Origin of the sequence: uncultured Azonexus sp., assembly GCF_937982035.1 — a bacterium.
Classification (GTDB): domain Bacteria; phylum Pseudomonadota; class Gammaproteobacteria; order Burkholderiales; family Rhodocyclaceae; genus Azonexus.
The window spans coordinates 1-54904 of the sequence record NZ_CALJNI010000014.1 but is presented as its reverse complement, the minus strand read 5'-3'; the positions used below and the strand labels follow the sequence as shown (position 1 = coordinate 54904).

General features: G+C 61.0%; 56 protein-coding genes and 2 tRNA genes (1 of these 58 cut by a window edge). 18 read left to right on the top strand and 40 right to left on the bottom strand.

The annotated features are described in order from the left end of the window. The 12 genes from flgB to Q0799_RS10300 form a co-directional block, all read left to right on the top strand. Positions 1 to 77 carry the 3' portion of a flagellar basal body rod protein FlgB gene (gene flgB / locus Q0799_RS10355; RefSeq protein ID WP_245580509.1) on the top strand. The gene continues 286 nt to the left of window position 1, outside the view, so the window shows 77 of its 363 coding nt (coding positions 287–363); its start codon lies beyond the left edge, outside the window; its stop codon occupies positions 75 to 77. A gap of 11 nt (positions 78 to 88) precedes the next feature. Further along, positions 89 to 502 (top strand): flagellar basal body rod protein FlgC, encoded by a 414-nt coding sequence (gene flgC / locus Q0799_RS10350; RefSeq protein ID WP_298398029.1) that lies wholly within the window; start codon positions 89 to 91, stop codon positions 500 to 502. 23 nt (positions 503 to 525) lie between these two features. Next, positions 526 to 1206, top strand: a complete 681-nt coding sequence (locus Q0799_RS10345) for a flagellar hook assembly protein FlgD (protein ID WP_298398027.1) — start codon at positions 526 to 528, stop codon at positions 1204 to 1206. Positions 1207 to 1217: 11 nt separating this feature from the next. Beyond that, complete coding sequence (locus Q0799_RS10340; RefSeq protein WP_298398025.1) at positions 1218 to 2714, top strand: flagellar hook protein FlgE; 1497 nt, start codon at positions 1218 to 1220, stop codon at positions 2712 to 2714. Positions 2715 to 2733: 19 nt separating this feature from the next. After that, a complete protein-coding gene (locus tag Q0799_RS10335; protein ID WP_298398023.1) occupies positions 2734 to 3477 on the top strand; it encodes a flagellar basal body rod protein FlgF in 744 nt (247 codons plus the stop codon). 12 nt (positions 3478 to 3489) lie between these two features. Further along, positions 3490 to 4272 (top strand): flagellar basal-body rod protein FlgG, encoded by a 783-nt coding sequence (gene flgG, locus Q0799_RS10330; protein WP_298398021.1) that lies wholly within the window; start codon positions 3490 to 3492, stop codon positions 4270 to 4272. Positions 4273 to 4282: 10 nt separating this feature from the next. Beyond that, on the top strand, positions 4283 to 4939 hold the full coding sequence (locus tag Q0799_RS10325; RefSeq protein ID WP_298398020.1) for a flagellar basal body L-ring protein FlgH: 657 nt from the start codon (positions 4283 to 4285) through the stop codon (positions 4937 to 4939). 107 nt (positions 4940 to 5046) lie between these two features. Beyond that, a complete protein-coding gene (locus Q0799_RS10320) occupies positions 5047 to 6054 on the top strand; it encodes a flagellar basal body P-ring protein FlgI (protein WP_298398181.1) in 1008 nt (335 codons plus the stop codon). A 3-nt stretch (positions 6055 to 6057) separates the two neighbouring features. Then, the gene (gene flgJ, locus Q0799_RS10315) at positions 6058 to 7032 is read left to right on the top strand and encodes a flagellar assembly peptidoglycan hydrolase FlgJ (protein ID WP_298398019.1); all 975 of its coding nucleotides are present in this window, start codon (positions 6058 to 6060) and stop codon (positions 7030 to 7032) included. A gap of 52 nt (positions 7033 to 7084) precedes the next feature. Further along, positions 7085 to 9088: a flagellar hook-associated protein FlgK gene (gene flgK, locus Q0799_RS10310; RefSeq protein WP_298398017.1), complete on the top strand. Its 2004-nt coding sequence runs from the start codon at positions 7085 to 7087 to the stop codon at positions 9086 to 9088. A gap of 11 nt (positions 9089 to 9099) precedes the next feature. Then, positions 9100 to 10080 (top strand): flagellar hook-associated protein FlgL, encoded by a 981-nt coding sequence (gene flgL, locus Q0799_RS10305; protein ID WP_298398015.1) that lies wholly within the window; start codon positions 9100 to 9102, stop codon positions 10078 to 10080. Positions 10081 to 10109: 29 nt separating this feature from the next. Next, the gene (locus Q0799_RS10300; protein WP_298398013.1) at positions 10110 to 10523 is read left to right on the top strand and encodes a hypothetical protein; all 414 of its coding nucleotides are present in this window, start codon (positions 10110 to 10112) and stop codon (positions 10521 to 10523) included. Here the strand turns inward: Q0799_RS10300 and fliR are convergent. The 13 genes from fliR to fliF form a co-directional block, all read right to left on the bottom strand. Continuing rightward, complete coding sequence (fliR, locus tag Q0799_RS10295; RefSeq protein ID WP_298398011.1) at positions 10517 to 11302, bottom strand: flagellar biosynthetic protein FliR; 786 nt, start codon at positions 11300 to 11302, stop codon at positions 10517 to 10519. The genes Q0799_RS10300 and fliR overlap by 7 nt on opposite strands. Before the next feature lie 3 nt (positions 11303 to 11305). Next, on the bottom strand, positions 11306 to 11575 hold the full coding sequence (gene fliQ, locus Q0799_RS10290) for a flagellar biosynthesis protein FliQ (RefSeq protein ID WP_298398009.1): 270 nt from the start codon (positions 11573 to 11575) through the stop codon (positions 11306 to 11308). Continuing rightward, on the bottom strand, positions 11572 to 12321 hold the full coding sequence (fliP, locus tag Q0799_RS10285) for a flagellar type III secretion system pore protein FliP (protein ID WP_298398007.1): 750 nt from the start codon (positions 12319 to 12321) through the stop codon (positions 11572 to 11574). The genes fliQ and fliP overlap by 4 nt, the downstream gene beginning before the upstream one ends. Next, entirely contained in the window at positions 12308 to 12715 is a 408-nt protein-coding gene (fliO, locus tag Q0799_RS10280; protein WP_298398005.1) for a flagellar biosynthetic protein FliO, read from the bottom strand. The genes fliP and fliO overlap by 14 nt, the downstream gene beginning before the upstream one ends. 71 nt (positions 12716 to 12786) lie before the next feature. Then, positions 12787 to 13224, bottom strand: coding sequence for a flagellar motor switch protein FliN (gene fliN / locus Q0799_RS10275; protein ID WP_366940777.1), 438 nt, complete (start codon positions 13222 to 13224; stop codon positions 12787 to 12789). Then, a complete protein-coding gene (gene fliM, locus Q0799_RS10270; protein WP_298398004.1) occupies positions 13217 to 14233 on the bottom strand; it encodes a flagellar motor switch protein FliM in 1017 nt (338 codons plus the stop codon). The genes fliN and fliM overlap by 8 nt, the downstream gene beginning before the upstream one ends. 6 nt (positions 14234 to 14239) lie before the next feature. Then, positions 14240 to 14806 (bottom strand): flagellar basal body-associated FliL family protein, encoded by a 567-nt coding sequence (locus Q0799_RS10265; protein ID WP_298398003.1) that lies wholly within the window; start codon positions 14804 to 14806, stop codon positions 14240 to 14242. A 25-nt stretch (positions 14807 to 14831) separates the two neighbouring features. After that, entirely contained in the window at positions 14832 to 15851 is a 1020-nt protein-coding gene (locus tag Q0799_RS10260; RefSeq protein ID WP_298398002.1) for a flagellar hook-length control protein FliK, read from the bottom strand. Between the two features lie 52 nt (positions 15852 to 15903). Then, complete coding sequence (gene fliJ, locus Q0799_RS10255; protein WP_298398000.1) at positions 15904 to 16359, bottom strand: flagellar export protein FliJ; 456 nt, start codon at positions 16357 to 16359, stop codon at positions 15904 to 15906. Positions 16360 to 16370: 11 nt separating this feature from the next. Then, a complete protein-coding gene (fliI, locus tag Q0799_RS10250) occupies positions 16371 to 17783 on the bottom strand; it encodes a flagellar protein export ATPase FliI (RefSeq protein WP_298397998.1) in 1413 nt (470 codons plus the stop codon). Then, entirely contained in the window at positions 17768 to 18475 is a 708-nt protein-coding gene (locus Q0799_RS10245; RefSeq protein ID WP_298397997.1) for a flagellar assembly protein FliH, read from the bottom strand. Before Q0799_RS10245 ends, fliI begins: the two co-directional genes overlap by 16 nt. A 3-nt stretch (positions 18476 to 18478) precedes the next feature. Then, a complete protein-coding gene (gene fliG / locus Q0799_RS10240) occupies positions 18479 to 19477 on the bottom strand; it encodes a flagellar motor switch protein FliG (protein ID WP_298397995.1) in 999 nt (332 codons plus the stop codon). Beyond that, positions 19467 to 21215: a flagellar basal-body MS-ring/collar protein FliF gene (fliF, locus tag Q0799_RS10235; RefSeq protein ID WP_298397993.1), complete on the bottom strand. Its 1749-nt coding sequence runs from the start codon at positions 21213 to 21215 to the stop codon at positions 19467 to 19469. The genes fliG and fliF overlap by 11 nt, the downstream gene beginning before the upstream one ends. A 182-nt stretch (positions 21216 to 21397) precedes the next feature. Between fliF and Q0799_RS10230 the strand changes: the two genes are divergently transcribed. The 3 genes from Q0799_RS10230 to fliE are packed head-to-tail and all read left to right on the top strand — an operon-like array spanning position 21398 to position 24222. After that, positions 21398 to 22513 (top strand): ATP-binding protein, encoded by a 1116-nt coding sequence (locus Q0799_RS10230; RefSeq protein ID WP_298397991.1) that lies wholly within the window; start codon positions 21398 to 21400, stop codon positions 22511 to 22513. Then, positions 22510 to 23850, top strand: a complete 1341-nt coding sequence (locus Q0799_RS10225) for a sigma-54 dependent transcriptional regulator (RefSeq protein ID WP_298397990.1) — start codon at positions 22510 to 22512, stop codon at positions 23848 to 23850. Before Q0799_RS10230 ends, Q0799_RS10225 begins: the two co-directional genes overlap by 4 nt. Before the next feature lie 48 nt (positions 23851 to 23898). Further along, positions 23899 to 24222, top strand: coding sequence for a flagellar hook-basal body complex protein FliE (fliE, locus tag Q0799_RS10220; RefSeq protein WP_028994526.1), 324 nt, complete (start codon positions 23899 to 23901; stop codon positions 24220 to 24222). Between the two features lie 20 nt (positions 24223 to 24242). On the opposite strand, the gene fliB is transcribed toward fliE, so the two are convergent. The 26 genes from fliB to Q0799_RS10090 form a co-directional block, all read right to left on the bottom strand. Next, complete coding sequence (gene fliB, locus Q0799_RS10215; RefSeq protein ID WP_298397987.1) at positions 24243 to 25502, bottom strand: flagellin lysine-N-methylase; 1260 nt, start codon at positions 25500 to 25502, stop codon at positions 24243 to 24245. A gap of 69 nt (positions 25503 to 25571) precedes the next feature. Then, on the bottom strand, positions 25572 to 25868 hold the full coding sequence (locus tag Q0799_RS10210) for a hypothetical protein (RefSeq protein WP_298397985.1): 297 nt from the start codon (positions 25866 to 25868) through the stop codon (positions 25572 to 25574). Between the two features lie 66 nt (positions 25869 to 25934). Beyond that, complete coding sequence (locus Q0799_RS10205; protein ID WP_298397983.1) at positions 25935 to 26726, bottom strand: flagellar brake protein; 792 nt, start codon at positions 26724 to 26726, stop codon at positions 25935 to 25937. 22 nt (positions 26727 to 26748) lie between these two features. After that, positions 26749 to 27045, bottom strand: coding sequence for an EscU/YscU/HrcU family type III secretion system export apparatus switch protein (locus tag Q0799_RS10200; protein WP_298397981.1), 297 nt, complete (start codon positions 27043 to 27045; stop codon positions 26749 to 26751). Next, on the bottom strand, positions 27011 to 28120 hold the full coding sequence (locus tag Q0799_RS10195) for a flagellar hook-length control protein FliK (RefSeq protein ID WP_298397979.1): 1110 nt from the start codon (positions 28118 to 28120) through the stop codon (positions 27011 to 27013). The genes Q0799_RS10200 and Q0799_RS10195 overlap by 35 nt, the downstream gene beginning before the upstream one ends. After that, positions 28117 to 28344: a hypothetical protein gene (locus Q0799_RS10190; RefSeq protein WP_028994529.1), complete on the bottom strand. Its 228-nt coding sequence runs from the start codon at positions 28342 to 28344 to the stop codon at positions 28117 to 28119. The genes Q0799_RS10195 and Q0799_RS10190 overlap by 4 nt, the downstream gene beginning before the upstream one ends. 68 nt (positions 28345 to 28412) lie before the next feature. Then, complete coding sequence (fliS, locus tag Q0799_RS10185; protein ID WP_298397973.1) at positions 28413 to 28814, bottom strand: flagellar export chaperone FliS; 402 nt, start codon at positions 28812 to 28814, stop codon at positions 28413 to 28415. Positions 28815 to 28861: 47 nt separating this feature from the next. Next, entirely contained in the window at positions 28862 to 30229 is a 1368-nt protein-coding gene (fliD, locus tag Q0799_RS10180) for a flagellar filament capping protein FliD (RefSeq protein ID WP_298397971.1), read from the bottom strand. 21 nt (positions 30230 to 30250) lie between these two features. Next, positions 30251 to 30655: a flagellar protein FlaG gene (locus Q0799_RS10175; RefSeq protein ID WP_298397969.1), complete on the bottom strand. Its 405-nt coding sequence runs from the start codon at positions 30653 to 30655 to the stop codon at positions 30251 to 30253. Between the two features lie 75 nt (positions 30656 to 30730). Next, positions 30731 to 31387 (bottom strand): flagellin, encoded by a 657-nt coding sequence (locus Q0799_RS10170; protein WP_298397967.1) that lies wholly within the window; start codon positions 31385 to 31387, stop codon positions 30731 to 30733. A 153-nt stretch (positions 31388 to 31540) separates the two neighbouring features. After that, positions 31541 to 35329: a hypothetical protein gene (locus Q0799_RS10165; protein WP_298397964.1), complete on the bottom strand. Its 3789-nt coding sequence runs from the start codon at positions 35327 to 35329 to the stop codon at positions 31541 to 31543. Between the two features lie 55 nt (positions 35330 to 35384). Then, positions 35385 to 36320 (bottom strand): FkbM family methyltransferase, encoded by a 936-nt coding sequence (locus tag Q0799_RS10160; RefSeq protein ID WP_298397962.1) that lies wholly within the window; start codon positions 36318 to 36320, stop codon positions 35385 to 35387. Further along, a complete protein-coding gene (locus Q0799_RS10155) occupies positions 36317 to 37372 on the bottom strand; it encodes an NAD(P)-dependent oxidoreductase (RefSeq protein WP_298397960.1) in 1056 nt (351 codons plus the stop codon). Before Q0799_RS10155 ends, Q0799_RS10160 begins: the two co-directional genes overlap by 4 nt. Further along, the gene (locus Q0799_RS10150; RefSeq protein ID WP_298397958.1) at positions 37369 to 38286 is read right to left on the bottom strand and encodes an NAD(P)-dependent oxidoreductase; all 918 of its coding nucleotides are present in this window, start codon (positions 38284 to 38286) and stop codon (positions 37369 to 37371) included. Before Q0799_RS10150 ends, Q0799_RS10155 begins: the two co-directional genes overlap by 4 nt. Before the next feature lies 1 nt (position 38287). Continuing rightward, the gene (locus tag Q0799_RS10145; protein WP_298397956.1) at positions 38288 to 39997 is read right to left on the bottom strand and encodes a radical SAM protein; all 1710 of its coding nucleotides are present in this window, start codon (positions 39995 to 39997) and stop codon (positions 38288 to 38290) included. A gap of 70 nt (positions 39998 to 40067) precedes the next feature. Continuing rightward, the gene (locus Q0799_RS10140; RefSeq protein ID WP_298397954.1) at positions 40068 to 41186 is read right to left on the bottom strand and encodes a class I SAM-dependent methyltransferase; all 1119 of its coding nucleotides are present in this window, start codon (positions 41184 to 41186) and stop codon (positions 40068 to 40070) included. After that, positions 41183 to 42493 carry a hypothetical protein gene (locus tag Q0799_RS10135; protein WP_298397952.1) on the bottom strand — a complete coding sequence of 437 codons (1311 nt, stop codon included), beginning with the start codon at positions 42491 to 42493 and terminating at the stop codon, positions 41183 to 41185. Before Q0799_RS10135 ends, Q0799_RS10140 begins: the two co-directional genes overlap by 4 nt. After that, positions 42490 to 43329, bottom strand: a complete 840-nt coding sequence (locus Q0799_RS10130; protein WP_298397950.1) for an NAD(P)-dependent oxidoreductase — start codon at positions 43327 to 43329, stop codon at positions 42490 to 42492. Before Q0799_RS10130 ends, Q0799_RS10135 begins: the two co-directional genes overlap by 4 nt. Further along, positions 43329 to 44408 (bottom strand): radical SAM/SPASM domain-containing protein, encoded by a 1080-nt coding sequence (locus tag Q0799_RS10125; RefSeq protein ID WP_298397948.1) that lies wholly within the window; start codon positions 44406 to 44408, stop codon positions 43329 to 43331. Before Q0799_RS10125 ends, Q0799_RS10130 begins: the two co-directional genes overlap by 1 nt. Positions 44409 to 44432: 24 nt before the next feature. Continuing rightward, positions 44433 to 45242 carry an aldolase/citrate lyase family protein gene (locus Q0799_RS10120; RefSeq protein ID WP_298397945.1) on the bottom strand — a complete coding sequence of 270 codons (810 nt, stop codon included), beginning with the start codon at positions 45240 to 45242 and terminating at the stop codon, positions 44433 to 44435. Beyond that, a complete protein-coding gene (locus Q0799_RS10115; RefSeq protein WP_298397943.1) occupies positions 45235 to 45897 on the bottom strand; it encodes an HAD-IA family hydrolase in 663 nt (220 codons plus the stop codon). Before Q0799_RS10115 ends, Q0799_RS10120 begins: the two co-directional genes overlap by 8 nt. A gap of 9 nt (positions 45898 to 45906) precedes the next feature. Continuing rightward, positions 45907 to 47766 carry a thiamine pyrophosphate-binding protein gene (locus tag Q0799_RS10110; RefSeq protein ID WP_298397941.1) on the bottom strand — a complete coding sequence of 620 codons (1860 nt, stop codon included), beginning with the start codon at positions 47764 to 47766 and terminating at the stop codon, positions 45907 to 45909. After that, positions 47763 to 49079 (bottom strand): lipopolysaccharide biosynthesis protein RfbH, encoded by a 1317-nt coding sequence (rfbH, locus tag Q0799_RS10105; protein WP_298397939.1) that lies wholly within the window; start codon positions 49077 to 49079, stop codon positions 47763 to 47765. The genes Q0799_RS10110 and rfbH overlap by 4 nt, the downstream gene beginning before the upstream one ends. Then, positions 49076 to 50143, bottom strand: coding sequence for a CDP-glucose 4,6-dehydratase (gene rfbG, locus Q0799_RS10100; protein ID WP_298397937.1), 1068 nt, complete (start codon positions 50141 to 50143; stop codon positions 49076 to 49078). Before rfbG ends, rfbH begins: the two co-directional genes overlap by 4 nt. Next, complete coding sequence (rfbF, locus tag Q0799_RS10095) at positions 50128 to 50898, bottom strand: glucose-1-phosphate cytidylyltransferase (RefSeq protein WP_298397935.1); 771 nt, start codon at positions 50896 to 50898, stop codon at positions 50128 to 50130. Before rfbF ends, rfbG begins: the two co-directional genes overlap by 16 nt. Continuing rightward, positions 50895 to 52661, bottom strand: coding sequence for a diguanylate cyclase (locus Q0799_RS10090; protein WP_298397933.1), 1767 nt, complete (start codon positions 52659 to 52661; stop codon positions 50895 to 50897). The genes rfbF and Q0799_RS10090 overlap by 4 nt, the downstream gene beginning before the upstream one ends. Positions 52662 to 52703: 42 nt before the next feature. Between Q0799_RS10090 and Q0799_RS10085 the strand changes: the two genes are divergently transcribed. Next, positions 52704 to 52777: transfer RNA gene (locus Q0799_RS10085), tRNA-Thr, on the top strand. A gap of 255 nt (positions 52778 to 53032) precedes the next feature. On the opposite strand, the gene Q0799_RS10080 is transcribed toward Q0799_RS10085, so the two are convergent. After that, positions 53033 to 53833: an IclR family transcriptional regulator gene (locus tag Q0799_RS10080; RefSeq protein WP_298397931.1), complete on the bottom strand. Its 801-nt coding sequence runs from the start codon at positions 53831 to 53833 to the stop codon at positions 53033 to 53035. A 94-nt stretch (positions 53834 to 53927) separates the two neighbouring features. Between Q0799_RS10080 and Q0799_RS10075 the strand changes: the two genes are divergently transcribed. Then, positions 53928 to 54545: an AAA family ATPase gene (locus Q0799_RS10075; protein ID WP_298397929.1), complete on the top strand. Its 618-nt coding sequence runs from the start codon at positions 53928 to 53930 to the stop codon at positions 54543 to 54545. A gap of 70 nt (positions 54546 to 54615) precedes the next feature. Then, positions 54616 to 54692: transfer RNA gene (locus Q0799_RS10070), tRNA-Met, on the top strand. The last annotated feature ends 212 nt before the right edge of the window (positions 54693 to 54904 follow it).

Below are 54904 nucleotides of genomic sequence, written 5' to 3'. Positions count from 1 at the left end.
AGTACCAGATTCTCACCCAGCTGATCGGCGACAAGTTCAAGGGCTTGCGTTCGGCGATGGCCGGCACGCAGGGCTAAGGAGCGCATTCATGAGTCTGTTCAATGTCTTCAAGGTGTCGTCCAGCGCAATGACTGCCCAGTCGATGCGACTCAATACCGTCGCTTCCAATCTGGCGAACGCCGACAGCATCGTTTCTTCAAACGGTCAGCCTTACCGGGCCAAGCAGGTGGTGTTCGAGGCCACACCCATGGGGGGCGGCGAGATTTCCAAAGGCGTGCGCGTGCGTCAGGTTGTGGAAAGTGCTGCCCCGGCGCGGATGGTGTACGACCCGAAGAATCCGGCAGCCGATGAAAAGGGCTACGTCGCTTTTTCGAATGTCAATGTAGTCGAGGAAATGACCAACATGATTTCCGCGTCTCGTGCATACCAGACCAATGTCGAAGTCATGAATACCGCCAAGAGCCTGATGCTGCGTACCTTGCAGATCGGCCAGCAGGCCTGATGAAAATTCTGGAGGAATAGACCATGTCTACCGTTAGCAATGCAACGACCAAGACGCCTGCCGAAATATTCGAGTCGATTGCCGGCAAGGCAAAGGGTAAGGAAACCACCACGGCCCAGGATCTGGAAAGCCGTTTCCTGACTCTGTTGATGACGCAGATCAAGAACCAGGATCCGCTGAATCCCCTCGACAACGCCCAGGTGACCAGCCAGTTGGCCCAGTTGAACATGGTTAACGGGATCGAGAAACTGAACCTGACGATGAACCAGCTGCTCGGCGGTTATGCCGAGGCGCAGGCGATGCAGGCGGCAGGAATGATCGGCAAAAATGTCATGATTGCCGGCAATGCCTTGCCGCTTTCCGGAAGCAAGGCATTTGCCGGTATCGCCTTGACGGGGAATGCAGACTCGGTCGTGGTGACGATCAAGGATGCGAGCGGCAAGGTCGTACAGACCAACGAACTCGGTGAGCAGCAGGCCGGCATGTTCTATTTCGCCTGGGACGGCAAGAACGAGAACGGCGATGTCCTGCCGGACGGCAAATACACCTTCTCGGTCAAGGCGCTTGCCGACGGCAAGGAGGTCGAAGCGACGACCGGACAGATTGGCACGGTTTCTGCTGTTACTCGTACGAACAACGGTTTCCTCCTTGATCTGGGCGACATGGGCAATGTGGCCTTCAAGGACATCCAGCAGATACTTTGACGAGGTAGATCATGGCATTCCAACAAGCGCTCAGCGGCCTGAATGTGGCCGGCAAGGCAATCGATGTCACCAGCCACAATATCGCCAACGCGAGCACCGTCGGCTTCAAGGCCGGGTCGGCACACTTTGCCGACGTTTATGCCGCCTCGTTGAACGGCGCTGGTGCCAGCCAGATCGGTATCGGTGTGAACCTGGCGGCGGTGCAGCAGCAATTCACCCAGGGCAACATCACGGCGACCAACAACCCGCTGGATATCTCGATCAACGGTTCCGGCTTCTTCCGCATGGATACCAACGGCGCGGTGACCTTTACCCGTTCCGGCCAGTTTCACCTGGATAAAAGCGGTTACATCATCAACGATCAGAACATGCGGCTGACCGGCTATCCGGCCCAGGCCGGCATCGTCGTTCCCTCGACGCCGCAGCCCTTGCAGATCTCGGCGTCCGACCTGGCGCCGGTGGCCACCGGGACCAATGTCTCCAGCCCCTTCCGCGGGGTCAAGGCCAATCTGCAACTCGATTCGCGGGCCACGGAGCCCGAGGTGCCTTGGTCCAACGCCGCAACGCCAACCGGGGCAACGGTAGCTACCAACGTGACGGCCAACGGCGGCTCGGCGGCAGAAGCTGCCGCAGCGCTCGCCGCCTACGATGCTGCAATCGCCGGTGCCCAGACCCAAGCGCAGGCCGCCCAGGCTGCCTACGACGCTGTGATCGGTGCCGGCGGTACCGTTCTTGAAGCTACGGCTGCACGTACGGCCGGTTTGGCTGGAGCCAATTATTCGCCGGATCCCCAGTCCTACAGCTACTCGACCGCATTGTCCATTTTCGACACGCTGGGCAACGCCCATACGCTGACGATGTTCTTCGAGAAAACGGCTGCGTCGGGCGAATGGAATGTCCATTTCACGCTCGACGGAACGAGCAACAACTACATCACGGTCACCCCCGGGAATGCACTGACTTTCAATACCCTGGGGCAGATTGCCAGCGGTAATCCAATGAGCCTGCAGATTGACCTGAACAACGTCATGGGCGCGCTGGGGACGACCAACGGTGCCGATCCGGTGATGAACTTCGATATCGATTTCACCGGGACCACCCAGTTCGGAAGCTCCTTCGGAACCAATCGCCTGGAACAGGATGGCTATACCGCCGGCAACCTGATCGGCCTCTCGGTGGGGAAGGATGGGGTCATCCTCGGTCGTTACAGTAACGGTCAGACCTTTGCCCAGGGGCAGGTCGTGTTGGCCAACTTCACCAATCCGAACGGCTTGCAGTCGCTGGGCAACAACCAGTGGAACGAGACCTCGGCTTCGGGGCCGGCGCTGGTGGGCGCACCCAACACCTCGAGCCTGGGCGTGCTGTCCTCGTCGACGGTCGAGGAATCGAACGTCGATCTGACGTCCGAACTGGTCAGCCTGATCACCAATCAGCGCAACTACCAGGCCAATGCCCAGTCCATCAAGACGCAGGATCAGGTGTTGCAGACCCTGGTCAACCTGCGCTGATTCCTGAGGGCCTGGCAACATGGACCGCCTGATCTATACCGCAATGACCGGTGCCAAGCATGTGTTCATGCAGCAAGCCGGTACGGCCAACAATCTGGCCAATGCCAGCACGATCGGGTTCAAGGCGCAGGAGCACCGTTTCCGCGCCGTCGAGGTCCAGGGCGAAGGCATGCCGACCCGGGCCTTTGTCGTCGATGCGTCGGTGGCCGACGTTTTCGACGAGGGCCCGCTGATGTTCACCGGCCGCAATCTCGACGTCGCCGTTCAGGGGCGCGGCTGGCTGGCCGTCCAGTTGCCGGATGGCAGCGAGGCCTATACCCGTGCCGGCAGTCTGGACGTGAACGTCAACGGTGAACTGGAAACCAAGGCCGGGCATCTGGTGCTCGGCGATGGCGGCCCGATCGCCATTCCGCCGGACAACAACATCGAGATCGCGCCGGATGGCACGGTATCGATCATCCCCGCCTTCGGCACACCGAACAACGTCAATCCGGTCGGACGCCTGAAGCTGGTGAATCCGCCGGAGGGCGATCTGGTGCGCGGTACCGACGGCCTGTTCCGTCTGCGCAGTGGTCAGCCGGCGCCGGTTGACGACAACGTCCGGGTAGCCGCCGGGGCGCTTGAAGGCAGTAATGTCAATGTGACGGATTCGATGGTGAATCTGATCAGCCTGGCCCGGCAGTTCGAATTGCAGATCAAGATGATGCAGACCGCCGATCAGAATGCCCAGCGCGCCGATCAGTTGCTGTCCCTCAATGGTTGATAGGAAAGAAAAATGATACGTTCCCTGTGGATCGCCCGGACCGGCCTGGATGCTCAGCAAACCCAGCTTGATGTCATCTCGAACAATCTGGCGAACGTCAGCACCAACGGTTTCAAGCGGGCGCGGGCGGTATTCGAGGACCTGCTGTACCAGAACATGCGCCAGCCGGGCGCGCAGACCTCGCAGCAGACCCAGGTGCCGACCGGTTTGCAACTGGGAACCGGGGCGCGGCCGGTCGCCACGGCGCGCATCTTCACCCAGGGCAACCTGCAGAAGACCGATAACACGCTCGATGTGGCGATCAACGGCAATGGTTTCTTCCAGGTTCTGCTGCCGGACGGGACGACGGGTTACACCCGCGACGGCTCCTTCCACAAGGACAACCAGGGGCAGATCGTCACCTCCGACGGTTACCCGCTGCAGCCGAACATCACTGTACCGGCCGATGCCCAGACCGTTTCGATCGGGACCGATGGCACCGTCACCATAACCCAGCCGGGTTCGGCTGCCGCTACGGAAATCGGTGCGATCCAGCTGGCCAGTTTCGTCAATAACGGCGGCTTGCTCAGCATCGGCCAGAATCTGTACATGGAAACCGCGGCCAGCGGTGCGCCGACGCCCAATGCGCCGGGGGCCAACGGTGCCGGGATCGTCGTTCAGGGCTACGTCGAAACGTCGAATGTCAACGTGGCCGAGGAACTGGTGACCATGATCCAGACGCAGCGTGCCTACGAACTCAACTCCAAGGTGATCAGCACCTCCGACACCATGCTTGGACGATTGACCCAGTTGTAAGGGGAATAAGATGCGTACCCTGATCCTGTTAAGCAGCATCCTGCTGGCAGCCTGCACCACGGTGCCGCCGACCAATGTACATCAGCCGATGACGGTGCGGCCGGAACCGCGTCCGGTGATGGCGACGGGCAACGGCGCGATCTATCAGGCGGCCAACAGTCGGCCGTTGTTCGAGGACCGGCGAGCCCGTTTCGTCGGCGATACGATCACGGTCAAGATCACCGAGAACACCTCGGCCTCGAAAAAGGCCAGCAACAACCTCACGCGCACCGGCAACCAGACCGCGTCGATTACGGCATTTTCCGGTTTGCCGGTCGGCGGATTGAACGGGCTCGATCTGGCTGGCAGCAGTGCCACGAATTTTGCCGGCAAGGGCGATGCGGCAAACAATGCCGTGTTCAGCGGCAATATCACCGTGACGGTCATCGATGTCCTGCCCAACGGCAATTTGCTGGTGTCGGGGGAAAAACAGATCGCCATCGGGGCCGAACAGGAATTCATCCGGATTTCCGGCGTGGTCAATCCGGCCTTCGTCGACTTCTCGAATACCGTCGACTCGGCCAAGATTGCCGACGCGCGGATCGAATACAAGTCCTCGGGGCAGGTTGCCGACGGGCAGGTGATGGGATGGCTGGCACGCTTCTTTCTTAGTGTCTTGCCGTTCTAGTAGCCATTCCCGGAAGGTGCACCATGAAATCCTCTAACGCGCTCATGATCAAGGTTCGCAAGGCCTTGCTCTGCTGTTGCCTGCTGCCCTTGTTGGCAAGTCCGGCGATGGCCGATCGGGTCAAGGATCTGGCGACCTTGCAGGGCGTGCGCAACAACCAGTTGATCGGTTACGGTATCGTCGTCGGTCTCGACGGTACGGGCGACCAGACCACCCAGACGCCGTTCACCACGCAGGCCATGGGCAACATGCTGTCGCAGATGGGCATCAATCTGACGGCCGATCAGGCGACCAAGTTGCAGTTGAAAAACGTCGCCGCAGTCATGGTCACGGCGAATCTCGGCGCTTTTGCCCGTCCCGGTCAGGCCCTCGATGTCACGGTTTCCTCCATCGGCAATGCCAAGAGCCTGCGTGGCGGTACTTTGCTCTTGACCCAGCTCAAGGGCGCGGATGGTCAGGTGTACGGTATCGCTCAGGGTAACGTCATGGTCGGCGGTGCCGGTGCCGGCGCCGGTGGGGCGGCGGTGACGGTCAATCACCTAGCGGCGGGCAGAATCCCGGGCGGGGCGACGGTCGAACGGACCGTGCCGACGGCCCTGGGGCAGGGCGGATATCTCTACTACGAATTGGCCGAGTCCGATTTCGGAACGGCAATGAACATGGTTTCGGCGATCAACAAGGCCATGGGCGAAGGGACGGCGCAAGCCATCGACGGTCGTCGCATCGCCCTGCGGGCGCCGGATTCCGCCGATGCGCGGGTCAGTTTCCTGGGCCGGGTCGAGAATATCGAAGTGCGCGCCGCCGTTGCTCAGGCACGGGTCGTGGTCAATCCGCGTACCGGTTCGGTGGTCATGAATCAGCGGGTTTCCCTGTTGCCCTGCGCGGTCGCTCACGGCAATCTGTCGGTGGTCGTCGATGCGGGCCAGCCCGGACGCGGGGGCGCCGATGTGCAGGTCAATCAGGATGGTGGTAGTCTGACGGTCGCCGCCGGTGCCAGTCTGGCCGATGTGGTCAAGGCACTCAACAGCCTGGGGGCCAATCCGATGGACCTGCTGGCCATCCTTCAGGCAATGAAGGCAGCCGGTGCGCTGCGTGCCGAACTCGAAGTGATCTGAGTCATGGTCGCCAAGATCCAGAATGCGCCGAATCGCGCGGCGTTTGACGTCCAGGCCTCGCAGGACCTGCGCAACCAGTTCAAGAAGGACCCTCAGGGCGGTCTGAAAGCCGCCGCGCAGCAGTTCGAGACCCTGTTTCTGCAGATGGTGCTCAAGAGCATGCGCGATACGGTGCCGACCGATGGTCTGATGCACAGCGACCAGACGCGTTTCTACAACAGCCTCCTCGATCAGCAGATGGCGCAGAACATGGCCAGTTCAGGGAACGGAATCGGTTTCGCCCGGCTGATTGAGCAGCAACTGGGGGGGTATCTCGGTGGCGCGCAGCTTGAAGATGGCATCGACGACCTTTCGGCAATGATTGCCGGCAAGGGTTTGCCGGCCGGCCTGCCGGCTGCCGGTGCCTTGCAGTATCGCGAAGTCCCGAGCAGCCTGCCGACATCGGCCGCCTATGCCCTGCAGAGTGCGCTGGCGGCCAACTCGGCCCGCAGTTCGGGTGAGGCGCCGACGTCGGCGCGGGACTTCGTCAATCAGCTCTGGCCCAATGCGGTTGAGGCTTCCCGTTCCACCGGCATCCCGCCGCAATTCCTGGTGGCCCATGCGGCGCTGGAGAGCGGCTGGGGAAAGAGCGAGATCCGTCATCCTGATGGCAGCAGCGCGCACAACCTGTTCGGCATCAAGGCTGGCAAGAGCTGGACCGGAAAAACCGTGGATACGCTGACGACGGAATACGTCAACGGTGTGCCGCAGCAATCGGTCGAGAAATTCCGGGTTTACGATTCCTACGCCGACGCATTCCGCGATTACGCCAACCTGCTGCGCAACAATCCCCGCTATGGCGGCGTGATCGGGACCCAGGATGGCACGGAGTTTGCACGACGTTTGCAGACGGCGGGATACGCCACCGATCCGAAATACGCAGAGAAGCTGTCCGGCATCATCAACGGACCGACGCTGCGTCAGGCATTGATCGGCTAATCCGCCCTAAACATTCCGGCGCCTGCGCCGTTAAACCTCATAGAGGTAAATCATGGGTACTGGACTTATCAGCATCGGCATCACCGGTATACGCGCGGCTCAACTGGGCCTGCTCGCGACCGAGCACAACATCGTGAATGCCAACACCCCGGGCTATTCCCGGCAAAACACCGTGCAGGCGACCAACAACGCGATCACCACCGGTTCCGGTTCGATCGGGCAGGGGGTTCAGGTCGTCACCATCAAGCGTCAGTACGATGCTTACCTGAATAATCAGGTCAATACTGCTCAGACCCAGGTCAGCAATCTGAATGCCTTGTACACACAGCTGTCCCAGATCGACTTGATGCTGGCCGATCCGGACGCCGGCATGTCACCGGCAATGCAGGACTTCTTCGCCGGTGTCCAGCAGGTTTCATCCAATCCTTCATCACTGCCGGCGCGGCAATCCATGCTGACTTCCGCGCAGACCATGGTGACCCGATTCAATAACCTCGACCTGCGGTTGACCGAGATTGCCAGGCAGCTCGATGGACGCATCGTCAGCGCCGTTGCCGACATCAATGCCTATGCGAACGAAATTGCCGATCTCAATCAGCGTATCGTGCTCGCACAATCGGGTTACTCCCAGCCGCCCAATGATCTGCTCGACCAGCGCGATCAACTGGTCAATGAGTTGAACAAGCTGATCAAGGTCAACACCAGTACCAACAGTGATGGCAGCTTCAATGTATTCATCGGAACCGGTCAGCAACTGGTGATTGGCGGCAAGACGGTGGAGATGACGGCATCTGCCTCCAGCCTTGATTTGACGCGCATAGCCGTTGGTCTGAAGACAGCAGGCGGCACCCAGGAATTGCCGGAGTCCTTGATCGTCGGCGGCGAACTGGGCGGCTTGGTCAGTTTCAGAAGTCAGTCCCTCGATGCTGCGGTGAACGAGCTTGGTCGGGTTGCTGCATCGCTTACGCTGACTTTCAATGCCCAGTATGGTTTGGGGATGGACATGAGCGGGCGGATTGCCGGTGAAACGGGATTCGTTGGCGAACTGTTTTCCGTTCCGCAGCCGAAGGTCGTGCCAAGTGCAACAAACCAAGGCACGGGCGCATTGACGGCGAGTTTCTTGCCGCCGGTGGCACCGTCCGCACCTGACTACGCAGGGAATTTCTATACGAATCTGAGCAACAGCGATTATCTGGTGACGTTTGCTGCAGGCGGAAACTATACGGTAACCCGACAGAATGACGGCGTTGCAGTTGCCACCGGAACCAGTCCGGCCGGCGTCCAGTTTGACGGCGTTTCCCTGAATATTTCTGTTCCCGGTGCGATGGCCGGTGACCGTTTTGTCGTCAAGCCGGTTGCTGAGGCGGCCAAGAACATCTCGCTTGAAACGCGGGTTGTTGCAGATCCGCGGCTGGTGAATGCGGCAGCGCCAGTGCGTACGATTCCGGCGATTACCAATACCGGCGTGATGGTCATGTCACAAGGCGTCGTCGGGGTTGGCTACTCAATCCCGGCAACGCAGACTCTGGTGGCTACGGCAACTGATTTGACCGGGCTGACAGGAACCTGGGTCGCCACCTATTCCGACGGGACCGTCTCCGCGGCAAGTACGGGAGATATTCCGCTGACCAGTGGTACTGCAACGCTGTCGGGCATTACCTGGAACAATATGTCATTCAGCATTACCGGGGCGCCCAATACTGGCGATCGTTTCGTCATCGAGCGTAACAGCGACGGTCTGCAGGATGGACGAAATGCCTTGAAGTTTGCTGCGCTGCAAACGGCAAATACAACGGCCGGTGGAACTGCAACCTATCAATCGACTTACTCACGGTTGGTTGCCGAGAATGGCATCAGGACACGGGAGGCCAAGGTGCGTCTGGCTGCTCAAGAGGCGGTCCTGACACAAGCCCAAAATGCCAGGGACTCACTGTCGGCGGTCAATCTCGATGAGGAGGCGGCAAATTTGATGAAGTTCCAGCAGGCTTATCAGGCCGCCGCAAAAATTCTTGATGTCGGTAACAAGATGTTCGAAACCTTGTTGTCGATCAGGTAAGGAGACATATCATGCGTGTCAGTACCTCGATGATTTACGGCTCCGGCTTGCGGGGAATGATGAATCTGCAATCAGAGTTGTACCGGACCCAAAATCAGCTTTCGACCGGGCGTCGGATTCTAACGCCCGCCGATGACCCGATTGGCGCTGCCGAAGCGCTGGAAATTTCGCAGTCGAAAGGTGTCAATACACAGTTCAAGAATAATCAAGCGGATGCAACTGTCCAATTGAGCTTGGCAGAGTCCATTGCGGGCAGTGTGGGGAACACCTTGATCCGGATTTCCGAGCTTGCGGCGGAGGCCGGGAATCCGATGCTTGATAATGCCCAGCGGGGCACGATTGCCGCCGAAATGAAGTTGCAGCTTCAAAGCTTGATTGGTTTGGCGAATACTCAGGATGGCAGTGGCTTGCATATCTTTGCCGGCTACAAGTCGACCACGGTGCCGTTTGCCATTAATACCACTGCGACGCCACCCTCGCCCGGAGATACCGCGCCGGCATATTCCCTAGGCAATACCTATGTGAATTATTCCGGCGATGCGGGCACTCCTGCCTTGCAGGTGACCGCGTCAAAGGTCATGGCGGTATCCGAAAACGGCATGCAGTTATTCATGCAGGTTCGCGATGCCCAGGGCAACATCACCGGGCAAAGCATGTTCGATACCGTCAAGAATCTGGTGGATATTGTCGATCCTTCGAGTGGCATGACTTTTTCGGCGAGTGAGCTTGAACAGATTAGAGGAAATATCAAGAGCACAATTGATCACGTGGCCAATGTCCGGGCGTCTCTGGGGGCCAGGCTAAATGCCGTGGATGGACTTTCGACGACAGCAAGTGACATCGACTATCTCTATAAAGTTCGATTGTCGGAGCTGCAGGATCTGGATTTCACCGAGGCAATTTCCCGATTCACCCGGTATCAAACCCAACTCGAAGCCACGCAACTGACCTTCAAGCAAACCAGTCAACTCAGTCTTTTCAATATCCTGTGAAAACTTACGTTGCAGTCGGGTTGTCTGCCTTGGCGCTTTCGCTGAGTGCCTGCTCCTCGACGGGGGCGAGCGCCTTTACCTTGACCACCAACACCACGCTGAAGACCAATGTGGTGCTTGGTGCCGCCGCGGCGATCTACCTGATTTACGATCCGCTGGCTCCCAACTGGGAAATCGAGGAAACGCGTCTGCCGGACGACAGCTACCGCCTGTCGATGAAGATGAAGCGTTTCCATACCGGCGGTTCCGGCGAGGCGATCCAGGTACTGAAGCGCCGTGCGCGGCAGTTGCAGGAGGAACAGGGGCATGTCGGGTACGAGATTGCCGGCTATTCGGAAGGCATCGATTCTCAGACCCTGATGACGCGCCGGGTGGCCGAAGGAACGATCCGCTTCGTCAAGCGCGAGGACGCCGATTCCTTCGCACTGAACGGCAGCTACTGAGCCGCCGGCAAGGCGAAACCGAGCATGGCCCGGATGGCGAAGTCGTAGAGGTCCTGTAACGGACCGGTCAGGTAGTTCAGGCTGACACCCACCGCCATGAACCCCCCCATCAGGGTTAGCGGAAAGCCCAGGGCAAAGAGGTTGAGTTGCGGTGCCGCCTTGGTCAGCACGCCGAGCGCCACGTTGGTGATCATCAATGCCACCAGCACGGGGAGCGCGAGCAGCAATCCGGCGGAGAATATCTTCCCGCCCAGTTCGGCGAGGTTGCGCCAGCTGTTCGGAGACAAGGCCTCCGGACCAACCGGTATGGCATGGAAACTCTGCGCCAGGGTCGAGATGTAGAGCAGGTGCCCATCGAAGGCCATGAACAGCAACAGGGCGATCAGACCGATGAATTCGGCCAGAACGGCCGTTTGTGCGCCTTCCATCGGATCGTAGAAAGTGGCGAAGCCCAGACCCATCTGGAAGCCGATATAAGTGCCGGCCATGTCGATGGCGGAGAATACGATGCGGGCGGCGAAACCCATGGAAATGCCGATCAGCACCTGCTGGCCAAGTATCCACAGGCCGGCCAGCGATGCCGGCTGGACATTGGGCATCGGTGGCAGCACCGGGGCGATGGCAATGGTGATGCCGAGTCCGAGGATCAGGCGGGTCCGCCGGGGAATGCCAGCGGTACTCCACAGCGGCGCAGTCGCGACCAGCCCGAGTATGCGGGCCAGCGGGAAAGCGTAGAACGCGATCCAGGCATCGATCTGCGCCAGGCTGAGGCTGAGCATGGGTCAGCCGATGATCTGGGGAATGCTGCCGAACAATCGCTGGATATAGTCCACCATGTACTGCAACATCCACGGACCGAGCAGGATCATTACGAGAAATATGGCGACCAGCTTGGGAACGAATTGCAGGGTCGCCTCGTTGATCTGGGTGGCTGCCTGGAAGATGCTGACGATCAGGCCGACGGCGAGGGCAGCCAGCAGCATCGGCGCCGACATCATCAGCGTGGCTTCGATGGCCTGACGGCCGATCTCCATGACGATGCCCGGCGTCATATGTTGAAACTCTGGACCAGCGAGCCGATGACCAGATGCCAGCCGTCGACGAGAACGAACAGCATCAGCTTGAACGGCAGCGCAACCATGATCGGCGACATCATCATCATACCCATCGACATCAGGATGCTCGCCACCACCATGTCGATGATCAGGAAGGGAATGAACAGCACGAAGCCGATCTGGAAGGCCGTCTTCAATTCGCTGATGACGAAGGACGGGATCAGGATACGCAAGGGGATGTCGTCGGGCGTTGCAATGTTGTCGATCCTGGCGACCCCGGCGAACATCGCGATATCGGCTTCACGCGTATGTTTTAGCATGAAGGCTCGCATCGGTACGACCGCACGTTCGCCTGCCTCCATGATGTTGATCCGGCTTTCCGACAGGGGGACGTAGGCCTCGGTGTACACCCGGTCAAAGGTCGGCGCCATGATGAAAAAGGTCAGGAACAGCGACAGACCGACCAAAATCTGGTTCGGTGGTGCGGTCTGGGTACCCATGGCGTGCCGCAACAGCGAGAGCACGATCAGGATGCGCGTGAAACTGGTCATCATCAGCATGGCCGCCGGGATGAAACTCATCGCGGTCAGCAGCAGCAGCGTCTGGATGGTCAGGCTGTAGGTCGTGCCGCCGGCGCCGGACGGGGTGCTGGTGATGGCCGGCAGGCCCCCGGTTGTCTGGGCAATTGCCGGGGTGGCCAGCAGAACCAGAGGAAGCAGCAGGGCGAGCTTATTGCGCTGCATTCTGACGCTCCCGGATGGCTTTCAGCCAGTCACCGAAGGCCGGTCCCTGGCCGCCGGCTGGTGTCGTGCTGGTGCCCTTGGGCAGGGTGTGCAGGGTACGGATCTGGCCCGGAACGATGCCGATGACCAGCCAGTTGTCCTCGACCTCGACCAGGACGATGCGTTCCTTGGGGCCGAGGGCGATGCCGCTGATGACCCGCATGTTGCCCTGGCCGAACATCTTGCCGCCGGAAACCTTGCGTGCGGCCCAGGTGGCGGCGAACAACAGGCCGACGATGAGCAGCAGGGCCAGGGTGGCCTGCAGATAGGTGCCGGCGGAAACCACCGGCGGGGCACTCTCGGCTGCCAGCAACGGGGCGGGCAGGATCAGCGATAAAGGAAGGGCGCGCAGCAAGGGAGGATCGTCGTCGGGTTTCGGGATGCGCTATCTTAAACCCAAATACCGCCGCCGCAGCGTTGGCGTGCTCAGCGGTTGATTTTGCGCATCCGCTCCGAGGGCGTGATGATGTCGGTCAGGCGGATGCCGAACTTGTCATTGACGACGACGACTTCGCCCTGGGCGATCAGGGTTCCGTTGACCAGCACATCCATCGGTTCGCCGGCCATTGCATCAAGTTCGACGACCGAGCCATGGGCCAGTTGCAGCAGGTTCTTGATGGTGATCTTGGTGCGACCGAGTTCGACGGTGATCTGGACCGGAATGTCCAGGATCATGTCCAGTTCGTTCATGACGCCGCCGGCGGCGCTTGGTGGCGCAAAGGAAGGGAAGATGTCGGCGGGTTGTGCCGCGGCAGCCGGCGTCGCGTCGATCGTCGTCTGTTCGGCCATGGCGGCCGCCCAGTCGTCCTCGCTGATTTGTTCTTCGGCGGCAGCGTTTTCGATGTTTTCCATATCTTCAGACATTCTTTCCTCCTGCTACGACATCTCCCGAACCCGTCTCAGGCGGCGTGGCAATGAACTTTTCGACGCGCAAGGCATACTGGCCATTCTGCTGGCCATAACTGCATTCGATCAGCGGGACATTATCCACCAGGGCTTCGACGCGCGGTGGGATCGTGATCGGAATCACATCGCCCGGTTTGAGCTTGAGTATGTCGCGCAAGGACACTGTACCCGAGCCCAGTTGCGCGACGATTTCGACTTCGGCACCCTGCAGTTGCTTGCGCAGGGTGACGATCCAGCGCTTGTCGGTCGACAACTGGTCGCTCTGCATGGTGCTGTACAGCAGATCCCGGATCGGCTCGAGCATCGAATACGGGAAACAGATGTGCATGTCGGCCGTGGCGCCGCCAAACTCCAGCGTGAACGATGTCGAAACGACGATTTCCGATGGCGTGGCAATGTTGGCGAACTGCGAGTTCATTTCCGAGCGGATGTACTCGAAAGTGATGTCGTAGACCGGTTTCCAGGATTTTGAATACTCGGCGAACACGACCCCGAGCAAGCCCTGGATGATGCGCTGCTCGGTGGCCGTGAAATCGCGGCCTTCGACGCGGGTATGGAAGCGCCCGTCGCCCCCGAACATGTTGTCGACGACCAGAAAGACCAGGTTCGGGTCGAAGACGAAAAGCGCCGTGCCGCGCAAGGGCTTGGCGGCAACCAGGTTCAGGTTGGTCGGCACTACCAGGTTGCGGATGAACTCGCTGTACTTCTGTACGCGGATCGGTCCGACCGAGATTTCCGCGTTGCGGTGCATGTAGTTGAACAGCCCGATACGCAGGTAGCGGGCAAAACGCTCGTTGACCAGTTCGAGCGTCGGCATCCGGCCGCGGACGATGCGTTCCTGCGTGCCAAGGTTGTAGGCGCGAATGGAGGCATCGTCGCCGCCGTGCTCTTCGGGCTCGTCGGTTTCCCCGGTGACGCCCTTGAGCAGGGCGTCAACCTCATCCTGGGAGAGAAAGTCGCCGGCCATGGCTCCTTACTGGATGATGAAGGAGGTGAAAAGGACGGACACGACCGGACCTTCCGGCGGGATGATCTCGCCCCGCTTGTTCTTGGTCGGCGGCTCGATGGCTGAATTGATCTCGGTCTGGATTTCCGCAGCCAGTTGCTCCTTGCCTTCCTTGGACTGCAGTTCGGAGGCCTTCTTGCTCGACAGCAGCAGGGTCACGTTGTTGCGGATACGCGGCATCATCATGGCCAGCGTTGCCTGCGACGGCGCTGCGTCCAGTTCGACGGAAAGCACGACCTGCAGGTACTGATCACCGACTTCCGGCACCAGATTGACCGTGAAGGGATCAAGGTTCACGAAGGTGGGCGGTCCGGCATCGGCCTTCTTCTTCTTTTTGGCCGGTTTCTTTTCCGTTTCCTCGGCGACTTCGTCTTCGTCGAGTTCTTCGTCGCTGCCGCCGCTCATCATTAGGAAGGCGCCGGCACCGGCTGCTGCCAGCAGGACCACCGCCAGCACGATGATGATCAAGAGTTTCTTGCTTTTCTTCGGTGCGCCTTCCGCGCCTTCTTCGGCTGGCTTGTTATCCTTGGCCATGCTTCTCCCTTTCTATCTTCTGGTGTCAGGCGAACAGATCAACCATTCCCCTGCCTTGGCGGGCAGGTAGCCCGGAGGTTCCGGAATGCGTTGCTTGATCGGGCGAAAGTATAGCCTCTTCACCGTCGAAGCGGGGGGCGTTGCCGGCCTGTTGCGAGGATTCCTGCTGGGCCTGCTGCTGTTGCTGCGCCTGTGAGCCGACATTCGACTGTCCCAGGTTGATCCCCGCGCCGGAGAGCATGTCACGCAGCCTGGGCATGGCGTCTTCGATGGCCTGGCGAACTTCCTGGTTGGCAACAGCGAAGTGCGCGGTCATCTGATCGCCATTCAGGCTGATGTTGATCTGTATCGGTCCCAGTTGCGCCGGATTCACGTTGATCTGGGCGTTCTGAACGTCACCGCGAGCCAGCCAGACAACCCGTTCGCTGAATTGCTGTGCCCAGCGGGGATCATGGACCGGTGCCGGAACGTGGTGCTGCATTTCTCCCTTGCCGGTACCCTGCAGACGTTCGCCGGCGGTCGCCGGATTGAAGAGCGGGGCGTTCGTGGATTCGGTCTTGCCGGCAAGATTTGCCGTTTCGCTGCTGGCGGCCAGTGCATCACTTGCCGCCGCCCGGGCGGCGAGCATTGCCGGGTTGCCAGCGGCCGCCTTGTCGTCGGTCGGCACAAATGCCTTGCCAAGCCCGATATCGGTACGGGCGGAGCGGTCGCCGCGCACATCGGTGTCGTTGCCGGGGCGCTGGGCGATCATCTCGAAAATATTGAGCGCAGCCAGCGGCGCAGCTTCGCCGGCCTCGTCGCCGTCGGCGCCGAGCAGTGTGGCATCGCGATCCTTGCTGCCGGCGCCCAGCTGGCGATCCTGGGTGTTCGGCAAGGCAGCGCCATTGCTCATGCTGTTGAGCATCTGGCTGAAGTCGCCGAGTTGCCCGGCCAGCAGCGCGGCAAAGTCGATTGCGCCGGCGTCGAGTCCCGGCAAGGCCGAGGACGTGTTATCGGTGGCTGCATTGCCGGGAAGTGCCGCAGTCGGAATGACGGAGATGCTCATGTGAGTTCCAGATCAAAAGTACCTGCCCACTAAAAGCAAGCAGCGTGCCGGGCTATTTCTGGTCGTTTTTCGTATCGGCGACGAATTTTCTGGCCGAGAACTCGTCGAGCAATTTCTGCTCCTGCTTGTTCTCCTTTTGCTTTTCCCGGGCTTCGTGACGGGTTGCCAGCGTACCGATGGCCTGGAGCCGGGTGTTCTGCTGTTTCCAGTGTTCCTGGCCCCGGCGGGTGCCGGCTTCGCTCTGGCGGACGATTTCGCGTTGCTGGCCGATGGCCTCGTCAATTCGGCCGAGGAAGTCCTGGTAGTTGGCCAGGACTTGCCGGGTCAGGCCCTGGGCGGTGGCATCCCGCAATTTGTCGGCATACTCGGCACGGTACTGCTCGAGCATTTCCAGCCGGCTCCTGGCGTTCTGTTCGGCGGAAATGAGCTTGCCCAGATTGCGCGTGGCCTCGTCCGTGCGGTTCTGCATCAGTTCCAGCAGCGGCTGCAGGGAGAAATTGGATGCCATGGTTTAACGCGTCAGCTGAACAGGCCGGACAACTGGCCGATGCTGGAGAGGAAGTCCGATTTTTCGGTCAGTTTCTGCTGCAGGAAGGCTTCCATGCGCGGGTACATGGCGATCGACTGATCGAGCACCGGGTCCGAGCCAGGCGCGTAGGCGCCGACGGCGATCAGGTCACGGGAGCGCTGGTAGCGGGAGAACAGGACCTTGAAGCGGCGGATGTGGTCGAGCTGGTTGTCGTCGATCAGATTGACCATGGCCCGGCTGATCGACTGCTCGATGTCGATGGCCGGGTAGTGGCCGGCGTCGGCAAGCGTCCGGGTGAGCACGATGTGACCGTCGAGAATGGCGCGTGCCGAATCGGCAATCGGGTCCTGCTGGTCGTCGCCTTCGGCCAGTACGGTGTAGAAGGCGGTGATCGAGCCGCCGCCTTCGACGCCGTTGCCGGCGCGTTCGACCAGTTGCGGCAGACGGGCGAAGACGGATGGCGGATAACCGCGGGTGGCCGGCGGTTCGCCGATGGCCAGGGCGATTTCCCGTTGGGCCATGGCGTAGCGGGTCAGCGAATCCATGATCAGCAGGACATGTTTGCCCTGGTCGCGGAAGTACTCGGCGATGGTTGTGGCGTAGGCCGCACCCTGCAGGCGCATCAGCGGACCGGTATCGGCCGGGGCGGCGACGACGACGGCCCGGCGCATGCCTTCCTCGCCGAGAATGTGTTCGATGAATTCCTTGACTTCGCGGCCGCGTTCGCCGATCAGGCCGACCACGATCACCTCGGCTTCGGTGTAGCGGGCCATCATCCCGAGCAGGACCGATTTGCCGACGCCGGAGCCGGCAAAGAGGCCCATGCGCTGTCCGCGACCGACCGTCAGCAGGGAATTGATCGCCCGGATGCCGACGTCGAGCGGACGTTCGATGGCGGCGCGGCTCATCGGATTGATCGGGCGGCTTTGCAGCGGCCGGGCCTGGCTGGCGCGCAGCACGCCTTTCGCATCCAGCGGCCGGCCAACGCCGTCGAGCACCCGGCCGAGCAGTTCGTCACCGACCGGTACCTGTTTGGCGCGGTCGATGGCGCGCCGTTTGAGGTGGCCGGGCTGATCGACCTGGGGCGGCGGGCTGGGCGCGTCGAACGGGACCACCCGGGCGCCGGGGGCCAGACCGAAAACTTCGTCGGAGGGCATCAGGTAGAGCTTCTCGCCGGCGAAACCGACGACCTCGGCCTCGATGGGCGCGCCGGTCGTGGGGTGGATGCGGCAGGTGCTTCCCAAGGGAAGTTTCAGTCCCGAGGCTTCCATGACCAGGCCGTTGATCCGGGTCAGCCGGCCGCTGGGCCAGATTGCCTGGGCATTGCCGGCGCTATGCCGGCAACCGTCGAGGAAATCCTGCCAGCGCCGGCGATGGTCGGGCGGATTCACCGGATCAGCCATTTTTCGGGCTCGACACCGATGGCTTCGAGGACGCGCCGCCAGCGCGTTTCCAGCGTCGCGTCGATTTCGCTGTGACCGGCCTTGAGCAGGCACCCGCCGGGACTCAGGGTGCTGTCGGGAACCAGATTGATGCTACCGGGCGGGCCGATTTCGACAAGGCCCGCCCGCAGGGCGTCTAGATCGTCCGGATGGGCATGCAGGGCCAGGTTGCCGTGATGCAAGGGTAGGGCCTGCAGGGCTTCGCGAACGATCGGAAGCAACAGGTCGCGGCGGATTGTCAGCGTGCTGCCGAGGACCAGCGAGGCGACTTCGAGCGCCAGGTCCAGCGTCTGCTCGCCGACGGCCTGGTCGAGCTCGCCCAGCGATTGCCGGAAATTCTCGACCAGGGTGCGTAGCCGCGCGAGTTCCTCGTCGCGGGCGGTCTGCATGGCCTCGGCGGCGGCTTGCAGGCCTTCTTCGTAGCCGGCCTGATAACCTTCCTGGCGCGCCTGTTCGTGGATCTGTTCGATGTCGTCGGCAGTCGGCAGGTTGAGCGGTCCGGCGACAGCTTCGCCTTGTTCCTCCTCCACAACCTCGGCAATTTCGACCGGAGTTTCCGCCGGTTCCTCGACGACATCGTCCGGCGCATCGAAGGCATTTGCCTGCCAGCGCTGGTAAGCAGCCAGTTGTTCTTTCGGGATGACGCCTGCCATGGGTTAGACCATCTGTTCGCCACCGGCGCCGCCGAGCACGATCTGGCCTTCGTCGGCAAGGCGGCGGACGATCTTGAGGATTTCCTTCTGTTCGGCTTCGACCTCGGAGAGGCGGACAGGTCCCTTGGACTCCAGGTCTTCGCGCAGCATTTCCGCCGCCCGCTGCGACATGTTCTTGAAAATCTTTTCGCGCAACTCCGGCGAAGCACCCTTCAGCGCCAGGACCAGCGAGTCGGACTGGACTTCGCGCATGATCATCTGGATCGAGCGGTCGTCGATCTCCAGCAGGTTCTCGAACACGAACATTTCGTCGAGAATCTTCTGCGCCAGATCCGGGTCGTATTCGCGGATCGCGTCGACCACCGAAGTTTCGTTGGCGGTGCCGATGAAATTGAGGATTTCGGCGACCGTCCGCACGCCGCCCATCGCGGTGCGTTTGATGCTGGTCGAACCGGACAGGATTCGCAACATGGCTTCGTTCAGTTCGCGCAGTGCAGCCGGCTGGATGCCTTCCAGCGTGGCGATGCGCAGCACCACGTCGTTGCGCAGACGCTCGGTGAAATGGTTGAGGATTTCACTGGAGTGGTCGTGCTCGAGGTGGACCAGGATGGTGGCGATGATCTGCGGGTGTTCGTTCTTGATCAGGTCGGCGACAGTCTGGGCATCCATCCACTTCAGCCCTTCGATCCCCGAAGTCTCGCCGCCCTGGAGGATGCGCGAAATGAGGTTCGAGGCCTTGTCGTCGCCCAGTGCCTTGGTCAGCACCGAACGGATGTAATTGTCGGTGTCGACGTGCACCGCCGAGTGTTCTTCCATGTTTTTATGGAATTCGTCGAGCACGGTCTCGACCGTCGCCCGCGGCACGGTTTTCAGCGCCGCCATCGCATGTCCGAGCTTCTGGACCTCGCGCGGGCCGAGGTGCTTGAGCACTTCGGCGGCGTGGTCCTCGCCCAGCGCGATCAGCAGTGTCGCGCTCTTTTCCAGTCCGTCGTCACCCGGCATTGGCGCCCATCCAGTCCTTGATGATGTTTGCTACCGCCTTGGCGTCGGCCTGCGCGAGGTCGCGCGCCTTCTGCACCTTGGCCGCATAGTGGTCGATCTGCACGATGTCCTCGGTTTCGCCGTCCTCGCCGACGACGGCGACGTGGCCAATGGCGCCGGCAACGCCGTCGGCCGTGGTTGCTTCGTCTCCCGTTGCGGGCGCCGGGAACATGGTTTTCAGCGAAGGCTGGATGACCTTGAAGTAGAGGAAGGCGATAACGCCGATGATCAGCAGGTACTTGACCAGTTCCTTGGCGTAATCGATGTTGTCGGGGTCCTTCCAGATCGGCATCGACAGGTCGGTCTTCTGGGTGCCGGCGAACGGCGCGTTGGCGACCGAGATCGAGTCGCCGCGTTCCTGGCTGAAGCCCATCGCCTCACGCACCAGGTCGTTGATCTGTTTCATTTCCGCTTCCGGCAGCGGACGGCTGACCTCTTCGCCGCTCTTGGGGTCGAGCGCCTTGCGGTGATTGACCACCACGGCGGCCGTCAGGCGCCGGACGGCGCCCATGCCCTGCTTGGTGTGGCGGATGGTTCGATCGACTTCGTAATTGATCGTCGAGTTCTTGCTGGTGTTGATCGGCTGACCGGCGGCGTTGAGCGGGGCGGTAATGCCAGCGGCGTCGATGCGGCCGGGGATGTTCCCCTGTGCGTCGGGCTGGCCCGGGGTGCCGCCGACGGCCGGCGCGGTCAGCGGGGCGGTGGCCGGTACCGGCGGCTGGTTGGTCAGTGCGCCGGGGACGCCGCCGACTGCTTCATTGACGCTGGCCGTCTCGTTGCTTTGCTGGCTGCGGATCACGCTTGCGTCGGGCGCTGAATTGGGACGGAAGGTCTCGGCCGTCTGCTCGCTCTGCGAGAAGTCGATGTCCGCGGCAATCTGCACGCGGAAGTTGTCTTCGCCGAGCACCGGTTTCAGGATTTGCTCAATACGCCCGACGATGCTGTTCTCGACTTCGCGGACATATTTCAGTTGCGTCGCATCGAGGCCGGCTTCGGTCAAACGGTTTTTCAGCGAGGACAGCAGCGTGCCGTTCTGGTCAAGGATGCTGACATTGCTCGATTGCAGTTGCGGCACGCTGGACGAGATCAGGTGGGTGATGCCGGCGACCTGGGCACCGTCCAGGGTGCGCCCGGGGTAGAGGTTGAGCATGACCGAGGCGGTCGGTTTCTGTTCTTCGCGGACGAATACCGAGGGCTTGGGAATGGCCAGATGCACCCGGGCAGCCTCGACCGAACCGATCGACATGATGGTCCGCGCCAGCTCACCCTCCAGACCCCGCTGATAATTCACCTGTTCGGCAAACTGGCTGATGCCGAACTTCTGGTTCTCCATCAGTTCGAAACCGACATTGCCGCCTCGCGGCAAGCCCTGGGAGGCGAGCTTCAGGCGGACTTCGTGCACCCGCTCGCTGGGTACCATGATGGCGCCGGAGCTCGACATGCGGTGTGGAATGTTCTGTTGTTCCAGCGCAGCAACGATGCTGCCGCCGTCCTTCTCGTTCAGGTTGGAGAACAGAACCTTGAAGTCGGGCTGCTGGCTCCACAGGATGGTGCCGACGATGACCGCGATGATGGCAGCGATGGCAACGGCCAGACCGATCTTCTGCTGATCATTCAGGCGGTTGAAAGCCTCGCGCAGGCGATCCGTCGGGTTTTCCGCCGGGGTATTTCCTGCTGTGGTTTCAGTGCTAGCTGCCATCAAATGCCAGGTCGGGTTATGGGAAACAGAAGAAGAATCAATCGGGAAGCCAAATTTTCCTAGAAATATTCTACTATTACCGGCGCCGAATGCACCCTAACTTTTTAATGACAAACCCTCCGCCAGCCTCCAGCGACGCCGCGCCAGCCGACAAAGCGGCAGAACTGCAGCGCGCTTTTGCCATGTTCAACCAGGTTTCGGCCGAGTTGACGCAGGCTTACGAAACCCTGCAGGGCAGGGTAGCCTCGCTGACCGAAGAACTGGCGGTGGCCAACGGCGAATTGCGTCGTCAGTACCGTGAGAAGGAAGCCTTGTCCGAGCGTCTTTCTTCGCTGCTCGATGCCCTGCCGGCGGGCGTGGTGCTGCTCGATGCTTCGGCGCGGGTGGCGGCGGTCAATCCGGCGGCCATGGCAATGTTCGGCGACCAGGTGGTCGGGGCGCACTGGGGCGATGTGGTCAATCGCTGCCTGGAGCCGACACTGACCATCGGCGAGTGGATGCTCGGCGAGAGTCGCCTGTCCGTTGCGGAGAGCGTGCTGCCATCGGGTGACGGGAAAATTCTGCTGCTGCACGACATCAGTACGGCGCAGCGGATGAAGGAAGAGCTGGAGCGTAGCCAGCGGCTGGCGGCGATGGGCGAAATGGCGGCGTCGCTGGCACATCAATTGCGGACGCCACTGGCAGCGGCGCTGCTCTATGCTTCCAATCTCGGCCAACCCGGCATGAGCGAGGATGCACGCGCCAGGTTTTCCGACAAGGCAACCGGGCAACTGCGTCGCCTGGAGCGCCTGATCCAGGACGTGCTGTTGTTTGCCCGGGGCGAAAGCATCGGTGCCGATGTGATCGTTGCCGGCGAATTGCTTGCCGAGGCGGCCCAGACCATGGAGCCGCTGATGCGCGAACAGGGCATCGATTTCGTCGTCCTTGATCAATGTCAGGATGGGCGGCTGGTCGGTAGCCGGAAGGCTTTGTTTGGTGCTCTGGTGAATCTGCTCGAGAATGCCCTGCAGGCGACGCCGGCTGCCGGCAAAATTTGCCTGGGCGGCAATTTTTCCGGCGATTGCCTGCGTTTTTCGGTGCGCGATACCGGGCCGGGCATTCCCCCGGAAAAGCGCGCCCGAATTTTCGAGCCGTTTTACACGACCAAGGGGCAGGGGACCGGGCTGGGGCTGGCGATTGCGCTGGGCGTTGCCCGGGCGCACGGCGGTACGATAGAAATTTCCCCGTCGGTCGTCGACGGGGCCGAGTTTGTCATGACGCTGCCGGCCGGGGTGGCTACAACGGAAATCGATCAATGAGCGAAAACAGTTTGCCGATTCTTGTCGTCGAGGACGATCCCAGTCTGCGCGAAGCCATCGGCGATACGCTGGAACTGGCCGGTCGGCCTTATGTGGCCGTCGATGGCGGCGAGGCCGCCTTGCGGGCGCTCGAGAGCCAGGCGTTTTCGATCGTCGTCAGCGACGTACGCATGATGCCGATGGACGGCATCACCCTGCTCAAGGAAATCCGCGCCCGTCTGCCCTACCTGCCGGTGGTGCTGATGACGGCCTACGCCGAGGTGGACAAGGCGGTCGACGCGATGCGCGCCGGCGCCTGTGATTTCCTGCTCAAGCCTTTCGAACCGCAAGCCCTGATCGGTTACATCAACAAGTACGAACTGGCGACCCACCGTGATGATGCTGGCGTGGTTGCCGAAGATACGGCCAGCCGCGACATGTTCGCCATGGCCAAGCGGGTGGCGCAGACTGATGCGACCGTGTTGCTGACGGGTGAATCCGGGGTTGGCAAGGAAGTGGTCGCTCGCTTCATTCATCGCAATTCGGCCCGCTGCGACGGCCCGTTCGTTGCCATCAACTGCGCAGCCATCCCCGACAGCCTGCTTGAGGCGACGCTGTTCGGTTATGAAAAGGGGGCGTTTACCGGAGCGCAACAGGCGCAGGCCGGCAAGTTCGAGCAGGCCCAGCATGGCACCCTGTTGCTGGATGAGGTGACCGAAATGCCCATGGGGCTGCAAGCCAAGCTGCTGCGTGTCCTGCAGGAGCGGGAAGTCGAACGGGTCGGCGGCAAGAAGCCGGTCGAACTCGATATCCGGATCGTCGCCACTTCCAACCGGGATATGGCGGACGCCGTCGCCCGCGGTGTTTTCCGTGAGGACCTTTATTACCGATTGAATGTCTTCCCCGTGGCCATCCCGGCGCTGCGTCAGCGTTCGCTGGACATCCTGCCGATCGCCCGTCATTTCATCACCGAGCACGGTGCCCGTTTCGGGCGAACCGGCATGCAGCTGTCTCCGCTGGCCGAGCAAGCACTTACCTCCTATGGTTGGCCGGGCAATGTGCGCGAACTGGAAAATGTTGTCCAGCGGGCGCTGATCATGGCGCCGGGCCAGTGCATCGAACCCGAGCACCTCAACCTTGTCGGTCAGGTGGCGCCCCAGGCGTCGACTGTCGTGACCCTCGATGAAAAAAGGGGGGATAATATGAACATCAAGGATCTGGAGCGCGAGCACATCCTGCAGACCCTGGCCGAAGTCGGTGGTTCACGCAAGCTGGCGATCGAGCGTCTGGGGATTTCCGAGCGAACCTTGCGTTACAAGCTTCAGCAGTATCGGGAAGAAGGGCATTACCGGGATTGATCCTGGTCCGTTTATTGCTCTGTATTCCGCAGTTGGAGGATGGGAATCATGGACACCAAGGGTATTGAACAAATGTTGAGCGTGCTGCGGTCCACCGCAGCGCAGGCATCCGGCAAGCCGGCAGATTCTTCTGCAGGGGTGGCGGGCGTTGCCGATTTTTCCGAAGTCCTGAAAAACTCCATCGACAAGGTCAACGATACGCAGAAGTCCGCCAATCAGATGGCCGAGAAAATGGTCGCCGGCGACACCACACAGAACCTGCACGAAGTGATGATCGCCCTGCAGACGGCCAGTGTTTCCTTCCAGGAAATGGTCCAGGTGCGCAACAAACTGGTCACCGCATACCAGGACATGATGAACATGCAGGTCTAAGCTCTCCCAGGGAGAGCTTTTTAGTCCTTGCCGCGTACGATCATTAATCCGGCCAGATTCCCGATGCCAATGCCGAGCCGTTTCTCCAGGGAGTCGGCAACCTGGCCCAGATAGTTCTTGTTGTGTGAAGCCAGCCGGGAAAATGAGTAGAAGAACTCGACAATCATTTCCTGGCTCGTGCCTTCCCGAAATCCCGACAGCCCGAGCAGGAAAGCATGTGAAATAAGATACAGGGAAACCAGTTCGCGATATTGACTGCTGGGGCTGCTGCCCCGGAAGGGAAAAAGCGAACGAAATACGTGGTGAATCAGCAGGTTTTCCAGCACGAAGGGATGGTCGGTCAGGAATGGCCCCAGGTACTTCCGGTATATGTCTTCGTGCAAGGCGATAAGCTGGCTATCGTCTGAAGATTCGCCCGGCTTCCATGACAGACCACGACAGGCCTCGTCAAAACAGCGTTTGAGTACTGGCTGCTGAATATCGGGTTGAAGATCGGTGAGTATCGTCTGAAAAAGTCGCAGGCGCTGGACGGGATTGGGGCGCAGTGCCTCGATTTGCTCCTGAATGATGTGGGCGTGATGGAGCATCTCGACATATTTGCCGAGAACGTCCGGTAATCGTTTGCTGACTCCCTGTGGGCCTGACTGCATCGCCGATTCGCTCTCCGCCAGGAGGCGTCCCAGAAGCAGCAGGCGTGCTTCAAGACTGATCGTGCGAGCCTGAAGGATGGCGACAATGACGGCACGCAGATCATTCATGTTGGCAATGGCATCGTCGTCAAGTGCTTTGCCCGAAAGCCTGCCAAGCAGTGAGGTCGGTTGTTCCAGAACGGGGTTGGCCGTTACCTCGACGAAATGTATCGGTTCCGGATCAAGCAGTATCTGGCGCGCTGCTTCAGGGCAGGAGAGTGCCAGCGAATACTCGAATTCGTTACCGAATAAATTAGCGGTTCGCGGATAGCTCGAGCAGGTGTTGCTGAGCGCTGTGTGCCCCATTTCCTTGTGAATTCGGCAGAGATTCTGCGTGTCGAGGAAGGGGCAGGATTTATCTGCGCCCATTACGATCAGGGCAAAGTCGTGTGCGCTTTTCGAACGGGGATTGCGCTTTATCGCCCGCGAAAATAATTCGGAGAGCGTGCTATCCCGGCTATTTTTGTAGGCGAGATATGTCGGTTTATCGATTGCAATCTGCCATCCGGTACAGCAGGAGTCCTCACAGCTTGAACCGATGCACTCAAATTTGGGGTAGTGGTGGAGCGCGAGTGCTTTTTTTCCCGTCATTTCGACCAGAGGCTTATGGTGATGAGCGCGATGGTAAGCGAAGACAGGCTGGCCGTAAGCACTTATTCCTCAAGTTAAGTATTTTTCAGCTGCTTCACGCTGCGCTCGCAGCAATGCTTCCTGTTTCTGGCGGCGTGCTTCTTCGGCTCGCTCGTAGGCTTCTTTTTGTGCGCGCCGTTTTTCGGCCAGTTTTGCTGCAGCGAGTCGACCCTTGTGGATCGTCCGGCTGGCCAGGATTCCAATGCCCAATACCAATGTGGCGACCAAGGCTTTTTCCAGCGGATTGATGGCAAGCACGATGATCATCGTGATGCCGAGAACGAGTTCAATCCAGAAATGTTGGTACTGAATGCTGCTGTGCTGCATGCCTCGAGGAACTTGTTCGACGGAAGGGGCGCATTCTAGTCAGCGCTGGCTTCCTTGCCAAGGGTGTCAGGCAAGTGCCTGGTGGCGTAGCTTGCGCTCCCGTTCAAGGCGGGTGATGTAGCGTTCGATCAGGGTCTGTCGTGTTCCGGGCAGATTGATGAATTCGCATCCCAGGCGCAGAAATTGTTCGTTGCTTGCCGTCTCGATGCGCGATATTTCGCGGATGCGGATATTGACCGAGAGTACGCTTTCTCCAGGAATGTCCAGGCGACAGTCGGCAAAGAGTTCGCCAAGCGTGAATTTGTCGGCGTGACTGATCGGTCCGGTCAGACACATGCCTCCGCCGCTGATGTCGAACAAGGGGAAATCGAAGGCCTCGGCGCGCCCGTCGGGGTGCACACGGGCAAATTTGCAATGCAGGGGCGACAGCTTGGGTGTCTCGATGCGGAAGAATTCCCTGCGCTGCAGACGCAGTATCCGGGTCGGCAGTGCCGCCGCCAGCGCCGGCCGGCCTTCGTGTTGCGTCATCTGCAGCGGGGCCAGACGCCACTGTATCTTGACCCGGTCGACCAGCGTCATCATCGTGCTCTGTGTCGCGTCCAATGCCGGTTGCAGGAGAGCTGCCTGGCCGGGAGGATCGAGCACCAGGCGCTGCCCGTCTTCGTCGATAGCCAGGATGGTGGTCAGGAAAAAGCGCTGGCCGGCGTCCAGATAAAGGGTGATGAAGTGGCGCTGTTCCTGGAGTATGCGCAGATGGCGCAATATTTCAAGCGGGTTGCCGAGAATGTACTGACCATAATTTTCCGGTTGGTCGATTTCGAAAACCGGGACGGAGGTTTCTTCAGAGACTGGCATCATTTGCCCGAGGCTATCCATGTGGTCACAATGTCGGCGGTTCCAGCGTTTCGCCCTGTTCGATACGATACAGCCAAGCCAGCAGCTCGGCTACCGCCATGTATAACTGCGGGGGGATGTGTTCGTCAATATCCACTTGGGTTAGCAAGGCGACAAGCTCCGGCGATTCATGAACAAATACGCCGTGCTCCTTGGCTTTGGCGATGATTTCCTCGGCGACCAGCCCCTTGCCCTTGGCAACGACGCGGGGGGCCGCGTCGGTTTGCCGGTAGGCCAGGGCGATGGCCTCACGTACCGGATCGTTCGGGTTGATCTGTGCCATGGTCGACGAGGAGTTGGCGGACCGTCAGGCCGGCCGCTTCAAGTTGCTTCTGCAGTGCCGGCAGGGAATCGCGCAGGCGGGATTCGCCATCGCTCGAGGTGGACAGGATGCGGATGCCGAGCTCGCCTCCGGGCTGGAGATGCAGGCGGGCATCGATATCGCCGAGCAGGGGCAACTGCAGCTTCAGGCGGGTATGCCAGCGGGCACTGGCTTCCTCGCCGGTCAGCTGGCGGTCTTCCGGATTTTCACCAATTTCCCACCACATTTTCTGACCTGGCCAGACCTGTCCCTGCCAGGCAAAGCTCTGGTTGGCCAGCCCGTCGAGTTGTTGCTGGACGATGGGGGCGATTTCCCGGGGGACGCCGCCGACGAGTGCGGTCTGTCCTGCAGCCGATTCGGCACGCGGGTTGGCGGTTGATGCCGGATTGTTTGCGGTTGCAGTCGGCTGTCCCGAATTGAATGCCGGAGAAAGTTTTCCCTGGGGCTCCATCTGCAACTGTTCGGTGGGCAATTTGCCGCTGATCCAGCGTGCCTGGTGGGCTTCGTAAAATACGCCGCTCTGGCTCAGGGCCTGCTTGAGCAGGGGAGCGAGCGTGGTGCCATCCTTCGGCATGGTCGACACCAGCGCCTGGTTGCCGTTCAGGGGGGCGGCCGGTGCCCGCTTGCCTTCGCCGTCAATGCCTTGCATCAGGTCGCCAATCAGTTTGCCGGCCCGGCTCAGGTAGGTGGCAACGGAAGGATCCGCCGTCTTGGCCTGGGCATCCGAGCGGTTGGCGACAAAAGCCAGTGTCAGCTTGCCATCGGACTCCGCGACCTCGAGTTCCAGGCTGTCCCCGGGCTTTGCGGCAAAGGGCAGCGCCAGCGTGACGTCGCGCTGGGCGACCAGGGCGCGGTAACTTCCATTGGGCAACAGCGCCTGTATTTCGGCAAATATTCGCTGGCCGGGAACGAGATTGCTGAGGACATCGGCAATCCGCTGCGTGGGAGAAACCGGCTGGGTCTGCTGGGACTGCTGCGTGCTACTCGAATCGGCCAGGGTGGGGCGCAGGGCGCTGGCTACATCCGGCGGAATCATGGCTGGATTTTCGGTTTGCTCAGTGCATTAACCAGCGGGGCAATCTGTTCCTTGCGCGTCATGCAGGCTTCGATCGCGCGCGTCAGCTTGTCTTGCATGGCTTCGAGCCGCTGGCGCGTGATGCTTCCCGATGGCAAGGGACCGTTTGCGGCGTTCAGTGCTCCAAGCAAGGCAGGCTCCAGGTCCGGCAAGCTTTCCCATTCCCCGTTGTTGAGCATGCTCATCAAGGTATCCAGTTGCTCGTCCAGCGCGGAGAGGGCGTCTGTGGGCACGGCTGATCCCCCGGTGTTGGTCAAGCGCCGCCTTTACGGAGGTTTTCGCCCATCTCGCGCCAGGCTCCCGAAATTTCACCGAGCAGTTTCTGTACTTCGCGGATGGCGTTGGGGTCCTGGTGAACATTGGCATGAATCAAGCGGGAAACCATGTAGTCATACAGGGCCTTGAGATTCTGCGCCAGCTCGCCGCCCTCCTCGACGTTCAGGCTGGCCGAAAGGCCGCTGAGGATGATGTCGATGGCTTTCATCAGCGCGTTCGAGCGGCCAGGAATGTCGTTGGCTTCCATGCAAGCCAGCGCTTGGTGCATGGCGCTTTCCGCGCCATCAAACAACAATATGATCAGCCGGTGCGGGTCTGCGCCACGGATTTCGGACTCAAGATCAATCTGCTTGTAAGCAGCAATGGGGCTTGAAAACATGGTGGTGCATTCGGAAAAAGTGAAAACTCAGGCAGGAGAACAGCAAGTCACTTAGTAAACATGGCGAGTTGCTGCCCCAAGTAACCGCTTGTAGTCTGCATGGAGTTCACATATTTGTCGAGCGCCGTGAATTGAGCGCGGTAGCGCTTCTCGACAAGCGAAATTCGCACTTCCATGCTTTCCTTGCTGACGTTGAAGCGCGAGACAGAGTCGTTCAGGCTGCTGATTCTATTGCCGATGGTCCCGCTGCTGCTTTGCAGGTTGGTGATGGTGCTTGCAAATTCCTTGCCGAACGCCTGCATCAGATTTGTTACATCGTTTGGCGTTTCGCTGATCGCTTTTTCGAGCTTTGCCGCATCAAGTTTGAGTTCGCCGGACTGCTGGATGGTGATGCCGATTTGATGGAGGGCTGTCAGGTTCGCACCCGAAAGTTCGGCCGGAACAGTGTTCCGTGCTGAGCCGAGGGCAGACATGACCGAGCGCGCCGCACTATCGCCGCTCAGCGCTTGGCCGGTTTTCGTGGCGGCATCATAACTGCTGTTCGATTTAATGACCTTGGCCACTTCGTTGTAGCCGTCCACAAAGGCCTGGACCGCAGAAGTAATCTTGGCTGTATCTGTCTTGACCGTGATGTTCGACGTGCCAAGCGATGCGGCGGTGAGTGTCAGGCCCTGAATGGCAGTGCTGAAGGTGTTGGTGCTTGAGGTCACTGCAATGCCGTCGATCTTCATCGCGGCATCCTTGGCAGAGCTGCGCATCAGCCCGTCAGCGGCATTGGCGATTGCTATGTCCGCATCGTTCATTACCGCGACTTCAAGCGGCTGCCCGGAAGAAGGTACGGCCGTTGATGTCAAGGTAAAACTATTCGCTGCACCGGGCTTGTCCCCGGAGAGGATCATGCGCTGACTACCGTCGCCAGTGGTGACGACCGTTGCGGTGATACCCGCTTTGGCGCCGTTGATCTGGGCACTGACTTGCGTCAATGTCGAACCTGCGTCAATGGCGATGTTGATGGGGGATCCGCCGCCAACACTGATTTCAATGTTGCCGGCGGCAAACGTCGTGCCAGCAGCGTAGGCATCGGAATAGCTCTTTTGCGCGCTGGCCAGTTGCGTAACTTCCATCGTGTAGGAACCAACTGCCGCATTGAAGCTGGCGGATGCGGTGAGTACCTTGGTATCGCTGGAGGTTGCGCCCACGGCGGAGAGGCGCGAAGGAAACTGCCAGGTTTCGGCAGCGGTCTTGAGGCTGTCCAGTTTGGAATTCAGGGTGCCGTAAACCGAAATCTTGCTTTTGGCAGAGGATATCTGGGCGTCAATGCGCGTGATCGGCGCGCGCTCAGCCGCCAGAATCTTGGTGAGCATGTTTTGCAGATCGACACCTGTGCCGATACCGAGTGAGCTGACGCTTGCCATGATGTTTCCTTCCAGCAGTGATTATGCCTTGTCCTTGATTAGCAAACCCTGCAGCTTGTCCAATGCCCGAGCTAATGCTACCGCTTCCTCGGAAGGCATTTGTCGAATGACTTCATTCGAGTTCCGGTCAATGATCTTGACCACACGGACGCCTGAAGATTCATCAACCGAGAAATTTATCTCGGACTGATTCGGTGCCACAAACTTGGACAAGCGGGATACTGCATCCTCGACTTCGTCTCTTGACGGGGAGTTTTGCCCATCGTTGGTTTGTGAGGTTTGCCCTTCTTGTCTTTGGATTGCACGCCCCGCGTTTGCATTTGGCTGCGTTGCAGCAGGAACGCCTTCGCGAGATGGCCCTTTGGGCATTTCGGCCCGCGTTGTCGGCGGAGAAACCGCGACTGTGTTGACAGAATCAATGTTCATTTCCGACTCCTCATGAACAAAGGTGCAGCGGCCTTAGGCAAGCCGCTGCACCATGCCCCAAATGGATTCCGACGATTAGCGCAGCAGGCCGAGCACGTTCTGCGGGATGGCGTTGGCTTGGGCGATCATCGCGGTACCGGCCTGTTGCAGGACCTGGAAGCGAGACAGTCGCGAGGTTTCTTCGGCAAAGTCGGCGTCCATGATGCGGCTGCGAGCGGCTTGCTGGTTTTCATAGCTGACGCGCAAGGCCTGGATCTTGTATTCCTGGTTATTCATCGTTGCACCGGCCGATGCGCGGGAGTCAGAAACGCTGGTCAGTGTCGTAGCGTCAGAGGTCGAAGATACAGCGACCGAGGTGAAGGAGCCGCCCTTGGCAATCGCGTCAGCCTGGATGGTACCGGCTTCGGCGACCAGCAGTGCGATTTCTGCATCGCCGCCACCCATCTTGTTCAGTTCGATGATACGCGTCACGATGTCGCCCACGACCGAGAGAGCACCGTCACCAATCTGCGCTGCCGAGATCGCATCCTGAGCTTGGCGGATTTCAACAGCGGTTACACGTGCCGAAGCTTCCTTCTGCATACCGGAGGCAAGACCAGAGGCGTCGTCCTTGGCAGAGTTAACCCGCAGGCCGGAAGACAGGCGCTCAATGGCGGAAGAGAGGCCGAGGGAGTTCTTGGCCAGGTTGCGCTGAGCATTGAGCGAATAGGTGTTGGTGTTAATTTGCGACATTTTGCATCTCCTGATTAATGAGTACTTGGGATCGGTTACAGGCTTTTCGGCTTTTGCCGCCCCGGTTGTACGGCGATTAATTCGCTGACAAGTCTATTATCGACGTTACTGGCAATAACTTTAGCTTGTTTGTGATGATTTATCTTGTCCGACTCAATTTGGTCGATGTGCCATCAGCCATTCGTCCAGGTGATCCTCAAGAATGTAGGCTCGGAGAACCCATTCCCGCATGACGCGTCCTTCTCGCTCGCGTGCATCAGGATCATGGATGCGCTCCTGCAGAGCCTGAATCCACGCTGCTGGCGTGTTTTTTACCCGGCAGGCGGGGCTGTTGCGATATGGAGCTATATCGGTACAAACCACCGGAATGCCGAGAATGCCATATTCAAGCAGGCGAAGATTGCTTTTGGCACGATTGAAAGGGGTTTCGGCCAAAGGAGCCACCGCAATATCGAAGTTCAGGGATGCCAAGTAGGCCGGGTAATCGGCAAGCCCAACCATCGGATGATACTCGGACAGTAGCGGGCGGATCGATTCCGGGCACATGCCCATGAAGATCCAGTCGGCATCATCGCGTGTTGCCGTAATGATTTCTTCGAGCAGTAGCAGGTCATCTTGGTGGGTGGTGCCACCGGCCCACCCGATACGGGGTTTTTTGCCAGTGCGTTTCTGGCTGCTCAGCGGAAGCCAGAGGGCTTGTTCGAGCCGGTTCGGAACGACCTTGATGTCTTTGACGTGGTGATTGTGATGCTCTGCCAGATAGTCTGTGGATACGATCAAGCGATCACAGTGGGCCAGCGAATGCTGGATGCGTTCAGCAGGGTTCGGTGGGATGGTGGCACGCAAAGGGTTGCTTGCTGCTAGGCCACTCATCAGGTCGTCCAGTGTCTGAATGACGAAAGGACGGGGGGTGATATTGCGAGTTTCTCGCAGTTCGTGGAGGCAGGAGTCCCCCAGATAGTTTTGTACGACCAGGACATCGGGTGCCAGACGAATCAATTCGGCAGGGGTGGCTGGTCGGAAATTGCTCTGATCCCAGATGCAGCGCTGGATTTTCCCTTCGGCATGCAGGGCGTCGAGGGGGGCCGTGACGCGATAATAGCCCTGGCCGTTGGTGACCGGTCGGGCAAGTATGCGCAGTTGCTGGTTGGGAACAACATGCCAAGGGGGGAGATGTGACGTTTCCAGTCCGGGAATTCGGCCAGCCAGTGAAAGGTTCGGATTCCAGAAGGGGTCAATCGATGCCTTGGAACGCCAACGTTCAATGAAAATGTCGCGTGATCTGAATTGTTTCAGTTGCTTGCGGGCAAGGGCTTCCTGGGGCTCCGGCAAGGCGCCCGCCGTGGGGGCCTGATAGACAATGTTGGATAAGGGTTGATAGATCAGTCTGTCACCTTGCCTCCGCAATTTGAGTCCGAGATCGGCCATGGCCAGGTCGGCGAGCACTATGTCCTCGTCCATGCCACCGGTTCTGATGTAGCTTTTTCTGTTGACGAGGAATCCGCCTTTCGGGATGGCGCCGACATCCCGTGTTGTCTGCAACCAATTGAGGGCAACAGCGGTGCCGTATTTGACCCGTCCCCGATAAGGCGAGTCGACTAAGCCGTTCAGGCCAAGTACGGGTCCTGCACAATTGATCAGGGATGAGCCTGGCTGTATCTGGCAGGGGAGAACCGCGCCAATGTTCGGTTGGAGGGCGGTGCGCAGCAATTCTTCCAGCCAGGTATCCTGGATGATCTGTACTTCCTCGTCGAGCAGGGCGAGGAACTCGGTCGTCGCTGCCTGCGTCGCGTGGTTGCAGAGTGCCGAATAGGTTTGCGGCGGGGCTGGGGAGAGTAGCTGGATGCTGGTCTTGAACTCGCCTCGCCAACGTTCGATGTGGGCGAGTAGTTCCGGATCCGAATCGCCAGATGCCTTGCAGATGATGATGTTGAAGGCAGGATAGCGCGTATAGCGATGGATGGTTTCTACGCAGCGGACAATGCTCGAATGCAGGAAATCACTGTCCGAAATGATGGCCAGCGTGATCTCCGGTGTGCGTTCCAACGGGTAACGGATGTGCCAGCTGCTTGGGCCGCTGTCAATGAGGTCTGCAGCGATGCCGCGCCTCTGGAGGTGGGCTCGTATCGCCGTGCGGCAGGACGGGGCGCGGTCCGTTCCGTTCTTGGGGAGGCTGATTAGAATGTCCGGGATGTGATGAAGCGTATCCCAGCCATCCTGTTCGGCAATTGCCAGCAGTTTGTCGAACCATGGACTGACTGAATCGTGCGCCTCGGCGGTGGCAAGCCACTGTGTCCGGCGCATGCAGAGCGGACCTGCGAGGTCGCTTTCGATCAGCGCAGACGGGTTGATGCCAGGTTTTAGCCTGGGCGATGAGCGTTTTCCGCCATCATCGTCGTATAAATCGTCGTCGACAAAAAAGGCACTGCAATTGATGTTGCTTGCTGCAGTTTTTGCGATCCGCCACAAGTACAAGGGATCGAGTCGGGCACCAGCCGGTAGTTCGATTACAAAGTCATACTCGCCGTCTGTGACGAGTTTCCGGGGCAGCGCAGCAAACGCTTCCTCATTTGAAACGGTATGCCAGCCGATGCAGGGAATGTCGGCTAGTCCCTCTGGTTCTGGCAACGAAGTCAGGATGTCGAGGTGCCAGCCGCTATGGATTTGTCCCGCCAGGGAATCCAACGTGGAGGCCAGGCCGGAGGCCTCCTCGGACGTCACCCGGATGATGATCTGGAAGGTGGTCAAGCCTGTGTCTTGGCAAACGCCATCTAACGGACTTTGTGCGATAAGTAGATCACGCCTATCGAGCCAGCGCAGGTAATCGTCGTCTCGGCAGTTGCTCTTCGTTGTGCCGGATTGCCTTTGGCTTACCGCTAGCAGGCCTGGGGATTGATGGGTGATCGCACAGAGTCCGGTTTCCGCATATGCTTCCCGGAATCGCTCGGCGGCAGCAGGTCTTTCAGCCAGGGGCAGAGACCACATCGCCTGTGTTTCGTTGAGCAGTGGCTTGCCGTGGGTCCGTAGATGCTCGGCCTTGCGATAGACGGATTCCACCATTGCCTGGGTACGTGCCCAGGATTGGTCCCGGGCAGCTTCGTGAGCGGCCGGGGTCCAGCGCAGACTTTGCTTTGCCTTTTCCAGCGCATGGGGTTCGCCGTAAATGGCCAGACCGGGAATGCGGTGGTGTGGATCGTCCTCGGGCAAGGGCATGTAGCTGCTCCGGACAAGCAGTACAGGGCAGCCGCAGGCTTGCGCCTCGCTGATAATCCCGGAGGGCTCGTAGCAATACAGTACCTTGCTGCGACGGAGGATGCTGGCGATTTCCTGCGGCGTGCGCTTGACCTCCTGACCGAGGCTGATCAGTTGTTCGTGTTCGGGCAGCAACGGGTGCTGTCCGAGGAAGTACTTGTTGGCGTAGTAGCACTCGAGCGTGCGCGCTTCGTCGTCCGGATTGTCGTCGTTATGGAAAACGCTTTCATCGACCGGGTGGATGAATAGCGGCTGGCCGCTCATCTGCGGCGGCAGGCACCAGGCCTCGTAATAGAAAATCAGGTCTTCCGGCTCGAAGTCGATGTCCTTGCCCAGATGGCCGGGGACATTGAGCAGCCAGCGGGCAATCAACGGGGTGTTGGCGGGGTTGTTGGAGACCACCTCCGGGTATAGGGTGACCGGTGTCTGGCCGGCCAGGAAGTGTTCTTCCAGTCGCTTCAGGGTGAGCACCGGGGTGCGCAGCCGCGGCGAAGCGACCTGGGTGCCGACCAGATAGGCCTCCTCGCCCATTTCGTTGAGGATGTGGCAGAGGTAGTGCAGTACGCGGATGCCGCCGGAGCTGTCGCGGTAGTCGGGGGCGTAGATGTAGAACGGCACGTTGCTGCGCTCGTTGATCGAGCGCGGGCGCTTGGCGGCAGGGCAGAACGTGGCGTGATGATGATCGGTCATGAGGGTCTTCGCGGCAGGGGCGTTGGTCGGTCGGCGATTCGGTTTTCCGGGTCTTCTACTCGTCGATCGTGAACCTGCGGATCTGCGCCTGGTGGCGGCTGGCGTGCAGGAAGAAGAAGTTGGTTTCGACGGTTTCCTCGGTCATCCGGGTAAACGGGAGCAGCTTGCTGCCGTCGCTGGTGAAGGCGCGGTAGCCGTGGCCGGCGAGCAACTCGAAGATCTCGTTCGGGTTGTAGCCGTACTTGGCCGACCACTTGCGCAGGATTTCGGCGAGGATGATCGGCTGATCCCGGGCCAGGGTTTGCGGGGCGCCTTGGAAAACGCGCAGCTCGGCGCCTTCGACGTCGCACTTGATGAAGTCGGGCGGCGCCAGGCGATGCTCGGCGACGTAGTCGTCGAGGCGGTGCAGCTGGCACTCGACTTCGCTGACGTCCGGGCGGCCCGTCAGGTTCACGCCGGAAGCGTTGCCCGAGCAGGCTTCGTAGAAATAGAAGGTGTGCGCGCCGCGGCGCTCGGCGAGCGCGACGTGGTGGGTGCGGATGTTGGTGAAGCGGTTGAGCGCGATGTTGCCGGTCAGGTGCTGATAGGTTGACGGGATCGGCTCGAAGCACTCGAAGCTGGCATGGCGATAGGTGGCGGCCAGATTCAGCGAATGCCAGCCGATGTTGGCGCCGATGTCGTAGAAGTGGCTGCAACCCTCGAACAGCTTGAACATCATGCGCGACTCGCGCGGCTCGAAGTCGTTGAAGTTGAAGGTCTCGACCGGCGGCGAGCGGTGGTCGCCCGGCTGGCAGCGGATGCGCACGCCGGTGCTGCGGGTCGTGAACACGACGCCGGACGCGTCGATGCTGATCTCGCGGATGTCGGTCTCCGGCAGCATCGCGGCGTACTCGAACAGTTGCCGGTGGTAATCCTGGTAGGCCTGTTCGATGTACCGGGGTTTGTCGACCTGCCCGGCGGCGAAGTCGCTCCTGAGTTGCGCCAGCTTCATTGGATGCATTCCTGATAGTGTCGGATCGTTCTTTGGAATCCCGCGAGCGGGTCTATTGTCATTTCCCAGCCCAGCGCACGCAACTGGTCGACCGAGGCGTCGGTGCTTTTGAAATTCACCCGGGTCATCGCCTGTGCCGGGCTGGTCTGGCGCTCGACCTGGCCGAGCGGCCGGGACAGCGCGCGGTCGTTGAGCAGCGTGGCCAGCTCGAGGATGCTGATCGGTGCCGGCGAAGCGACGTTGAGGACGGCACCGGGCGCGGCCTTGGCCAGCGCGACGAGCAGGCCGCGGACGAAGTCGGCGACGTAGAGGAAATTGCGGACGGCGCTGCCGTCGCTGGTCAGGCGGATCGGTTCGCCGGCCAGCAGCGCCCGGACGAAATCGGCGTAGGAGCGGCCGTCATCGAGCTCGAAACCCGGCCCGTAGGTGATCGACGGGCGCAGGATCAGGACCGGGATGCCGTATTGCTGCTGGTAGGCGAGGCAGAGCATTTCGCCGAAGCGCTTCGATTCGAGATAGCAGTTGCCGAGTTCGGTGCAGCTCAGCGGGCCATACTCGGATTCGCTCGACGGCCGTTGTTCGTCCGGGATGAAGCCGGTGACGCCGGTGGTGCTGAGATAGACGAAGCGGCACGCGGGATTGCGCCGCCGCAGCTGTTCGAGCAGCGCCTGTGTCAGGATCGCGTTCGGCGTCAGCACGTCGACCGGCGAGCCGGCGAAGTGCTTCGGGCTGGCCCGGCTGGCGCAGTGCAGTACGAGGTCGAAATCGGCGGCGGCGAGCGCGGTGGCGGCATCCTCGTCGACGGCGAAGCGGCACGGCAGGCTGGCGTGCTCGGGAAACTTTTCCTGCAGCCGGCGCGGGTTGCGCAGATGGGCGGTGAGCTCGCAGCGCAGGTGGCCGCCAGCGATCAGGAAGCAGAGGAAGTGCACCAGATACCAGCCGATCTGGCCGCTGGCGCCGGTGACGTAGATCCGCCGGCCCTGCAGCGGCTGGTAGAGCGACTCGACCGCGGCCAGGGCGGCGAAGTCTTCGCGCATCGGTGTCGTGATCATCGGCGGTTGATTGCCTGCGCGTGCTGCAGCAGGGCGTCCTGGCGGAGGGCGTCGACGTCGATCGTCGCGATGTTTTCGGTGTAGTGGCGGATCAGCTTGCGGATCGAGATGTCGATCGGTGAAAAATCGAGATTTTCGAGGGTCGACCGTAAACGTTCGTTGTCGCCGGTGTAGGGGCGGCCCAGGCCGGGCGTCGCGATCGTGTAGCCGCGGTCGATGCCGAGGTTCTGGTCGACCAGTTCGACGATCCGCGACAGCCTGACCGATTCGTCCGGGGTGACGTTGAACTCACCCTGGCGGACGTTGCCGTCGATCAGGCGGTCGACGATCGCGCAGAAATCCTCGACATCGAGGTAGTCGTAGAGCGCGTCGCGGATCAGGGTGATCTCGAGGCCGGCCAGCCGCTTGGCGATGGTGTTCGAGATGAACTTGTAGCGGTAGTCCTCGTGCCGGCCGAAGATGCCGAACAGGCGCAGCGTGACGACGTCCTCGAGGTGCCGGGCGTGGCTGGCGATGACGAATTTCGAGAAACCCTGGCTGTCGCTCGGGATGTGCTGGCCGAGGTAGTCCTCGCGCATGTTCTCGACCCAGTTGTCGCGGTTGTAGCTCGAGCCGCTGCACAGCGTATACAGGAGGGCGCCGGCCGGGCGATGGCGGACAAGGTTGAAGAACATGCGCAGGTTCTGCTCGCAGACATCGCTGTCGTAGCCCTTGCCGACCGTGTTCGAGGTCGCCGAGTGGATGATCAGGTCGGGCTGCGCCGCCGCCAGGCAGGCGGCGACCTGGCTGCTGTCGGTCAGGTCCAGTTCGGCCTGGCCCGGACTGAACAGCGTGAAATCCGGGCGTCGCGCCAGCGACTCGCGCAGGTTGCGGCCGACGAAGCCTTCGCCGCCGGTCAGGAGGATGCGTTTCATGTCAGTGTAGCCACTTTCCCTCGATGGTCGGGATGATCTCGCCGGTCGACGCCGGCACGTTCAGATCCATGATTGCCAGGAATCTGTCCCAGCCGCCTGATATCCGGTATTCGTGACATTTTTCCAGGTGCGCGGCGGCGCCTTCAGTATCGCCTTCCTTCATGCGTACGTAGCCCAGGCAGAGGTTGGCCATCAGGTGGTCGGGGCGCAGGTTGAGCACGTTGCGGAAGCCGGCGGCGGCGGTGGCCAGGCGGCCCAGGCGCAGGTCGCTGTTGTAGAGGAAGTTCAGTTCCAGATTGAAGACGTATTGCATGTCCTGAATGTAGTCGGCGCTGAAGTCCGGGGTGTTGATGACGGCGGTCCGGTAATCGGCGCCCAGTACGTTGCCCGAAATGTAACCCTTTTCCGAGGCGATCTTGTGGATTTCGCTGCCGACTACCGGGCTGGCACAGACCACGTGATACCAGTTGGCCGGGATCGTGCGCAGGTTCAGTCGCGCCTCCTCGATGTCCTGGCGGGTTTCGCCGGGCAGGCCGATGAGCACGTTGGCGTTGGTGTAGATGTCGAGCTTGCGGCAATCCTCGGTGACCTGACGGGAAATGCTCATCTTCAGCGGTTTCTTCATCTGGTGCTTGAGGACCTTCTCGCTGCCGCTCTCGAGCGGCAGCACCAGCTGGTTGACGCCGGCCCGCTTGAACGCCGACAGCGTCTCGTGGTCGAGCGAATAAAGCGTCAGGCCGTTCTGGAAGATGGCGTTGAGCTTCTCCTGCTCGATGAAGCCGAGGATCGTCAGCACCCGCGCCTTGTCGGCCATGAAGTGGTCGTCCTGGAAGATCAGCGTTTGCGCGCCATAGTCCTTGACCAGCCGGCGGATGTCGGCGAACACCCGGTCGGTCGAGTGATAGCGCATCTTCCGTCCATGTACCTGGTGCGAGGCGCAGAAGGTGCAGTGGAAGGGACAGCCGCGCGAAGTCATGATGTGGTAGCCGGTACTGTCCGAATGCGCCGCATAGGAGGTCATCACCGGATTCAGGCTGTGCCGGCCGTGGTCGCACAGCGCGTAGTCGTAGAACGGGATTTCGTCGAGGTCGACGATGAAGTCGTGCTTCGGGATGAAGAAATCTTCCAGCTTGCGCGCGGTGATCCACGATTCGGATCGTTCAACGTAGTCCTGCGGCGATTCGGCCTCGATCAATCCCAGCATCGGTTTTTCGCCTTCGCCGAAACACAGGGCGTCGAAATAAGCGAAGCCGCCGGTCTGGTGGATGTGCTGGTAGGAGTTGGTCGGGATATTGCCGCCGCCGACCAGAAAGGAGTCCGGCCAGAGTTCCTTGACGGCTGCGCCGAGTTCGATGAAGTTCTGGTAGGACGGGCTGAACAGGCTGGAGATGCCGATGATGTCCGGGCTGAAGTCGGCGACGAAATGCTCGGCCAGGTATTTTTTGGCGAAGCTGGCGAAATCGGGGTAGTCGAACTCGTCGAGTGCGCTGACCTCGACGTTGAAGTCCACCAGCCGGATATCGAGGCTGTAGTGTTTTTTCAGGTAGGCGGACATCGACAGCAGGCCCAGCGGCAGGTCGGTGGCCAGGCTGTTGACGATGCGTCCGTTCTTGATCACGGTGCGCGCGTTCTTCGGCGGCGAAACGTAGGACTCGTACGAGATGTGGACGGGTACGAGGAAGAGCATTTTCTTTTTGGGTTCTTTGACCATTTGGGGCTCCTGTTGGTGTCTGGGCTGTTGTTGTCTGTGGCGCAATGGTCGGTTGCCGTGTCTCCGGCAATCACTCTGTGGGGGGGAACTGCTCCGCGTGGTAGTGGATCGGCAGCGACTGGATCCGGCTGATGACTTCCTTGGGGTAGATGCCGGGGACCATCACCAGGATCACGTCGATGCCGCAATCGGCATCGAGCAGGATTTCCGGTGGCCTGATCCTGAGATGGGATATCGGCGAAAACTTGTCGTGCTTGAATTTGGCCGAATCGATGATGCAGTCGATCAGCCGGTGATCGGCCAGCGAGATCAGCGCCAGCGTCCGGTGTCCGGCGCCCCAGACGGCGATCCGCTTGCCTTCGCCGGCCAGGCTGCGCAGCCTGGCGTTGAAGCGCTCGACCAGGCCGTCGAGCGCCTGCTTGCTGCTGGCGATGGCGCCGCGCGGGCGCTTGCGGGCGACGATCTGGATGTCGTACTGGTTGTTGATGATCTGGCGCTCGAGCAGCGTGAAGCCGGTCAGGCGCAGCGCGGTTTCCAGGCTTTCGGCGGTGAAGTAGAGCAGGTGATCGGCGACGAATTCGTGCGCCGACTGGCTGTCGAGCAGGAAATCGAGGTTGGGTACGGTGAGCAGCAGGCGGCCGTCGTCGGGCAGCAGCGCATGGCATTTCTGCAGGAAGGCCCGGGCGTCGGGCTGGTGCTCGAGGTAGTTGAACGAGACCAGCAGGTCGTGGCGACCATGGTGTTCGGCACCGAGATCGAGCAGGTAGGTGTCGCTGACGCCCTCGGGCAGCGGAGTGGCGGCGGCGAATTCGATGCCGCTGGCGGCGAATCCGGCCTCGCGCAGGAGCGGCAGGTTGTCGCCGCCGGCGCAGCCGATCTCGAAGGCGCTGGCGCGCTCGCCGAAGCTGGCGCGCAGTTGCCGGAAGAGGGCCAGCCGCTGCTCGCGGACGACCGGCGACAGCGAGGCGGCGGTGATCACCTGGCGGTAGTAGTCGACCGCCTCGTTGCGCAGTTGCGTCAGCCCGCAGTCCGGGCATTCGGCGACTTCGAGGACGATGCCGCGATCGTCGGCAAACTCTTCGGGCGTCGGGTAATACTGCGCCGCCTTCGGAAATGGGCCGATGGCGACTACGTCGGCGGCACTCAAGGGCGCGCGGCAGAGGCGGCAGGGGAAGGGCGTGGTGGTCATGCGTCGGGGGCCAGGTCGAAACTGGGTTTGCTGGCGGCCACCGCTTCCCAGCGGCTGCGGTTGAGGCCGAGGTTGTAGGCGGGCAGGCCGAGTTTGACGCAGGTCTGGCAGACGCCGGCTTGCGCCTTGCCCTGGCCGATCTGCGCCTTGCTGGCGGTGAGGAAGTTGGCGGCGACGATGTTGGGGCCGCGATTGAAGGTGGTGCAGCAGATCGGCACGCTGAGGTCCCAGTTGATGATCGTCTGGTTGGCGAGGAAGGGGCAGTCGGCCGGGGACATCTGCGGACTGTCACGGTCGGCCGGGCGCGCAGCGGCAATGCCTTCCTCGACGCTGACCAGGAGCTTCGGTTCGAGCGCCAGCGTGCTCGGGCTGGGACGGCCTTCGAGCTTGTCGATGACGCGTTCGAGCGGCATCACCAGGGCGAAGGTGGTGGACAGGAAGAAGCCGAGTTCGGCGCACAGCTCACGCATCTTCTGCAGGTTGCGGCCGTTGTTGTTGTTGTACAGGTGGTAGTTCACATCGACGACGGTGTCGAGCCGGTACTTGTCGATGTAGTACCTGAGTCTGAGCAGGTTGGAGCGGACCAGATGAATATTGCCGCCGCTGTGCGTGTCGTTGTAGGCCTCCGGGTAATAGCCGGAGAGCGAGACCTTGAGGTATTCCGGGTTGTGCTGCATGACTTTGTGCAGCAGCGCCTCGTTCTTGATCGACAGGTTGCTCGACAGGGCGGCGGCGATGCCGTGCCGGTGCAGGTAGTCGACCATCTCCGGCAGCGCCGGGTTGAGGAAGGGCTCGCCCCAGCTGTAGAGGCTGACGTGGGTGACCAGGTCGTTCTCGGCGACGATCTTGTCGATGACCTGGCGATAGGTCTCGAAGCTCATCTGTCCGCGCGCGTACTTCTCGCCGCCGGCGCCGTGGGCGCAGGAGAGGCACTTGAGGTTGCAGGTGCCCATCACGTCGACGGTGTAGAACAGGTCGCAATAGCCTGAGTAGTTGATGAAGCTGTCGGCCGGGAAACCGTAGCCGAGGAGCTGGCGGTTGATTTCCGCTTCTTTGGTCGAGGCGGCGACGACGATCTTCAGCCCCGGGTGCTGCGCCCGCAGTGCCGGCAGTCCGGCCGGCGGGTGGCAGGGCAGGCCGGCGATGCGCTGGCCGGCGAAGGCCGGGTCGGAATCGATGAAACCGAGTACCGCGATGCCGTGGGTGCGGCACAGCCGGACCAGGCCGAGGCCGGTCATGCGGGCGCCCCAGATCAGTACCGGTACGTCGGCGAGCTGGGCCAGCAGGTCGGCATGGCGGGCGTTCATGTCACCCTGCCGGCGGCGAATTCGGCTTCGTACCAGGCGAACAGCCGGCGTACCGAGGCTTCCATTGGCGTGAAGTCAAAGCCGCCGATGGCTTCGAGCAGTCGCCGGTTGTCGCCGGTGTACACCGAGTTGATCTCGCCATTGACCACGGTCAAGGTGTTTTCGCGGCCGCTTTCGCGGTCGATGATGGCGGCCAGGTCGACCAGGCTGCGCGGGATCGAGGTGCACACGTTGTACGACTTGAAGGCCGTCGGCAGCGTCAGGAAGCGTTCGGCGATGTGGGCGAAGTCCTGGATGTCGAGGTAATCGAACACCGAATTGCGGTTGACCGTGATCGTCCGGTTGCGGATCGAGGCGCAGATGTTGTTCGAGATGAAGCGACGGGTATGGTCCTCGTGCTCGCCGAAGATGCCGAACACCCGCAGGTTCACGAAATCGTGCGGCGAGCGCTCGATGTCGCGGGCGATGCAGAACTTGGAAATGCCGTAGGTATCGCCGGGAATGTTGCTGCCGAAATAATCCTCGGCCATCATCGGCTTGTAGTACGGGATCGCGTATTCGGCGCCGGAACCGATGTTGAGCAGGCGGCCGAACAGGCCGGCGCAGCGTTCCAGGTTGAAATGGATGTGCAGGTTGGTTTCAACCGACTGGATGTTGATCGCGCTGTTGATGACAACATCGGGGCGGTGCTCGCGCAGCCAGGATTCGACGGCGCCCTGGTCGAGCAGGTTGAGTTCGGCGCGGCGCGGCGCAAGCACGGTGTAGGGGCGGGTCGCCAGGTAGGCGGTGAGGCCGCGGCCGATGAAGCCGTTGCCGCCAAGGACGAGGATCTTCATCAGCGCGACACCTCGGCGAGCAGCGGACGGATCTTGTCGAGCAGGACGGCCTTGTGCGGGTCGAGGTCTTCCTCGACGCAGACCACCGGTGCGGTGCAGTTCTTGCAGAAGTTGATGTCGCAGCGCTTGCCTTCGAGCATGGCCACCTGCAGGGCGCGCAGCTGCTGGCCGTTCCAGATGTCCTTGACCGACATCTGCTCGACGTTGCCGATGACGACCTTGCGCGGCCAGTCGAGCGTGCACGGGCTGGTCGTGCCGTCGCAGTTGAAATGCAGGTACATGAAGATGAACGGGCAGACATCCTTGTCGGCCTTGACCTTCTGCGCGTACATGCCGGTTTCGCTGACCTGGTTCTGCTTGTCGAGCTGGACCTCGGCCCACTGCGGGACGACCTTCTCGATGAAGATCTCGTCGCAGATGTTGCCGAAGGTGTCGAAGAAGTAATTGCGCTCGGCCTCGTCGAGGACGAACTTCTGCAGGATGTCGCGCGACAGGGCGCTGGTCTGGTCGGCGATCTTGACGTAGATCTTGCAGTCGCCGCGGATCGAGTACAGGTGCCTGACGCCTTCGACGATCGCCGCAAAGCTCTGCTTGACCCCGGCCACCTGGCGGTAGCGCTCGTCCGACAAGCCTTCGAGCGAGATGTTGATTCGCTGCAGGCCGCTGTCGATCAGCGCCTGGTTGAGCACCGGTTCGAGCTGCGAGGCATTGGTGAACAATTCGACGATCTCGGCGGTACCGCTGTCGCGGGCGTAGCGGATCATCGCCGGCAGGTCGGGGTGCAGGGTCGGTTCGCCGTGGTTGCCGATCTTGATCTTCTTGATTTTCTGGTCGAAGGCCTTGAGGTCGTCGACGATCTTCTTGAACAGTTCGAGCGACATCATGCCGCGCTTCAGGCCGACCGCCTTCATTGCCTGGCTGTCGGCCTGGAAGCAGAAGCTGCACTTGTAGTTGCAGACGCTGCAGACGTCGATATGCACCGAGAACGGCGTGCTCAGCGGGACCTGGTCTTCCAGCGGCACCTTGGCCGCGGAATGGATGCGCGGCTGGATGACGGCGGCGATGTTTTTCTCTGTCACGGCGATTGCCTTTTGTGGGGTAACTCAGTGATGGGGGACGTTTTCGGACAGCACCTGCCAGCGCTTTTCCAGCATCTCGATGCGGGCGTTGTCCTCGCGGTGGATGAAGCCGTGGTAGTCGCGCTTGTTCTGCAGCCAGAGCAACTCGAAATGCACGGCGACGCGCAGGCCTTCGTGCATCTCGGCGATATCGAGCGCGTCGGCGCCGAAGATCACCTTGCGCGTCTCGAAGCGGGTCAGGTGGCTTTGCCGGATGTCTGCCAGGAAAGGCAGCGCATCAGCCGAGACGCCGCCGCCGACGACCAGGTCGAGGCCCTTGTCGCGGCACTGGCGGGCGGCCTCGTGACAGAACTCGGACATCCCGGGCGAGTTGACCGCATCGCGGCCCCAGTCCAGTGAGCCGACAAAGTCGACGCGGCCGAAGACAATGCCTGCCAGGCCGCCGGCGACCGCCATGCTGGCCATTTCCGGCAGGGATGTGAAGGTCGTGTGGGTTTCCAGATTGAACAGGAATTCAGTGTCCTGTTGTTCATCCTGCGAATAGACATGGTCCTTGGCGTGGATGAACTTGCTCAGCGCATACGGGGTTTCGACCATCGGCGCGATGATGTACTCGACGCCGAACTGCTTGCTCTCGATCAGATCGCGCATCGCTTCGCAGCCGCCGACCTTGAGCCCGATCTTGAGATCGGCCTTGCGGGCAATTTCCATCAGGCGCAGCAGTTCGTCCACACGCGTTCCTTCGGCTTCGAATTCGGCTTTGACGGCAACGCAGCCGTAATCGTTCTTGAGTGCCTTGAGAAGACTCAGCATCTTGCGTTCGCAATTATTCATGGTGTGGCCTTTGCTCAATCGTGGATAACAGGTTGAAGATTTCCGCGTGATGCCGAAGCGTCAGTGTACAGGCGGATTTCCGGACGCCGTCGTCGTAGCCGCCGGCGAAGAAGGCGAAATCCGCTCCGCCGGCCTCGGCCAGCGCCTGGTCGACCCGGCTGTCGCCGACCACCAGGCTCTCGCTGGGATGGCTGCCGAGCGCATCGAGGCAGGCATGCAGGTTGTCCGGGTGCGGCTTGGCGGTGGGCAGGTCGTGGCCGGCGCAGACCGCCGAGAAATATTCGCCCAGCCCGGTTTCGGCGAGGACCTTCTCCGCCAGCGGGCGCGGCTTGTTGGTGCACAGGCCCAGGCGGGTGCCCGCCGCGCGCAGCCGGGCCAGAGTCTCGCGGGCCGCGGGGTAGAGCGTCGCCGGGTCGGTCGGCAGGGCCTGGTAGCTGGCGCGGAAACGTTCGAGGAAGGGCTGCGCGTCGCCCTCGGGGATACCCAGAGCGGCGGCCACCATCGCCTTGCCGCCGACGCTCAGCCAAGGCAGGTAGTCGTCGCGTGCCAGTGGCGGCAGCGCCTGCTCGGCACGCAGGCCGTTGAGCAGCGCGGCGACGGTCGCGGCGCTGTCGACCAGGGTGCCGTCGAGGTCGTAGACGATTGTTGAGTACATGGTGGTTCTTCAGCCGTTGAGGCGGTTCGCTGCAAGTTCTGCTCGGTCCAGGAAGGGCGACATGTCGTCCAGTGCTGGTGTACTCATCGACCCGTCCGGCAGTTTTCTTGAGGCCAGTTTGGGTGAAAAAGCTTGCGCAGGGTCGACGACGACCTCGATCAGCGCCGGCCCGGGGGCCGCCAGCAGGGCTGAGGTCTCTGCCGCCTGCCAGCTTTTGGCGCTGTCCACCCGACGGGCGGAGATGCCCAGGGCGCCGGCGAGGGCGACGAAGTCGGGCAGGCTGACGCCATCGTCGGGGCCGATGCCGAACATGTTGTCCTGGAAGTAGGTGGCCTGGGTCTGGCGGATCGAGTGGTAGCCGGCGTTGTTGAGGACGATGACCTTGACCGGCAGGCGGTAGCCGACCAGGGTTTGCAGTTCCTGCAGGTTCATCATCAGGCTGCCGTCGCCGGCCAGGCAGATCACCGGCTGGCGGTCGCGGGCGATGCAGGCGCCGATGGCCGCCGGCAGGTCATAGCCCATCGAGGCGTCGCCGGAGTTGGTGAACAGCCTTTGTCCGGCCTGCAGCCGGGCCGCCTGGAAACCCATCACGCAGGCCGAGCCGTTGCCGGTGACGACCACGGCGTTGCGGTCCAGTCCGGCGAACAGCAGTTCGATGAAGTGGTAGGGGTTGAGCGGTCGGTCCGACGTCCGCTGCGTGGCGTCGACGACCGGGTAGCGGACGACGCGCTCGCGGCACCAGCGCAGGTAGTCGGTGTGGGCGGCCGGCGGCGCGTAGGCGTCGAGCCGGGCCAGCCAGGCCGGGATGAAATCGGCCAGGTCGGCGTGGATCTTGTGCTCGATCGACAGCGTCGGCTTGTCAAGTTCGGCGGCGTCGATGTCGACCATGAACTTGCGCGCGCCGGCGGCGAAACTGCGCCAGTTGTAGCTGACCTGGCGGATGTTCAGGCGGCAGCCGAGAACGATCAGCAAGTCGGCGTTCTGCACCGCGAAGTTGCCGGCGCGGTCGCCGACGGTACCGGGGCGGCCGGCGTAGGCCGGATGGTCGTCGGTCAGGCTGTCGTGGGCGTTCCAGCCGGTGACGACGGGGACGCCGAGCTTGTCGCAGAGCGCGATGAATGCCTCCTGCATGCCGGCCAGGCGGACCCCGGTGCCGGCCATCAGCACCGGTCGCCGGGCAGCGGCGAGCGCCGCCGTCAGCGTCTCGAGCTCGGCCGCGAACTGGCGCCGCGGCGGTTGCGCCAGCCAGGCCCGGGTGTTCGGGCACAGGCCGGGATCGTCGAGCAGGGCCTGACGGTCGTCCTCGTTCCAGCCGGGCAGCTGGTCGGGGTCGATCTGCGTGCTCTGGACGTCGACCGGGACATCGATCCACACCGGCCCGGGGCGGCCGCTGGTGGCCAGGAAAAGGGCGCGGTCCATGACCTGGCGGACGGCTTGCGGGTCCTGCAGCGTCGTTGCGTACTTGCAGACCGGGCGGGCCATGCTGACGATGTCGACTTCCTGGTCGCCGAGCTGGCGCAGCGGTTGCGGGAAGTTGCGCAGGTAGGTTTCGCGCTTGACCTGGCCGGAGACGACCAGCATCGCGATCGAATCCACATAGGCGCCATAGACGCCGTTGAGCGCATTGACGCCGCCGGGGCCGGTGGTCACGTTGAGTACGGCGAGGCGGCGGGCGGTGCGGTAGTGGGCTTCGGCGGCCATCGCCGCGGCCTGTTCGTGATGGAAGCAGACCGGCGTCAGCTGCGGGTGGCGGCCGAAGGCGTCGTTGAGGTGCATGGCGCCGCCGCCGGTGACCAGGAAGACGTGGCGGGCGCCGGCTTCGGCACAGCGCTGGGCGATGTAGTCGGCAACGCGCAGGCTGCGGCTCATGCGAAATTCACCCCGAGGAAGGTCTTGATCCGGTCGGCGACGTAGTCGAGCATGTCCGGCGTCAGCGCCGGATGGATGCCAAGCCAGAAGGTGTCGCGCATGATGCGGTCGGCGTTGGTCAGCGAGCCGGCTACGCGGTACTGGCGGCCGGCCATGTAGGGCTGGCGGGTCAGGTTGCCGGCGAACAGCAGGCGTGTGCCGACCTTGTGCTGGTCAAGGTAGCGCAGCAGCGAGACGCGGTCGCAGGGGGCGGTGTCGCGCAGCGTCACCGGGAAGCCGAACCACGACGGTGCGCTGCCCGGCGTGGCTTGCGGCAGGATCAGGAAATCGGCCAGTTCGGCCAGTTGCCCGTGCAGGTGCGCGAAATTGCGCCGGCGGGCGGCGATGAAGCCGTCGATCCGGTCGAGCTGGGCCAGCCCGACCGCGGCCTGCATGTCGGTGATCTTGAGGTTGTAGCCGAGGTGTGAATAGACGTATTTGTGGTCGTAGCCGGCCGGCAGCTCGCCGAGCTGCCAGTCGAAGCGCTTGCCGCAGGTATTGTCGCAGCCCGGGTTGCACCAGCAGTCGCGGCCCCAGTCGCGCAGCGATTCGAGAATCTGCTTCAGTTCGCGGTCGACCGTGAACACCGCGCCGCCTTCGCCCATGGTGATGTGGTGGGCGGGGTAGAAGGAGAGCGTGCCGATGTGGCCGAAGCTGCCGACCTTGTGGCCGTTCAGCGTCGAGCCGAGGGCGTCGCAGCAATCCTCGACCAGCCAGAGGCCGTGCCGGTCGGCTAGGGCGCGCAAGGCGGCGGCGTCGAACGGGTTGCCGAGCGTGTGCGCCAGCATGATCGCCCGCGTGCGCGGCGATATGGCGGCTTCGACGGCGGCCGGCGAGGGATTGTAGGTACCGATCTCGGAATCGACGAAGACCGGCGTCAGGCCGTTCTGCAGGATCGGATTGACGGTGGTCGGGAAGCCGGCCGCCGCCGTGATCACTTCATCGCCCGGCTGCAGCGCGCGGGCGCCGAGGCGGGGCGAGGTCAGCGCGGTGAGGGCGAGCAGGTTGGCGCTCGAGCCGGAGTTGCAGGTAAGGACGTGTTCGATGCCGAGAAAGCCGCCGAGTTTCTTCTCGAAGGCGGCGTTGAAGCGGCCGGTAGTCAGCCAGCCGTCGAGCGAGGCGTCGACGAGATTGACGAACTCGGCGGCACCGAGCACTTTGCCGGACGGCGGGATCGGGGTGGTGCCCGGAACGAAGCTGGCGGTTTGAGTCTTGCGTTCGGCATAGGCCTGCACCAGTTCCAGGATGTGTTGTCTTTCTTGGTCTTCAGTCATTGTTCTTCTTGGGTGTATTGCTCAATCTGGGCCAGGCAGACCGCGCGCATGTCCGCTCCGGCCAGCCAGGCGCGATGCCACTCGACGGTGTGCCGGATGGCTTGCTTCAACGACCATTTGGGGCGCCACTTGAGCATTTTTTTTGCGGCACCGGCGTCCAGGCTGAGCAGCTTCGCCTCGTGCGGGAAATTGGCGGCAGTGTGCGCCCACTTCGCATCGTCGCCCCAGGCTTCGCACAATAGCTTGGCCAACTGCCCGGTGCTGACGCAATCGGAGGCTTCCGGGCCGAAGTTCCAGGCGCGCGCATGTTCGGACGACGCGAACAGGGCTTCGGCGAGCATCAGGTAGCCGCACAGCGGTTCGAGCACGTGTTGCCAGGGGCGGACGGCGTGCGGGTTGCGCAAACTGGCGCAGCGGCCGGCGGACAGATCGCGCAGCAGGTCGGGGACCAGGCGGTCGGCGGCCCAGTCGCCGCCGCCGATGACATTGCCGGCGCGGGCGGTCGCCAGCGGGATGCCAGCCTCGGCCAGGAAGGATTGCCGGTAGGCGGCGCAGACCAGTTCGGTACAGGCCTTGCTGCTGCTGTAGGGGTCGTGTCCGCCGAGTGGGTCGGATTCGCGGAAGGGCTGGCCAAGCTCGTCGTTGGCGTAGCACTTGTCGGTGGTGATGGCGACGATGCTGCGTAGGCCGGGCTGGTGCCTGGCGGCTTCAAGCAAGTTGACGGTGCCCATGACATTGGTCGCATAGGTGCCGACCGGGTCGCGGTAGCCTTCACCGACCAGCGGTTGCGCGGCCAGGTGCAAGATGATCTCGGGCTGCGCCACGCGTAACGCATCGGCGAGTGCGGCTTGATTTCGGATGTCGCCGGTGGTTGAGTGCAACCTTTCCGCGATGCGGGCGCAGTCAAATAACGAGGGGCTGGTTGGCGGCGGTAGTGCATAGCCATGGACTTCGGCCCCGAGCTTGTCCAGCCAGATGGCCAGCCAGCTACCCTTGAATCCGGTGTGGCCGGTGAGAAAGACCCGGCGGCCCTGCCAGAATTTCTGGCTTACCATTTTTTCCATGGGGGAGCGCCGCTTTGCCAGAGCTCTTCAAGCTGCATCTTGTCGCGCAGGGTGTCCATTGGTTGCCAGAATCCCTGGTGCATCCAAGCAGCGAGTTGCCCGCTTTGGGCTAATTGACGCATCGGGGCCGCTTCCCATGCTTGCTTGTCGTCAACAACAAGATCGATGACTTCCGGGCAAAGTACGAAGAAGCCGCCATTGATCAGGCCTCCTTGACCAAACGGTTTTTCTTGGAAGCTGTTGACGTGAATGCCCTCAATATCCAGTGCACCAAACCTTCCGGGAGGCGTGACCGCACAAACGGTTGCCAATAGTCCATGTTCTTGGTGGAATTTGATCTGTGCGCCGATGTCAATATCCGCAACGCCGTCGCCGTAAGTGAAGCAGAACGGCTCGGTAGGGTGCAGGAAATGCCTGACGCGCTTCAGGCGGCCGCCTGTCTGGGTTTGCTCCCCTGTATCGACCAGCGTGACTTTCCATGGCTCTGCATGCCGTTCATGTACCTCTATCCGATTATTCTGCAAGTCGAGGGTGACATCCGAGTTGTGCAGGAAATAATTGGCGAAATACTCCTTGATGACATAACCCTTGTAGCCCAGGCAGATGATGAAATCATTGATTCCGTGGGCCGAATAGATTTTCATGATGTGCCAGATGATCGGCTTGCCGCCAATTTCGATCATGGGCTTGGGTTTGAGATGGGACTCCTCGCTGATACGCGTTCCCAGTCCACCTGCCAAAATCACGGCCTTCATTTGCTGATCACCCGGTTTTTGCCTGTTTGTTTGGCTTCGTACATCGCTTCATCAGCTCGTTTGATAACGCTTGCCTGATTGTCCTGCGCCATCATCTGCGTTACGCCCGCACTGAATGTAATCAGAACTTTCTCGTTGTCATGCAGGAAGAAACGCTTGGTCAGTTCCCGCTGAAGTCTTGCCAGCACGTGGACAGCATCGCCAATTTGCGTCTCGGGTAAGAGAATGATGAACTCCTCGCCACCGAATCGGGCAATTGTATCTTGGGGGCGTAAGGTTTCGCGGCACACCGCAGCGAGATGGATGAGTGCCTGGTCGCCGGCGTCATGACCTAGCGAGTCGTTCAGTTTCTTGAAATTATCGATGTCCAGGAGGGCGACGCAAAGCACGGTATCGTGGCGTAGTGCGCGAGCCATTTCCTTGTCGAACATTTCTTCCAGGCCGTGTCGGTTAAGGACGCCGGTGAGTTGGTCATGGCGTACGAGATCGCTGGTCTTCTCCAGTTCCATTTCCAGTTCGCGGATGCGCTCTTCGGATGCCTTGACCTTTTCCTGAGTCAGTCGGAGTTCGTCGCGGGAGCGTTGCGCATTGATCTGGATGTTGCGGGTTTCCCTCATAACCTCGTCGATGACGTTTTCCAGTTCGGTGATGTTGTCGGCGGCACTGATTTTGTCCGCGTAACGCCCGATCTTGTCGTGATAGTCGGAGGTGGCATCAGCAAAATCTGCGAGATGGTCGACAAAGCCGGTCAGCATTTGCTTGATCGCTTCGCGGGTTTCGAACAGGCTGGCCTTGAGCTGGCTTTGTTTGAACAGCACTTCCTTCAAGCGGCGTTCGGCATCGTCGATGGCTCGTTGCGATAGAGGCTTTTCAATGATGTCGCGGACGACTTCAATTTGTCCGCTGAGCCAGCGATCGTCAATCACCAACTCGGTCATGTTCTCGACTAGGAGTCTTAGCAGTCCGAGCAGACTTTTACGCAGCTCTTGCTGGTCTTCGGCAAGTAGTTCGAGCTTGAAAGCAAATCGTTTCAGGCTGCTTAGAAAATCCTTGAGATCATCGGCTTTACGCGCGCGCCGGACATTTACTGCCAGGTGTTTGGCATCTTGAGCGAGTTGGGGGTTTTCAATCAGCTGCGTCGCTATGGCTGTTTCCAGCGTGAAGGCGAACAACTCTCGCAATTCGCTGAGCAATGTGGGGGCATTGTTGGCAGCTGTGGCAGAAACAACTTCTGAGACCGGTTCGTTTTCTTCTGGAGGGATATCGGTCGGCTTGTCCCCGTCTCGCCCTTGTCCCCAGGAGCGCATTAGGCTCTGCAGGCGGGAGAACAGGTTGTCTGGATTGTTGGCGCTGCCGTTTAGTACATGTTCGAGGGACTCCCTTTTGCGGGCGGCAGTGACGCCCGCGTGTTTGGCTTCCCACTGGCGCAGCAGATCGCCAATAAGTTCACCCCAGGCGAGTTTTTGGGAGTCGATGAGGCCGTTCATGAAGCTTGTCAGGTGCTTTTGATAAGCCTCCCAATCCTGGGCTTTGACTGCTTCGTCGAGCTGACGTGCCAGTCGCATCTGGTCAGGGGAACTTTTGGGCAAAGCGCCGGCGAGCGTGCGCAGGTGCTTCTCCGGGAAGTCCTTGCTGACAGGTTTCGTGCCGGCAATCTCGTGATACAGCGTCTGATAATTGTCGGGCGTTGGTGCAATACGCCGCTGTGCCAGCTGTTTGAGCGTGTCACGGGCAATTTCGAAGGGTGTTGCGGCGTTGCTCATGTCGAGAGTCAGTCGATCGGCTATAATCGCGGCCCGACTTCAGCCCCCATAGCATGAAGGTCGTGCAGTTGATTTGTAATCATCAGGTGTTGGTTCGATTCCGACTGGGGGCACCAGAAAATCGCTTGCTTCTTGCTTGTGACGCCATCCTGACGAATGGCTGTTTCGTCTCCCGGGGTTGTGGCCGCATTCTTTATGGCCGGATTCTACATGCCAAGACTGGCGATGTGGGGCTTTCCGTTCTGGAACTCGTCTTGGTCAGAGCGTCTCTGATTCACATGGCAGATGAGCGGCCTTGCGAGGAAAATGACACCGTAGGGTTGGTTGCCATACGGCGACTGATCTTGCCTTCAGAATTACAGGTGATTGAGTTACCGCGCTGTCGGCGCATAGCCTAGCCGGTGCGACAGGTCTGCCGCCGCCTGCTGCATGGCGCGGGCGGTCGGGCTGTCCCATTCCACGTCGAATTCTCCAACCGAGCCCAGTGAGGTGATGGCGGCGACCATGTGTTCGCTGTGATCATATACCGGTGCGCTGAAACCGTTGATGCCCGGGGTCAGGCTTCCCGTGGCGCGGGAAAGTCCGCGTTCGCGGATTTCGGTAAGCGTCTTTTCCAGTTGGCGACGGCAGGTACCAATCGCGGTCTTGCTGGACTGGGCTTGCTCATGCAATTCCTCGTCAATCATCTTCTTCAAGAATGGCGAGCGATAGAACGCGGCAAAGGCGCGGCCGGTGGCCGAACGGCTGAGCGAGAGAACTGTGCCCGGGCGCAAGGTGATCGTGATCGGGCTGCCGGCGTCCACAATCCGGACGATGGTCGCCCCGTGCGTTCCCCAGACAGCCAGGGCGACGGTTTCATGAATCGTTTCGCACAGCGAATCGAGCACGGGGCCGGCCAGCCTGACCGGGTCCAGCCTGCCAAGCCCGGACAGGCCGAGGTCGAGTGCGTAGGCACCAAGATCGTAACGGCCGGTACCGGCATCCTGCTCGACGATGCCGATACGCATGAAGCTGACCAGGTAGCGGTGTGCCTTTGCTGCCGGCATGCCTGCACCTTTGGCGATGTCGCGCAGCATCATCGATCGATTGTTCCTGGCAAGTACGTCGAGCAGGCGAAAGCCGACTTCGATGGATTGAATGCCTTGTCGTTCACTGGCTACTTTGGTGATCATGGTGCGCGCATCGGGTTAAAGTCCATATTCTATGCATCTATGACGCCCTTGCGTGCGGCAATATAATTGCGCCTCCAATATAGAGGGAGGTGGTATGCGGGCTGTTCTCGTGGCAAATCCCAAAGGTGGGGCGGGTAAGACCACCTTGGCGACAAATCTCTCCGGTCATTTTGCCAATCAGGGCAAGGTGACAACCCTGTGCGATCTCGACCGGCAGCAATCGGCCTTGCGCTGGATGGCCTTTCGCGATCCTGCGTTACCGGCAGTGACCGGCTACTACGGCGGCAACCAGATATCCCTGAGTCTGCCGCGAGAAGCCGACTGGGTCGTCGTTGATGCGCCGGCCGGGCTGCAGGGGTACAAACTCACCGATTACATCCGGGCGGTGGATCGTGTGGTTGTCCCACTGGTGCCATCGGTCTTTGATATGGCGGCGACGGAAGACTTCCTCAATTCGATCCGTGGTGAAATCCGCGGGCAGCGCGCCAAAGTGGCAATCGTCGCGATGCGTGTTGATCCGCGCACCAGGGCAGCGGCAATGCTGGAGGAGTTCCTGAAGCATTTCGATCTGCCCATCGTCGCCTATCTGCGGAATACGCAGAATTACGTCAATGCCGCCGCCGCCGGGGCGACAGTCTTCGATCCGCCGCGGGCGCGCAACAAGAAGGACGTCGAACAATGGAGAACCTTACTTGAGTGGCTGGAGAACTAAATTCCAATAATTTGGCACAAGGGGTTGACGAGGGTGCTGAAGCTCTGCATAATTCGGCCTCTCTGACGGACGCGGGGTGGAGCAGTCTGGCAGCTCGTCGGGCTCATAACCCGAAGGTCGCAGGTTCAAATCCTGCCCCCGCAACCAGCGAAAGTTGTTGGTGTAAGCGGAAGTCAGAGAATGTAGTGAAGCGGTGAGGTGAAAGAAATTTTGCTGAAGTGCTTGACGGGAGTGAGGGAGTGTTACATAATCTCGCTTCTCTGCTGCAGACGAATTGATGTGTTGATTTGGCGCGGCGTTGCTCTTTAAAAGTTTGGACAACCGATAGGTGTGGGTGTCTTGATGCAGTGGTTTCGGCC

What these genes read in the sequence shown, in the direction of transcription:
- Q0799_RS10230 (WP_298397991.1), top strand. Translation starts at nt 21,398, where the DNA reads ATGTTCAACCAGGTTTCGGCCGAGTTGACGCAGGCTTACGAAACCCTG.
- Q0799_RS10335 (WP_298398023.1), top strand. Translation starts at nt 2,734, where the DNA reads ATGGACCGCCTGATCTATACCGCAATGACCGGTGCCAAGCATGTGTTC.
- Q0799_RS10090 (WP_298397933.1), bottom strand. Translation starts at nt 52,661, where the DNA reads ATGAGCAACGCCGCAACACCCTTCGAAATTGCCCGTGACACGCTCAAA.
- Q0799_RS10245 (WP_298397997.1), bottom strand. Translation starts at nt 18,475, where the DNA reads ATGGCAGGCGTCATCCCGAAAGAACAACTGGCTGCTTACCAGCGCTGG.
- Q0799_RS10110 (WP_298397941.1), bottom strand. Translation starts at nt 47,766, where the DNA reads ATGAGCCGCAGCCTGCGCGTTGCCGACTACATCGCCCAGCGCTGTGCC.
- Q0799_RS10205 (WP_298397983.1), bottom strand. Translation starts at nt 26,726, where the DNA reads ATGATGCCAGTCTCTGAAGAAACCTCCGTCCCGGTTTTCGAAATCGAC.
- Q0799_RS10325 (WP_298398020.1), top strand. Translation starts at nt 4,283, where the DNA reads ATGCGTACCCTGATCCTGTTAAGCAGCATCCTGCTGGCAGCCTGCACC.
- Q0799_RS10340 (WP_298398025.1), top strand. Translation starts at nt 1,218, where the DNA reads ATGGCATTCCAACAAGCGCTCAGCGGCCTGAATGTGGCCGGCAAGGCA.
- flgL (WP_298398015.1), top strand. Translation starts at nt 9,100, where the DNA reads ATGCGTGTCAGTACCTCGATGATTTACGGCTCCGGCTTGCGGGGAATG.
- fliF (WP_298397993.1), bottom strand. Translation starts at nt 21,215, where the DNA reads ATGGCAGCTAGCACTGAAACCACAGCAGGAAATACCCCGGCGGAAAAC.
- flgC (WP_298398029.1), top strand. Translation starts at nt 89, where the DNA reads ATGAGTCTGTTCAATGTCTTCAAGGTGTCGTCCAGCGCAATGACTGCC.
- fliG (WP_298397995.1), bottom strand. Translation starts at nt 19,477, where the DNA reads ATGCCGGGTGACGACGGACTGGAAAAGAGCGCGACACTGCTGATCGCG.
- fliN (WP_366940777.1), bottom strand. Translation starts at nt 13,224, where the DNA reads ATGTCTGAAGATATGGAAAACATCGAAAACGCTGCCGCCGAAGAACAA.
- fliE (WP_028994526.1), top strand. Translation starts at nt 23,899, where the DNA reads ATGGACACCAAGGGTATTGAACAAATGTTGAGCGTGCTGCGGTCCACC.
- Q0799_RS10140 (WP_298397954.1), bottom strand. Translation starts at nt 41,186, where the DNA reads ATGACCACCACGCCCTTCCCCTGCCGCCTCTGCCGCGCGCCCTTGAGT.
- fliP (WP_298398007.1), bottom strand. Translation starts at nt 12,321, where the DNA reads ATGCAGCGCAATAAGCTCGCCCTGCTGCTTCCTCTGGTTCTGCTGGCC.
- fliQ (WP_298398009.1), bottom strand. Translation starts at nt 11,575, where the DNA reads ATGACGCCGGGCATCGTCATGGAGATCGGCCGTCAGGCCATCGAAGCC.
- flgG (WP_298398021.1), top strand. Translation starts at nt 3,490, where the DNA reads ATGATACGTTCCCTGTGGATCGCCCGGACCGGCCTGGATGCTCAGCAA.
- fliD (WP_298397971.1), bottom strand. Translation starts at nt 30,229, where the DNA reads ATGGCAAGCGTCAGCTCACTCGGTATCGGCACAGGTGTCGATCTGCAA.
- fliJ (WP_298398000.1), bottom strand. Translation starts at nt 16,359, where the DNA reads ATGGCATCCAATTTCTCCCTGCAGCCGCTGCTGGAACTGATGCAGAAC.
- Q0799_RS10145 (WP_298397956.1), bottom strand. Translation starts at nt 39,997, where the DNA reads ATGGTCAAAGAACCCAAAAAGAAAATGCTCTTCCTCGTACCCGTCCAC.
- Q0799_RS10320 (WP_298398181.1), top strand. Translation starts at nt 5,047, where the DNA reads ATGGCCGATCGGGTCAAGGATCTGGCGACCTTGCAGGGCGTGCGCAAC.
- Q0799_RS10210 (WP_298397985.1), bottom strand. Translation starts at nt 25,868, where the DNA reads ATGCAGCACAGCAGCATTCAGTACCAACATTTCTGGATTGAACTCGTT.
- rfbH (WP_298397939.1), bottom strand. Translation starts at nt 49,079, where the DNA reads ATGACTGAAGACCAAGAAAGACAACACATCCTGGAACTGGTGCAGGCC.
- Q0799_RS10345 (WP_298398027.1), top strand. Translation starts at nt 526, where the DNA reads ATGTCTACCGTTAGCAATGCAACGACCAAGACGCCTGCCGAAATATTC.
- fliR (WP_298398011.1), bottom strand. Translation starts at nt 11,302, where the DNA reads ATGCTCAGCCTCAGCCTGGCGCAGATCGATGCCTGGATCGCGTTCTAC.
- Q0799_RS10265 (WP_298398003.1), bottom strand. Translation starts at nt 14,806, where the DNA reads ATGGCCAAGGATAACAAGCCAGCCGAAGAAGGCGCGGAAGGCGCACCG.
- Q0799_RS10115 (WP_298397943.1), bottom strand. Translation starts at nt 45,897, where the DNA reads ATGTACTCAACAATCGTCTACGACCTCGACGGCACCCTGGTCGACAGC.
- Q0799_RS10155 (WP_298397960.1), bottom strand. Translation starts at nt 37,372, where the DNA reads ATGATCACGACACCGATGCGCGAAGACTTCGCCGCCCTGGCCGCGGTC.
- Q0799_RS10225 (WP_298397990.1), top strand. Translation starts at nt 22,510, where the DNA reads ATGAGCGAAAACAGTTTGCCGATTCTTGTCGTCGAGGACGATCCCAGT.
- Q0799_RS10130 (WP_298397950.1), bottom strand. Translation starts at nt 43,329, where the DNA reads ATGAAGATCCTCGTCCTTGGCGGCAACGGCTTCATCGGCCGCGGCCTC.
- Q0799_RS10150 (WP_298397958.1), bottom strand. Translation starts at nt 38,286, where the DNA reads ATGAAACGCATCCTCCTGACCGGCGGCGAAGGCTTCGTCGGCCGCAAC.
- Q0799_RS10160 (WP_298397962.1), bottom strand. Translation starts at nt 36,320, where the DNA reads ATGAAGCTGGCGCAACTCAGGAGCGACTTCGCCGCCGGGCAGGTCGAC.
- Q0799_RS10165 (WP_298397964.1), bottom strand. Translation starts at nt 35,329, where the DNA reads ATGACCGATCATCATCACGCCACGTTCTGCCCTGCCGCCAAGCGCCCG.
- fliM (WP_298398004.1), bottom strand. Translation starts at nt 14,233, where the DNA reads ATGGCCGGCGACTTTCTCTCCCAGGATGAGGTTGACGCCCTGCTCAAG.
- flgK (WP_298398017.1), top strand. Translation starts at nt 7,085, where the DNA reads ATGGGTACTGGACTTATCAGCATCGGCATCACCGGTATACGCGCGGCT.
- Q0799_RS10190 (WP_028994529.1), bottom strand. Translation starts at nt 28,344, where the DNA reads ATGAGCATGCTCAACAACGGGGAATGGGAAAGCTTGCCGGACCTGGAG.
- fliB (WP_298397987.1), bottom strand. Translation starts at nt 25,502, where the DNA reads ATGACGGGAAAAAAAGCACTCGCGCTCCACCACTACCCCAAATTTGAG.
- fliI (WP_298397998.1), bottom strand. Translation starts at nt 17,783, where the DNA reads ATGGCTGATCCGGTGAATCCGCCCGACCATCGCCGGCGCTGGCAGGAT.
- Q0799_RS10260 (WP_298398002.1), bottom strand. Translation starts at nt 15,851, where the DNA reads ATGAGCATCTCCGTCATTCCGACTGCGGCACTTCCCGGCAATGCAGCC.
- Q0799_RS10080 (WP_298397931.1), bottom strand. Translation starts at nt 53,833, where the DNA reads ATGATCACCAAAGTAGCCAGTGAACGACAAGGCATTCAATCCATCGAA.
- Q0799_RS10120 (WP_298397945.1), bottom strand. Translation starts at nt 45,242, where the DNA reads ATGAATAATTGCGAACGCAAGATGCTGAGTCTTCTCAAGGCACTCAAG.
- Q0799_RS10075 (WP_298397929.1), top strand. Translation starts at nt 53,928, where the DNA reads ATGCGGGCTGTTCTCGTGGCAAATCCCAAAGGTGGGGCGGGTAAGACC.
- flgJ (WP_298398019.1), top strand. Translation starts at nt 6,058, where the DNA reads ATGGTCGCCAAGATCCAGAATGCGCCGAATCGCGCGGCGTTTGACGTC.
- Q0799_RS10170 (WP_298397967.1), bottom strand. Translation starts at nt 31,387, where the DNA reads ATGTCGCAAATTAACACCAACACCTATTCGCTCAATGCTCAGCGCAAC.
- Q0799_RS10200 (WP_298397981.1), bottom strand. Translation starts at nt 27,045, where the DNA reads ATGGCACAGATCAACCCGAACGATCCGGTACGTGAGGCCATCGCCCTG.
- fliS (WP_298397973.1), bottom strand. Translation starts at nt 28,814, where the DNA reads ATGTTTTCAAGCCCCATTGCTGCTTACAAGCAGATTGATCTTGAGTCC.
- Q0799_RS10175 (WP_298397969.1), bottom strand. Translation starts at nt 30,655, where the DNA reads ATGAACATTGATTCTGTCAACACAGTCGCGGTTTCTCCGCCGACAACG.
- Q0799_RS10135 (WP_298397952.1), bottom strand. Translation starts at nt 42,493, where the DNA reads ATGAACGCCCGCCATGCCGACCTGCTGGCCCAGCTCGCCGACGTACCG.
- Q0799_RS10195 (WP_298397979.1), bottom strand. Translation starts at nt 28,120, where the DNA reads ATGATTCCGCCGGATGTAGCCAGCGCCCTGCGCCCCACCCTGGCCGAT.
- rfbF (WP_298397935.1), bottom strand. Translation starts at nt 50,898, where the DNA reads ATGAAGGCCGTGATTTTGGCAGGTGGACTGGGAACGCGTATCAGCGAG.
- rfbG (WP_298397937.1), bottom strand. Translation starts at nt 50,143, where the DNA reads ATGGAAAAAATGGTAAGCCAGAAATTCTGGCAGGGCCGCCGGGTCTTT.